This is a genomic window from Aeromicrobium massiliense JC14 (assembly GCF_000312105.1).
Taxonomy (GTDB): domain Bacteria; phylum Actinomycetota; class Actinomycetes; order Propionibacteriales; family Nocardioidaceae; genus Aeromicrobium; species Aeromicrobium massiliense.
On record NZ_HE978637.1, the window covers coordinates 985,135 to 1,041,177 of the forward strand.

Annotated in this window: 55 protein-coding genes and 1 riboswitch (2 of these 56 cut by a window edge); of the genes, 14 read left to right on the forward strand and 41 right to left on the reverse strand. The window is 74.2% G+C overall.

Translation table 11 applies throughout. The features are described from left to right. A protein-coding gene (gene gcvP / locus HGAM_RS12045) for an aminomethyl-transferring glycine dehydrogenase (protein WP_019145753.1) crosses the window boundary here: on the reverse strand, positions 1-2,549 show its 5' portion. It extends 271 nt beyond the left edge of the window; 2,549 of the gene's 2,820 nt are visible here — the first part of the coding sequence; it begins with the start codon at positions 2,547-2,549; the stop codon falls past the left edge of the window. A 69-nt stretch (positions 2,550-2,618) separates the two neighbouring features. Then, positions 2,619-2,704, reverse strand: a riboswitch (glycine riboswitch). Between the two features lie 103 nt (positions 2,705-2,807). Between gcvP and HGAM_RS12050 the strand changes: the two genes are divergently transcribed. Continuing rightward, positions 2,808-3,584 (forward strand): SDR family NAD(P)-dependent oxidoreductase, encoded by a 777-nt coding sequence (locus HGAM_RS12050; RefSeq protein WP_019145754.1) that lies wholly within the window; start codon positions 2,808-2,810, stop codon positions 3,582-3,584. Here HGAM_RS12050 and HGAM_RS12055 read toward each other — a convergent pair. The 10 genes from HGAM_RS12055 to clsA form a co-directional block, all read right to left on the reverse strand. Then, a complete protein-coding gene (locus HGAM_RS12055; protein WP_019145755.1) occupies positions 3,581-4,171 on the reverse strand; it encodes a MerR family transcriptional regulator in 591 nt (196 codons plus the stop codon). The two genes, HGAM_RS12050 and HGAM_RS12055, sit on opposite strands and share 4 nt — an antisense overlap. 153 nt (positions 4,172-4,324) lie before the next feature. After that, positions 4,325-5,962 (reverse strand): RecQ family ATP-dependent DNA helicase, encoded by a 1,638-nt coding sequence (locus HGAM_RS19105; RefSeq protein ID WP_019145756.1) that lies wholly within the window; start codon positions 5,960-5,962, stop codon positions 4,325-4,327. 62 nt (positions 5,963-6,024) lie between these two features. After that, on the reverse strand, positions 6,025-6,489 hold the full coding sequence (locus tag HGAM_RS12065) for a bifunctional nuclease family protein (RefSeq protein WP_019145757.1): 465 nt from the start codon (positions 6,487-6,489) through the stop codon (positions 6,025-6,027). Positions 6,490-6,494: 5 nt separating this feature from the next. After that, the gene (gene ftsR / locus HGAM_RS12070; RefSeq protein WP_019145758.1) at positions 6,495-7,208 is read right to left on the reverse strand and encodes a transcriptional regulator FtsR; all 714 of its coding nucleotides are present in this window, start codon (positions 7,206-7,208) and stop codon (positions 6,495-6,497) included. Then, positions 7,205-7,666 (reverse strand): FHA domain-containing protein, encoded by a 462-nt coding sequence (locus HGAM_RS19110; protein WP_019145759.1) that lies wholly within the window; start codon positions 7,664-7,666, stop codon positions 7,205-7,207. Before HGAM_RS19110 ends, ftsR begins: the two co-directional genes overlap by 4 nt. 90 nt (positions 7,667-7,756) lie before the next feature. Then, positions 7,757-8,134: a glycine cleavage system protein GcvH gene (gene gcvH, locus HGAM_RS12080; RefSeq protein WP_019145760.1), complete on the reverse strand. Its 378-nt coding sequence runs from the start codon at positions 8,132-8,134 to the stop codon at positions 7,757-7,759. Between the two features lie 28 nt (positions 8,135-8,162). After that, complete coding sequence (locus HGAM_RS19115) at positions 8,163-8,855, reverse strand: DUF881 domain-containing protein (protein ID WP_019145761.1); 693 nt, start codon at positions 8,853-8,855, stop codon at positions 8,163-8,165. Then, positions 8,848-9,180 (reverse strand): small basic family protein, encoded by a 333-nt coding sequence (locus HGAM_RS12090; protein ID WP_019145762.1) that lies wholly within the window; start codon positions 9,178-9,180, stop codon positions 8,848-8,850. The genes HGAM_RS19115 and HGAM_RS12090 overlap by 8 nt, the downstream gene beginning before the upstream one ends. Continuing rightward, positions 9,177-9,965, reverse strand: coding sequence for a DUF881 domain-containing protein (locus tag HGAM_RS12095; protein WP_019145763.1), 789 nt, complete (start codon positions 9,963-9,965; stop codon positions 9,177-9,179). Before HGAM_RS12095 ends, HGAM_RS12090 begins: the two co-directional genes overlap by 4 nt. Further along, positions 9,962-10,546 carry a cardiolipin synthase ClsA gene (gene clsA, locus HGAM_RS12100; protein ID WP_019145764.1) on the reverse strand — a complete coding sequence of 195 codons (585 nt, stop codon included), beginning with the start codon at positions 10,544-10,546 and terminating at the stop codon, positions 9,962-9,964. Before clsA ends, HGAM_RS12095 begins: the two co-directional genes overlap by 4 nt. Positions 10,547-10,773: 227 nt before the next feature. Here clsA and HGAM_RS12105 point away from each other — a divergent pair, with 227 nt between their 5' ends. Continuing rightward, positions 10,774-11,391 carry a superoxide dismutase gene (locus HGAM_RS12105; protein ID WP_019145765.1) on the forward strand — a complete coding sequence of 206 codons (618 nt, stop codon included), beginning with the start codon at positions 10,774-10,776 and terminating at the stop codon, positions 11,389-11,391. Between the two features lie 72 nt (positions 11,392-11,463). On the opposite strand, the gene HGAM_RS12110 is transcribed toward HGAM_RS12105, so the two are convergent. From HGAM_RS12110 to HGAM_RS12125, 4 genes are read right to left on the reverse strand one after another with little or no spacing between them, the layout of a single operon-like run. After that, positions 11,464-13,455 (reverse strand): bifunctional copper resistance protein CopD/cytochrome c oxidase assembly protein, encoded by a 1,992-nt coding sequence (locus HGAM_RS12110; RefSeq protein WP_019145766.1) that lies wholly within the window; start codon positions 13,453-13,455, stop codon positions 11,464-11,466. Next, entirely contained in the window at positions 13,452-13,982 is a 531-nt protein-coding gene (locus HGAM_RS19120; RefSeq protein ID WP_019145767.1) for a copper resistance CopC family protein, read from the reverse strand. The genes HGAM_RS12110 and HGAM_RS19120 overlap by 4 nt, the downstream gene beginning before the upstream one ends. Beyond that, complete coding sequence (locus tag HGAM_RS12120; protein ID WP_019145768.1) at positions 13,963-14,676, reverse strand: YcnI family copper-binding membrane protein; 714 nt, start codon at positions 14,674-14,676, stop codon at positions 13,963-13,965. Before HGAM_RS12120 ends, HGAM_RS19120 begins: the two co-directional genes overlap by 20 nt. Before the next feature lie 32 nt (positions 14,677-14,708). Beyond that, a complete protein-coding gene (locus HGAM_RS12125) occupies positions 14,709-15,227 on the reverse strand; it encodes a hypothetical protein (RefSeq protein ID WP_019145769.1) in 519 nt (172 codons plus the stop codon). 86 nt (positions 15,228-15,313) lie between these two features. On the opposite strand from HGAM_RS12125, the gene rocD reads away from it, so the two are divergent. Further along, complete coding sequence (gene rocD, locus HGAM_RS12130) at positions 15,314-16,516, forward strand: ornithine--oxo-acid transaminase (protein WP_019145770.1); 1,203 nt, start codon at positions 15,314-15,316, stop codon at positions 16,514-16,516. A gap of 3 nt (positions 16,517-16,519) precedes the next feature. Here rocD and HGAM_RS12135 read toward each other — a convergent pair whose 3' ends face one another. After that, positions 16,520-17,332 (reverse strand): spermidine synthase, encoded by an 813-nt coding sequence (locus tag HGAM_RS12135; protein WP_019145771.1) that lies wholly within the window; start codon positions 17,330-17,332, stop codon positions 16,520-16,522. A gap of 65 nt (positions 17,333-17,397) precedes the next feature. On the opposite strand from HGAM_RS12135, the gene HGAM_RS12140 reads away from it, so the two are divergent. Beyond that, the gene (locus HGAM_RS12140) at positions 17,398-17,895 is read left to right on the forward strand and encodes a MarR family winged helix-turn-helix transcriptional regulator (protein ID WP_019145772.1); all 498 of its coding nucleotides are present in this window, start codon (positions 17,398-17,400) and stop codon (positions 17,893-17,895) included. Positions 17,896-17,901: 6 nt separating this feature from the next. On the opposite strand, the gene HGAM_RS12145 is transcribed toward HGAM_RS12140, so the two are convergent. From HGAM_RS12145 to HGAM_RS12155, 3 genes are all read right to left on the reverse strand, one after another. Further along, the gene (locus tag HGAM_RS12145) at positions 17,902-19,212 is read right to left on the reverse strand and encodes an HNH endonuclease signature motif containing protein (protein ID WP_019145773.1); all 1,311 of its coding nucleotides are present in this window, start codon (positions 19,210-19,212) and stop codon (positions 17,902-17,904) included. Positions 19,213-19,543: 331 nt separating this feature from the next. Then, the gene (locus HGAM_RS12150) at positions 19,544-19,954 is read right to left on the reverse strand and encodes an NUDIX hydrolase (RefSeq protein ID WP_019145774.1); all 411 of its coding nucleotides are present in this window, start codon (positions 19,952-19,954) and stop codon (positions 19,544-19,546) included. 3 nt (positions 19,955-19,957) lie between these two features. After that, positions 19,958-20,725 carry an inositol monophosphatase family protein gene (locus HGAM_RS12155; protein WP_019145775.1) on the reverse strand — a complete coding sequence of 256 codons (768 nt, stop codon included), beginning with the start codon at positions 20,723-20,725 and terminating at the stop codon, positions 19,958-19,960. A gap of 66 nt (positions 20,726-20,791) precedes the next feature. Here HGAM_RS12155 and HGAM_RS19125 point away from each other — a divergent pair, with 66 nt between their 5' ends. Further along, positions 20,792-22,303, forward strand: a complete 1,512-nt coding sequence (locus HGAM_RS19125) for a protein kinase domain-containing protein (RefSeq protein ID WP_147543680.1) — start codon at positions 20,792-20,794, stop codon at positions 22,301-22,303. 49 nt (positions 22,304-22,352) lie between these two features. On the opposite strand, the gene HGAM_RS12165 is transcribed toward HGAM_RS19125, so the two are convergent. Beyond that, on the reverse strand, positions 22,353-22,535 hold the full coding sequence (locus tag HGAM_RS12165) for a hypothetical protein (RefSeq protein ID WP_019145776.1): 183 nt from the start codon (positions 22,533-22,535) through the stop codon (positions 22,353-22,355). Then, positions 22,532-23,395: a manganese catalase gene (locus HGAM_RS12170; protein WP_019145777.1), complete on the reverse strand. Its 864-nt coding sequence runs from the start codon at positions 23,393-23,395 to the stop codon at positions 22,532-22,534. Before HGAM_RS12170 ends, HGAM_RS12165 begins: the two co-directional genes overlap by 4 nt. A gap of 261 nt (positions 23,396-23,656) precedes the next feature. Here HGAM_RS12170 and HGAM_RS19130 point away from each other — a divergent pair, with 261 nt between their 5' ends. From HGAM_RS19130 to HGAM_RS12195, 5 genes are all read left to right on the forward strand, one after another. Next, on the forward strand, positions 23,657-24,409 hold the full coding sequence (locus HGAM_RS19130) for a sigma-70 family RNA polymerase sigma factor (protein ID WP_020691560.1): 753 nt from the start codon (positions 23,657-23,659) through the stop codon (positions 24,407-24,409). Continuing rightward, the gene (locus tag HGAM_RS12180) at positions 24,406-25,146 is read left to right on the forward strand and encodes an MBL fold metallo-hydrolase (protein WP_019145779.1); all 741 of its coding nucleotides are present in this window, start codon (positions 24,406-24,408) and stop codon (positions 25,144-25,146) included. The genes HGAM_RS19130 and HGAM_RS12180 overlap by 4 nt, the downstream gene beginning before the upstream one ends. A gap of 72 nt (positions 25,147-25,218) precedes the next feature. Beyond that, a complete protein-coding gene (locus HGAM_RS19135; protein WP_019145780.1) occupies positions 25,219-25,605 on the forward strand; it encodes an SPW repeat domain-containing protein in 387 nt (128 codons plus the stop codon). A gap of 121 nt (positions 25,606-25,726) precedes the next feature. Then, the gene (locus HGAM_RS19140; RefSeq protein WP_019145781.1) at positions 25,727-26,722 is read left to right on the forward strand and encodes an NYN domain-containing protein; all 996 of its coding nucleotides are present in this window, start codon (positions 25,727-25,729) and stop codon (positions 26,720-26,722) included. Between the two features lie 7 nt (positions 26,723-26,729). Continuing rightward, complete coding sequence (locus HGAM_RS12195) at positions 26,730-27,134, forward strand: PPOX class F420-dependent oxidoreductase (protein WP_019145782.1); 405 nt, start codon at positions 26,730-26,732, stop codon at positions 27,132-27,134. Here the strand turns inward: HGAM_RS12195 and HGAM_RS12200 are convergent. From HGAM_RS12200 to HGAM_RS12245, 10 genes are all read right to left on the reverse strand, one after another. Beyond that, the gene (locus HGAM_RS12200; protein WP_019145783.1) at positions 27,088-28,281 is read right to left on the reverse strand and encodes a hypothetical protein; all 1,194 of its coding nucleotides are present in this window, start codon (positions 28,279-28,281) and stop codon (positions 27,088-27,090) included. The two genes, HGAM_RS12195 and HGAM_RS12200, sit on opposite strands and share 47 nt — an antisense overlap. Beyond that, positions 28,275-29,348 (reverse strand): glycoside hydrolase family 6 protein, encoded by a 1,074-nt coding sequence (locus HGAM_RS19145; protein WP_019145784.1) that lies wholly within the window; start codon positions 29,346-29,348, stop codon positions 28,275-28,277. Before HGAM_RS19145 ends, HGAM_RS12200 begins: the two co-directional genes overlap by 7 nt. Continuing rightward, positions 29,345-30,928 carry a glycosyltransferase family 2 protein gene (locus HGAM_RS20130; RefSeq protein WP_049798258.1) on the reverse strand — a complete coding sequence of 528 codons (1,584 nt, stop codon included), beginning with the start codon at positions 30,926-30,928 and terminating at the stop codon, positions 29,345-29,347. Before HGAM_RS20130 ends, HGAM_RS19145 begins: the two co-directional genes overlap by 4 nt. Beyond that, positions 30,925-33,765: a glycosyltransferase family 39 protein gene (locus tag HGAM_RS12215; RefSeq protein ID WP_019145785.1), complete on the reverse strand. Its 2,841-nt coding sequence runs from the start codon at positions 33,763-33,765 to the stop codon at positions 30,925-30,927. Before HGAM_RS12215 ends, HGAM_RS20130 begins: the two co-directional genes overlap by 4 nt. Beyond that, on the reverse strand, positions 33,762-34,943 hold the full coding sequence (locus tag HGAM_RS12220) for a glycosyltransferase family protein (RefSeq protein ID WP_019145786.1): 1,182 nt from the start codon (positions 34,941-34,943) through the stop codon (positions 33,762-33,764). Before HGAM_RS12220 ends, HGAM_RS12215 begins: the two co-directional genes overlap by 4 nt. Then, on the reverse strand, positions 34,940-36,112 hold the full coding sequence (locus tag HGAM_RS12225; RefSeq protein ID WP_019145787.1) for a glycosyltransferase: 1,173 nt from the start codon (positions 36,110-36,112) through the stop codon (positions 34,940-34,942). The genes HGAM_RS12220 and HGAM_RS12225 overlap by 4 nt, the downstream gene beginning before the upstream one ends. Then, positions 36,102-36,914 (reverse strand): glycosyltransferase, encoded by an 813-nt coding sequence (locus tag HGAM_RS19155; RefSeq protein WP_019145788.1) that lies wholly within the window; start codon positions 36,912-36,914, stop codon positions 36,102-36,104. The genes HGAM_RS12225 and HGAM_RS19155 overlap by 11 nt, the downstream gene beginning before the upstream one ends. A gap of 343 nt (positions 36,915-37,257) precedes the next feature. Continuing rightward, positions 37,258-38,247: a pirin family protein gene (locus tag HGAM_RS12235; protein ID WP_019145789.1), complete on the reverse strand. Its 990-nt coding sequence runs from the start codon at positions 38,245-38,247 to the stop codon at positions 37,258-37,260. Next, on the reverse strand, positions 38,244-38,762 hold the full coding sequence (locus tag HGAM_RS19160; protein ID WP_019145790.1) for a YpsA SLOG family protein: 519 nt from the start codon (positions 38,760-38,762) through the stop codon (positions 38,244-38,246). The genes HGAM_RS12235 and HGAM_RS19160 overlap by 4 nt, the downstream gene beginning before the upstream one ends. A gap of 19 nt (positions 38,763-38,781) precedes the next feature. After that, on the reverse strand, positions 38,782-40,281 hold the full coding sequence (locus HGAM_RS12245) for a SulP family inorganic anion transporter (RefSeq protein WP_019145791.1): 1,500 nt from the start codon (positions 40,279-40,281) through the stop codon (positions 38,782-38,784). Between the two features lie 140 nt (positions 40,282-40,421). Here HGAM_RS12245 and HGAM_RS12250 point away from each other — a divergent pair, with 140 nt between their 5' ends. Beyond that, positions 40,422-40,808, forward strand: a complete 387-nt coding sequence (locus HGAM_RS12250) for a MerR family transcriptional regulator (RefSeq protein WP_019145792.1) — start codon at positions 40,422-40,424, stop codon at positions 40,806-40,808. Here HGAM_RS12250 and HGAM_RS12255 read toward each other — a convergent pair. Continuing rightward, entirely contained in the window at positions 40,805-41,629 is an 825-nt protein-coding gene (locus HGAM_RS12255) for a pseudouridine synthase (protein ID WP_081591967.1), read from the reverse strand. The genes HGAM_RS12250 and HGAM_RS12255 overlap by 4 nt on opposite strands. Before the next feature lie 194 nt (positions 41,630-41,823). Here HGAM_RS12255 and HGAM_RS19165 point away from each other — a divergent pair, with 194 nt between their 5' ends. Then, complete coding sequence (locus HGAM_RS19165; RefSeq protein ID WP_019145794.1) at positions 41,824-42,492, forward strand: TetR/AcrR family transcriptional regulator; 669 nt, start codon at positions 41,824-41,826, stop codon at positions 42,490-42,492. Positions 42,493-42,499: 7 nt separating this feature from the next. On the opposite strand, the gene HGAM_RS12265 is transcribed toward HGAM_RS19165, so the two are convergent. Continuing rightward, positions 42,500-45,079, reverse strand: coding sequence for a SpoIIE family protein phosphatase (locus HGAM_RS12265; protein WP_019145795.1), 2,580 nt, complete (start codon positions 45,077-45,079; stop codon positions 42,500-42,502). Between the two features lie 110 nt (positions 45,080-45,189). Next, positions 45,190-46,740 (reverse strand): GGDEF domain-containing protein, encoded by a 1,551-nt coding sequence (locus HGAM_RS19170; protein ID WP_019145796.1) that lies wholly within the window; start codon positions 46,738-46,740, stop codon positions 45,190-45,192. A 144-nt stretch (positions 46,741-46,884) separates the two neighbouring features. Here HGAM_RS19170 and HGAM_RS12275 point away from each other — a divergent pair, with 144 nt between their 5' ends. Then, positions 46,885-47,505 (forward strand): hypothetical protein, encoded by a 621-nt coding sequence (locus HGAM_RS12275; protein ID WP_019145797.1) that lies wholly within the window; start codon positions 46,885-46,887, stop codon positions 47,503-47,505. A gap of 6 nt (positions 47,506-47,511) precedes the next feature. Here HGAM_RS12275 and HGAM_RS12280 read toward each other — a convergent pair whose 3' ends face one another. From HGAM_RS12280 to HGAM_RS12290, 3 genes are read right to left on the reverse strand one after another with little or no spacing between them, the layout of a single operon-like run. Further along, the gene (locus HGAM_RS12280) at positions 47,512-48,162 is read right to left on the reverse strand and encodes a cytochrome b/b6 domain-containing protein (protein ID WP_019145798.1); all 651 of its coding nucleotides are present in this window, start codon (positions 48,160-48,162) and stop codon (positions 47,512-47,514) included. Between the two features lie 48 nt (positions 48,163-48,210). Continuing rightward, positions 48,211-48,981 carry a sulfite exporter TauE/SafE family protein gene (locus tag HGAM_RS12285; RefSeq protein ID WP_019145799.1) on the reverse strand — a complete coding sequence of 257 codons (771 nt, stop codon included), beginning with the start codon at positions 48,979-48,981 and terminating at the stop codon, positions 48,211-48,213. A 7-nt stretch (positions 48,982-48,988) separates the two neighbouring features. Continuing rightward, positions 48,989-49,330, reverse strand: coding sequence for a YidH family protein (locus HGAM_RS12290; RefSeq protein ID WP_019145800.1), 342 nt, complete (start codon positions 49,328-49,330; stop codon positions 48,989-48,991). Between the two features lie 233 nt (positions 49,331-49,563). Here HGAM_RS12290 and HGAM_RS12295 point away from each other — a divergent pair, with 233 nt between their 5' ends. Beyond that, positions 49,564-50,310, forward strand: a complete 747-nt coding sequence (locus tag HGAM_RS12295) for a gamma-glutamyl-gamma-aminobutyrate hydrolase family protein (protein ID WP_019145801.1) — start codon at positions 49,564-49,566, stop codon at positions 50,308-50,310. A 10-nt stretch (positions 50,311-50,320) separates the two neighbouring features. Here the strand turns inward: HGAM_RS12295 and cobF are convergent, their stop codons facing one another. The 4 genes in view from cobF to HGAM_RS12315 are tightly spaced (each overlapping or abutting the next) and all read right to left on the reverse strand, a layout consistent with a single transcriptional unit that may run on beyond the window. After that, positions 50,321-51,100, reverse strand: coding sequence for a precorrin-6A synthase (deacetylating) (gene cobF, locus HGAM_RS12300; RefSeq protein ID WP_019145802.1), 780 nt, complete (start codon positions 51,098-51,100; stop codon positions 50,321-50,323). Beyond that, entirely contained in the window at positions 51,097-54,696 is a 3,600-nt protein-coding gene (cobN, locus tag HGAM_RS12305; protein WP_019145803.1) for a cobaltochelatase subunit CobN, read from the reverse strand. Before cobN ends, cobF begins: the two co-directional genes overlap by 4 nt. Then, positions 54,693-55,361, reverse strand: a complete 669-nt coding sequence (locus tag HGAM_RS12310; protein WP_019145804.1) for a (2Fe-2S) ferredoxin domain-containing protein — start codon at positions 55,359-55,361, stop codon at positions 54,693-54,695. The genes cobN and HGAM_RS12310 overlap by 4 nt, the downstream gene beginning before the upstream one ends. Continuing rightward, positions 55,358-56,043: the 3' portion of an ABC transporter ATP-binding protein gene (locus HGAM_RS12315; protein ID WP_019145805.1), read on the reverse strand. It continues 76 nt past the right edge of the window; 686 of the gene's 762 nt are visible here — the last part of the coding sequence; its start codon lies beyond the right edge, outside the window — the gene reads right to left on this strand; its stop codon occupies positions 55,358-55,360. Before HGAM_RS12315 ends, HGAM_RS12310 begins: the two co-directional genes overlap by 4 nt.

Consider the following 56,043-nt stretch of genomic DNA (forward strand, 5'->3'; position numbering starts at 1 on the left):
CGGTCCAGCTCGGCCAGGTCCTCGGACTCGGTCGGCTCGACCATGAGCGTGCCCGCCACCGGGAAGCTCATCGTCGGGGCGTGGAAGCCGTAGTCGATGAGCCGCTTGGCGACGTCGTCGACGCTCGTGCCGGACGCCTTGCTCAACGGGCGGACGTCCAGGATGCACTCGTGCGCGACGAGGCCGTGCTCGCCGGCGTAGAGCACCTCGAACGCGCCCTTCAGCCGCGCCGCGACGTAGTTCGCGCTCAGCACCGCCACGGACGTGGCCCGGGTGAGGCCCTCGGCACCCATCATCTGCACGTACGCGTACGGGATGGGCAGGATGCCGGCCGAGCCGAACGGCGCCGCGCTGATCGCGCCGACGCCCTCGCGGCGGGCCGGGTCCGGGTGCAGCGGGTGCGTGGGCAGGAACGGGCGCAGGTGCTCGGCCACCGCGACCGGGCCGACGCCCGGGCCGCCGCCGCCGTGCGGGATGCAGAAGGTCTTGTGCAGGTTCAGGTGCGAGACGTCGCCGCCGAACTCGCCGGGCAGCGCGTGGCCGACCAGCGCGTTGAGGTTGGCGCCGTCGACGTACACCTGGCCACCGTGCTCGTGCACGACGTCGCACAGCTCGGTGATGCCGTGCTCGTACACGCCGTGGGTCGACGGGTAGGTGACCATGATGGCCGCGAGGTCGTCGGCGTGCTTCTCGCACTGGGCGCGCAGGTCGTCCAGGTCGACCTCGCCCCGCTCGGTCGACTTCACGACGACCACCCGCATGCCAGCCATGACGGCCGACGCGGCGTTGGTGCCGTGCGCCGAGCTGGGGATCAGGCAGACCGTGCGGCCCTCGTCGTCGCGGCTGCGGTGGTAGGCGCGGATGGCCAGCAGCCCGGCGAGCTCGCCCTGCGAGCCGGCGTTGGGCTGGATCGAGACAGCCGCGTAGCCGGTGACGTTCGCGAGCCACTGCTCGAGCGTCCCGACCAGCTCGATCATGCCGGCGGCGTCCTCGGCCGGCACGAACGGGTGCAGGTCGGCGAAGCCGGGGTAGCTGATCGGCTCCATCTCGGCGGCGGCGTTGAGCTTCATCGTGCACGAGCCGAGCGGGATCATGCCGCGGTCGAGCGCGTAGTCGCGGTCGCTGAGCTTCTTCAGGTAGCGCAGCAGCTGGGTCTCGCTGCGGTGCTGCGAGAACACCGGGTGGGTGAGGATCTCGTCGCCGCGCAGCAGGTCCTCGGGCAGCGCCCGGACGCCCTCGGGGGCGGACGCGTCGACGCCGAACGCCTCGAGCACCGCCTCGACGTGCGCGGCGGTCGTGACCTCCGACGTCGTGACGCCGACGGTGTCGGCGTCGACCCGGCGCAGGTGGATGCCGGCCAGGCGCGCGCGGGCCACGACGTCGTCGGCCCGGCCCGGCACCCGGGCCGTGACGGTGTCGAAGAACTGCTCGTGCAGGACGTCGACGTCCCCGGCGCGCAGGCCGGCGGCCAGCGACGTCGCGCGGTCGTGGACGCGCTGGGCGATCTCACGCAGGCCCTCGGCACCGTGGTGCACCGCGTACATCGAGGCGGCGACGGCCAGCAGCACCTGCGCGGTGCAGATGTTCGACGTGGCCTTCTCGCGCCGGATGTGCTGCTCGCGGGTCTGCAGGGCCAGGCGGTAGGCCGGACGTCCCTGGGCGTCCACCGAGACGCCGACCAGGCGGCCCGGCAGGTGCCGCTCCAGGCCCTCGCGCACGGCCATGTAGCCCGCGTGCGGGCCGCCGTAGAACATCGGGACGCCGAAGCGCTGGGTCGAGCCGACCGCGACGTCGGCCCCGAGCTCGCCGGGCGAGGTGAGCAGGACGAGCGCGAGCGGGTCGGCGACGACGACCGCGAGGCCACCGGCGGCGTGGGTCGCCTCGACCACGGCGCGCGGGTCGGTCACGGCGCCGTCGCTGCGCGGGTAGGCGATGATCGTGCCGCTGCAGTCGTCGACCGGCAGGCCGTCGCGCAGGTCGGCCTCGACGAGCTCGATGCCCAGCGCCTCGGCCCGGGTCTGCACCACGGCCAACGTCTGCGGGTGCAGGCCGGTGTCGACGACCACGGGTGCGGTGTCGCGACCACGCACGGCGCGGCGCACCAGCGTCATCGCCTCGGCCGCCGCCGTGCCCTCGTCGAGCAGCGACGAGTTGGCCGTCGGCAGGCCGGTCAGGTCGCCCACCATCGTCTGGAAGTTGAGCAGCGCCTCGAGCCGGCCCTGGCTGATCTCGGGCTGGTACGGCGTGTACGCCGTGTACCAGGACGGGTCCTCGAGCACGTTGCGGCGGATGACGGCCGGCGTCGTGGTCGGGTGGTAGCCGAGGCCGATCATGGCGACGCCCGGGTTGTTGCGGGCGGCCAGGTCGCGCAGGCCGGCCAGCGCGGCGGCCTCGTCGACGGCGTCCGGCAGGCCCATCGAGGCGGCGGTGCGGATGCCCTCGGGCACGGCGGCGGCCATGAGCGCGTCGAGCGTGGGGTAGCCGACGGCGGCGAGCATCTCGTCCTGCTCGGCGGCGGTCGGGCCGATGTGGCGGGCGGCGAAGGTCACGGACGTGCTCCTGAGGGTCGGGGCCGGAACGCCCTCCCCTCCTGTCGCCGCGCGCGGTTCCAGGACTGCCTGTCACGCGGGGTCCGGGTGCCTGAGAGTTCCGGGAGGAATTGCCCCTTCGGCGCCGCCTGAGCGGTCTCTCCCCTGCGTGGTGATCAGCGCGGCCAGCCTAGCAACACCGGGCCGAGACGTCCGTCACGCGGCCGCGGTACGGACGCGCGTCGCTGGGTACGTCCTGTCCGACCCCGAGGAGGAACCATGACCGACCACGACCGCCCCTTCGCCCTGGTGACCGGCGCCTCGTCCGGCATCGGCCTGGAGCTGGCCCGCGTCATCAAGGCCAACGGCTTCGACCTGGTCGTCGTCGCCGAGGAGCCGCGCATCCACGACGTCGCGGCCGAGCTCGGCGACGGCGCGCAGGCGTTCGTCACCGACCTGGCGACGCGTCAGGGCAACGAGGACCTCGTGGCGTGGCTGGACGCGCTGCGCCGGCCGCTCGGGGTCGCAGCGCTCAACGCGGGGATCGGCGTGGGCGGTCCGTTCGTCGAGACGTCGCTGGACGCCGACCTGCGCCTGGTGGGGCTCAACGTCGCGTCCACCGTGCACCTGGCCAAGGCGGTGTCACGCTCGATGGTGGCCAACCGCGGCGGCCGGATCCTGTTCACGTCGTCGATCGCCTCGCAGATGCCCGGGCCCTACAACGCGACGTACGCCGCTTCCAAGGCGTTCGTGCAGTCGTTGAGCGAGGCCCTGCGGGTGGAGCTGGCCGAGCACGGGGTGAGCGTGACGGCGCTGCTGCCCGGGCCGACCGACACGGAGTTCTTTGAGCGCGCCGGGCTGGAGGGCACGCGCGTCGACCAGGGGACGAAGGACGACCCGGCCATGGTGGCGCGGGCCGGCTTCGAGGCACTGATGGCCGGCAAGCACGAGGTGGTCACCGGCACGCGCAACAAGCTGCAGCGCCAAGCGGTGAAGGTGGCGCCGGACCCGGTGAAGGCCCGGCTGCACGGCCACCTGAACGAGCGGAAGGACTAGCCGATCTGACGAGCCCGGCGGCGTGCCGCGAGCTCGTCGCTGGCGTGCTGCTCGGCCGAGACCGCACGCTCGCTGGGCAGCTCGTGGAGCGAGCCTTCGATCTCCTTCCAGACACCGCCGATGGCGATGCCGAAGACGCCCTGGCCGCCGCGCAGCAGGTCGATGACCTCGTCGGCCGAGCGGCACTCGTAGACGCTGGCGCCGTCGCTCATGAGCGTGACCTGGGTGAGGTCGTCGGTGCCCCGCTCACGCAGGTGGTCGATCGCGGTGCGGATCTGCTGCAGCGAGACGCCCGCCTCGAGCAGCCGCTTGATGATCTTGAGCAGCAGGATGTCCTTGAAGGAGTACAGCCGCTGCGTGCCCGAGCCCGTCGCCGAGCGGACCGAGGGCTCGACGAGCCCGGTGCGCGCCCAGTAGTCGAGCTGGCGGTAGGTGATGCCGGCGGCGTTGCACGCGGTCGGTCCACGGAACCCGGTGTCGTCGGGGACGGGAGCGAGGTCGTCGTCGAACAGCAGGCCCTGGTCGCCGGCCTGGGCCGCGACCTGCGCGGTGTCGTCCTGCGGGACGTCGTCGTGGGGCGTGATCATCGATGGGACCTTCCGGGTGCGGTCTAGGGGGAAGCGTACCGCGACGAATCCCACGCGTGTAGTCATCGCCAGCAGGTCTCAAGGTAAAGGTGAGGGTTACCCCGGTCAACGACCGACACCCGGCGCGGCGCGTCGGCCTTTCCCCGGCCCCTCTCACCCCCCGGTGGACGGCGTCCCCACGACGTCCAGCAGGTGGTGCTCGCGCACCGTGTCGAGGTCGAGCGTGCGGTAGCCCGCCCGGTCGAAGAGCACCACCACCCGGTCGGCCTCGTACTGCACGGCCTGACCCGTGCCCCACTCCTCGTGCTCGACCCGGGTGCCGATCGGGTAGGGCCGCGTGACGGCCGGCTCGGACGTGCCGGCGTCGCACGAGTCGCAGCGTCCGCAGGGCTCGGGGTGCGACTCCCCCAGCAGCTCGAGCACGAGCCGGCGGCGGCAGTCGGTCGTCTCGGCGTAGCGGCGGACGAGGTCGACACCCGTCTCCTGACGGACGCGGACGCGCTCGACCCAGTCCACCGCGGCGGCGACGCGCTGCTCACGTCCCGGCCCGGGCCGCAGCCGGGCACCCGGACCCGACTCGCGCACCGCGCCGGTCCGCACCAGCACGTTGAGCGCGCGCCGGCTCCGCGCCGGCGACAACCCCGCGGCCCGGGCGACGGCGGCCGGGCGCAACGGCTCCGAGGCGTCGCCGAGCGCGTCCACGACGGCCCGCAGGTCGTTCTCGGAGGCGCCGGCCGACGCGGCGAAGAAGCGGCGCAGCCCGTAGCCGTCGGGCCGCGAGAGCAGCACCGCGCTGGCGAGCTCGCCGTCGCGCCCGGCGCGCCCGGCCTCCTGCCAGTACTCGTCGAGGGTGTCCGGCGGGTCGGCGTGGACCACCAGCCGGACGTCGGGCTGGTCGACGCCCAGCCCGAAGGCGGACGTCGCCACGACGGTGCGCAACGTCCCGGCACGGAAGCCGACGTGCACACGGTCGCGCTCGGCCCGCTTCATCGCGCCGTGGTAGGCCACGGCCTCGACGCCGGCCTCGGCCAGCTGCGCGGCGAGCTCCTCGGCCCGCCGCCGGGTGGCGACGTACACGAGCCGCGAGCCGCCGGACGCGTCCTCGTCCAGCAGCTCCTGCACGCGGGCGGCGACGGCGTCCTCGTCGCGGACGACGTGGGCCGACAGGTGGATCTCGGGGCGGTCCGCCGCACCGACCACGGTGCGCACGTCGCGCATGCCCAGGTTGCGGGCGATGAGCCGGCGCAGCTCGGGCGGCGCGGTCGCGGTGAGCGCGAGCACCCGCGGCCGACCGAGCGCCTCCACGACGGGGCCGAGGGCCAGGTAGTCGGGCCGGAAGTCGACGCCCCATGCCGAGACGCAGTGCGCCTCGTCCACGACGAAGAGCACCGGACGGGCCTCGGCGAGCGCGGCGACCACGTCGTCGTCGGCCAGCTGCTCGGGCGCGAGCAGGACGACGTCCAGCTCGCCGGCCGCGGCCTGCTCCAGCACCCGGCGGCGGCGGGCGGCCGTGCGGCTGCTGTTGCAGGTCTCGGCGCGCAGGCCGGCCTCGTGGAGCGCGGCGACCTGGTCGGCCTGCAGCGCGATCGTCGGTGACACGACGACGGTGAGCCCGCCGAGCAGGCGCCCGGCCACGACGTACACGAAGGTCTTGCCGGAGCCGGTGGCCAGCACCGCGATGGTGTCGGCCTGCAGCACCGCCTCGATGGCCTCGCGCTGCTCGGGCCGCAAGGACGTGCCCTCGGGCAGGACGTCGGCGGCGGCGGTCTCGACGGGGTCGTTCCGGGACAAGCGGGGGCTCCTTCGCTGGGGGCGGCGGAGCACTGGTACCCCGTCGGCTGGAGCCGAATCCCCTAGCGGTCGAAGTCCTCGGGCTCGATCTCGTCGAGGAACTCGCGGAACTTCTCGATCTCCTCGTCCTCGTCCTGGGACGTGGAGATGGACGCGGCGTCGAGGACGTCCTCGGCGCACACGATGCGGGTGCCCGAGCGCAGCGCCAGGGCGATCGAGTCGGACGGCCGGGCGCTGACCTGCACGCCGGAGGCGAACACCAGCTCGGCGTAGAAGACGTTGTCGCGCACGTCGACGATGCGCACCTCGGTCAGCTCGTCGCCGAGCGCCTCGACCAGCGTGGCCATCAGCTCGTGGGTGAGCGGGCGCGGCGACTCGGTGCCCTGGTGGGCGTACGCGATGGCGGTGGCCTCGACCGCGCCGATCCAGATCGGCAGGTAGCGGCTGCCCTCGGCCTCGCGGAGCAGGACGAGCGGCTGGCTGGAGGGCATCTCGACCCGGACGCCGACGACCTCGACCTCGCGCATGGGACTCAGCCCAGCCCGTCCTGGAGCATCACGGTGTGCAGGCGCACCGCGAGCGCGGCCAGCTCGGCCACCGCCTGCGCGGCCTGCGCGGGATCCTCGGAGCGGCGTCGCGGCTCGACGACCTGGTCGAACAGGCCGATCTCGCGGTCGACCGCCTGGCGGAAGATGCGCAGGTGCCGCGGCTCGACGCCGAGCGCGGTGAACTCGGCCACCAGCGCGGCGACCTGCAGCGCGTGGCCGTCGTAGTAGGCGCGGTTGGTGCGACGCACCAGGCCGAACTGCTCGGCGGCGTCCAGCATCTCCTCGGAGATGCGGGCCGAGGCCAGCAGCTCCTCGCGCGACAGCCGCACCTGGCTGCGCCGGCCCGAGAACGTCTCGGCGCTGGGCAGGCCGTCGTCGGCCAGCTTCAGGTGCGGGACGGCGACCGTCTCGCCCAGCTCGGTGGGCGGGACCACGCCGTGGTCCATGTCGTCCAGCACCTGGCGGATGTGGCTGAGCGGCCAGAAGTCGTCGCGCTGCTTGCGCAGCACGAAGCGGAGCCGCTCGACGTCGCCGTAGGTGAACTTGCGGTACCCGGACGGCGTGCGCTCGGGCTCGATCAGTCCCTGGGACTCCAGGTAGCGGATCTTGGTGATCGTCAGGTCCGGGAACTCCGGCAGGAGCTCGTCCAGGACCTTGCCGATCCCGAGCCGCGGGAGCTCGGCGAACGTCTCGGTCACACCGAGGCTCCCCCGACCGACGCGACGTAGATCAGGCGGTACTTGCCGATCTGCACCTCGTCGCCGTTGCTCAGCGCGATGTCACCGTCGATGCGGTCACGGTTGACGTAGGTGCCGTTGAGGCTGCCCAGGTCGCTGACCTGGTAGCCGCCGTCGACCTGGGCGAACGTCGCGTGCCGGCGCGACACGGTGATGTCGTCCAGGAAGATGTCGCTGTCGGGGTGACGGCCCACCGTGACCGTCTCGCTGTCGAGCAGGAACCGGGCACCGGCTCCCGGTCCGCGCTGCACGAGCAGCAGCGCGCTGCCCTCCGGCAGGCCCTCGACCGCGGCGACGTCGTCGGTCGACATCTCCTCGGTGTCGACCTCGATGCCGCGCACCGAGATGGTCGACGTCTTCTCGACGTCGCTCTCCTCGGCCCCGGGGTTCTCGACCGGTCCGTCCGTGTCCGAGGACATCGCTCGCCTCCTGAAGCTTGCCGTCAAGGGAAGGGTGAGTGTTGAGCTCCAACCTACCAGTGACGGTCCGGCCGGCGCTGCCCGTTGGTGCTACGCGCGGGTGAGGGCCACGTAGGCCTCGGCCTCGAGGAGGCCGGCGCGGGGATCGTCGTCGCTGGCGCGGATCTTGACCAGCCAGCCCTCGCCGTACGGATCGGAGTTCACGACCTCCGGGCCGCCCTCGAGGGCGTCGTTGCGGGCGATGACCTCGCCCGAGACGGGGGCGTAGATGTCGCTGACCGACTTGGTGGACTCCAGCTCGCCCACGACCGCTCCGGCCTCGACGGTGTCGCCCACGGCCGGCAGGTCGATGTAGACGATGTCGCCGAGCGCGTCCTGCGCGTAGTCGGTGATGCCGACGACGGCCACGTCGTCGTCCAGGCGCACCCACTCGTGCTCCTCGGTGTAGTACAGGTCTTCGGGGGTCACGCAGCGCTCCTGGTCGGGGGGTGGGGGGTCATGAGCTGGGTTGAGCGTACTCGGGGTCCTGGGTGTCGGCCAGGGCCGTGATGGTCACCGTGTCGCGGGTGTCGATGTCGAGCGTCCCGCCGCTGTTCTCGACCCGGTCGAGCAGGCCGCCGCGGATGCGCATCGCCTCGGCGAGCGTGTCGGGATCGCCGATCGCCTCGATGACGAACGGACGCGTGACGGTGCGTCCGCCGACCCGCACCTCGTCGCCCTCGTCGACGAAGTAGGTCTGGGCCACCACACGGGCGGTGCCGTTGACGACGATGGCCTCGGCGCCGGCGTCGCGCAGCTCCTCGACGGCGTCCAGCAGGACGGCCGCGTTCACGTCGTCCTGGGGGTCGGTGATGGTGAGCTCGACGCCCGGCCCGCGGGCGCCGAGGGTGCCGGCCAGGATGCCCAGCTGGCTGGCCCGCTTGTCGGCCTGGCGCTGCGCCGCCTGCGACTGCTGCGAGGAGCTGGCCAGCTCGTCGCGGGTGCGGGTCAGCTCGTCGACCTGCTGGGACGCGCGCTCGTTGGCCGCGTCCAGGCTGCGCAGCAGCTCGACCAGCTCGGTCTGGCGCAGCGTCGAGTACGCCTCGGAGTCGTTGCCGCGCACCTGCACCGTGACCGCGAAGGCCAGGCCGCCCAGCAGGACGGCCACGATCAGCTGCGGCACGATCGCGCGCCGGCGCGGCTCAGGCATGGAAGATCCGGCGGCGGATGGCCGCCATGTTGGCGAAGATGCGGATGCCCAGCACCACCACGACCGCGGTCGAGAGCTGCGACCCGACGCCCAGCTGGTCGCCGACAAAGACGATGAGCGCCGCGATGACGACGTTGGAGATGAACGAGACGACGAAGACGCGCTCGTCGAAGCGCCGCTCCCCCAGCGCGCGACCAGCGCCGATGACCGCGTCGAGCGCCGCGACGATGGCGATCGGGAGGTAGGGCTGCAGCCCGAGCGGCACGGTGGGCTGCAGCCACAGGCCGAGCCCCACGCCGACGACGAGTCCGATGACCGGGATCACTTCTTCGCTCCCTCCCACACCTTCGCGTGGCGGACGCGGGCGCGCTCGCCGGGGACGGCCGCGAGCTCCAGCTCGTCGGCCCGCTGCATGTCGAACTTGAGGCCGACCTCGTCCTGGCGGATGCGCCAGTACTCGCCGAACGGTCCCTCGGTGAAGCCGTCGGCCAGCGCCTCGCTGTCGCCGATCGCCTCGATCCGGTACGGCGGGTTGATGGCCGAGTAGTTCACCGTGATGGCACCGCCGGCCTCGTGGATGGCGGACAGCGTGCCGATGCGGCGTCCGTCGACCGAGACCGCCTCGGCACCGGCGCCCCACAGGCCGTTCACGAGCAGGCGCAGGTCGCGGTCGGTGACCCGGACGGCGTCGGAGGCGTCGTCGACCCGCACGACCACGCCGGGTCCGCTCACGGGCACGTCGGCGGCCAGCACCTGGCGGGCCGAGTAGTCCGGGTCCTCGTCGCCCGCGGCGGCCTGCAGCGCGGCGACCTCGGAGCGCAGCGTCCGCTGTGTGTCCTGGACGCGCTCGAGCGTCTCCTGGCGGGCGCGGATGTCGGAGACGAGCGTCTCGCGGGCCACCTGGCGGTCGAGCGACTCGTCGCGGGTCTGCACGATCGCGATGGTGACCATGACGCCGAACACGATGAGCACCGACGCGGCGATCCAGCCGCGCGAGCGCGCGTAGCGGCCGGGGCGGACCTCGTAGTAGTCGTCGTCGAGCGCGTTCGCGGCGATGGTGTCCAGGACGCTGGGCTCGAACGTGCCCGACGGGGTGCGGACGGGCGTCATGACGCCGCCCGGGTCACCCGCGGCATGGTCGAGAGGAGACGCTGGACCTGGAAGGCGTACAGGATGCCCGCCCACCAGTACAGGCCGACGCCCCAGATGGTGAAGGCCCAGCCGAAGACGTTGGCCAGGTCGGCGACCGTGCCCGACCCGTCACCGAGCAGCAGCAGCGGGAAGGCGTACAGCAGCGCGGCGGTGGCGGCCTTGCCCAGGAAGTGGACCGGCAGCGAGCTGTAGCCGCGGGTGCGCAGGAACGGCACGAGGCCGAACAGGAAGACGTCGCGCAGCGGCAGCAGCACGGCCAGCCACCACGGGATGATGTCGCGCAGGCTCAGCCCGACGACGACGGCGAGGATGTAGAGCCGGTCGGCGACCGGGTCGAGGATCGCGCCGATCTTCGACATCTGGCCCAGGTCGCGGGCGAGCTTGCCGTCGAGGTAGTCGGTGATGCCCGACGCCATGAGCACCAGCAGGGCGATCTCGTCCAGCTCGGGGCCCAGCACGAGCCACAGGAAGACCGGCACGAGGAGCAGACGCAGGAAGCTCAGTGCGTTCGGGATCGTGAGGATCCGGTCGTCCGCCACCGCGCCTCCTTGGCACTCCTGCGGGCCGGGCGGCCCGCGCGTCAGAGGACAGACTAGGTCATGGCCCCACACGACCCGCGTGGTCGGCCCCGACCCCCGCGCGAGTCGGTCGCACGTCCGCCTGGCAGGACCACCCTTGCGCCCGCGCGGGCGCCTGACAGGATGGGGTCACCACCCGACAACAGAACATGAGCCGGGCCACGAGCCCGGTGCCCTGAGGAGGATCCGTGGCTGACTACACCCTGCCCGAGCTGCCGTACGACTACGGCGCGCTCGACCCGTTCATCTCCGGCAAGATCATGGAGCTGCACCACTCGAAGCACCACAACACGTACGTCACCGGCCTGAACACGGCGATCGAGAAGCTCGAGGAGGCGCGCGCCACCGAGAGCTTCGGCGCGATCGCCGGCATCGAGAAGAACCTCTCGTTCAACCTCGGTGGCCACATCAACCACTCGATCTTCTGGAAGAACCTCTCCCCGGACGGCGGCGACAAGCCGACCGGCGAGCTGGCGTCGGCGATCGACGAGCACTTCGGCTCGTTCGACAAGTTCCGCGCCCACTTCGAGCAGGTCGCGCTGACCATCCAGGGCTCGGGCTGGGCCATCCTGGCCTGGGACTCGCTGGGCCAGAAGCTGCTCGTCGTGCAGCTGTACGACCAGCAGTCCAACATCCCGGCGACGCTGATCCCGATCGCGCAGCTGGACATGTGGGAGCACGCCTTCTACCTGGACTACCTCAACGTCAAGGCGGACTACGTCAAGGCGTGGTGGAACATCGTCAACTGGGCCGACGCCCAGGAGCGCTTCACCGCGGCGACCAGCGGCGGCCAGATCATCTTCTGATCGTCCGACGCACGACGGCCGGCATCCCTCGCGGGGCGCCGGCCGTCGCACGTCCCGGGGGCTTCGACGCGCTCAGCGCTGGATGCGGCGCTCGTGCGGCAGCTGGGCGAGCCAGGCGTTGTACTGCTCGAGCTCGGCGTCGCCGTCGCTGTCGGCCTTGCGGTCCTTGCGCCGCGCCTCGCGCTGGTCCGAGCGCACCCACTGCACGAGCAGCGCGCCCATCACCAGGATGAGCGGCACCTCCCCCAGCGCCCAGGCGACGCTGCCGCCGATGTACTGGTCGCGCAGCAGGTCGGTGGCGAAGGGCCGGTCGAGGTCGAGCCAGTACTGGTCGGCGATCACCTGGCTGGCCGACATGACCGCCACCGAGAAGAAGGCGTGGAACGGGATGGTGAACAGCAGCATCGCGAACCGCAGCGGCGGCGCGAGCTGCCGCGGGCTCGGGTCGACGCCGATGAGGACGTAATAGAACAACGACCCGGCGAGCAGGAAGTGGACGTCCATCAGCGCGTGGCCCAGGTGCCAGCGCATGAGCGCCTCGAACAGCGGCGTGAAGTACAGCCCGTAGAGGCTGCCGACGAAGATGACCGCCGCCACGACCGGGTGGGTCAGGAGGCGCGCGAGCCGCGAGTGCAGCAGCCAGAGCAGCAGCTGCCGCGGGCCGACCTCGCCGGGCTGGCGCGGACCGGGCAGCGTGCGCAGGGCGAGCGTGACCGGGGCGCCCAGCACCAGGAAGATCGGTGCCACCATCGACAGCAGCATGTGCGCGATCATGTGCGCGCTGAACATCACGTGCGAGTACTCGGCCAGGCCGCCGAGCGTCGCCCAGCCGACCACGACCATGCCCAGCACCCACGAGATCGTCCGGCCGACCGGCCAGCGGTCGCCGCGGCGGCGCAGCTTCACGACGCCGTAGAGGTACAGCGCCATCCCCAGCGTCAGCACGGTCAGGCCGAACCCGCTGGCCGCGTGACCGAGCAGCAGCCGCGCGAGCGTGGGGTCGGCGGGCATGGGGCCGCCGATGAGGGTCTCGGCCGCGCTCAGCACGTCCTCGCCGACGGGCGTCGGGGTGCGCGACAGGGCGACGGCGAGACCGATGGTGCCGGCCATGACCAGCAGCTCGCCGGCAGCCAGCCGCAGGAACGAGCCGCCCTTCTCGGCGATGCGGCGGCGGTGCAGCCAGCCGAGGGCACCCAGGACGACGAGCGCGGCCGTCTTGGTCAGCAGGAGCCGGCCGTAGCCGGTGGAGAACAGGTCCGCGAACGAGTCCACCCGGGTCGAGGCGTTCACGACGCCGGACAGCCCGACGATGACGAGCGACCACGTCGCAAGCGGGGAGAACCGGACGATCGCCGGCTCCAGCCGCTTGCTGCCGCGCAGCGCGACCCAGCCGAGGGCGGCGAGGCCGCCGACCCACAGGGTCGCGCCGACCAGGTGGAGCAGCAGGCTGATGGTCGCCAGGTCGTGCCCGCCGGCGGACGCCGAGTGCCCGGTCAGCGCGACCGGGGCCAGGCTGGCCAGGGCCAGGCCGAGCGCCAGGGCGAGGGCGCGGACGCCGACCGTCCAGCGCAGGACGACGGCCAGGACGAGCGCCATCACGGCCTGCAGCAGCATGCCGCGGCCGAGCTCGCTGTCGGCGAACGAGACGACGTAGCCGGGGCGCAGGCCGGACAGCGGCTGGGCGAAGGTGTCGGCCGCCGTGAGCACGTACAGCGCCAGGCTGGTGACGGCCCAGGCGAGCGCCGCACGGCGGGACCAGGCGACCGCGTCGACCGCGAGCCCCTCGACCCGCGGACCACGCCCGGGCAGCAGGAAGACGGCGAGCACGAGGAAGCCGACCACCGCGACCGCGAGGACGTCCGACAGCAGCTTGGCCACCGGCACCCCCCAGCCGACCACGAGGCCCGGGTCGGGGATGCCCGGCGGTGCCTCCTCGGGGGCGCCGCCGCCCAGGCTCAGGAAGGCGACGACGGCGCCGAGCGCGACCACGAAGGCCACGGCGGCGAACCGCACGGTGCCGACCCGTGAGTCGGTGGCGCGGGGGGTGTCGGTGGCGGTGCTCATCGGGTGGACCTCCGGCGGAGCGGCACGAGCAGCAGGACGAGGGCGACGACGACGGCGGCGCCCGCCCACCACACGTGCTCGCGATGACGGTGAAGGAACGACTCCTCGCTCGCGTCGGCGCTCGTCGCCACGGGGTCGACGGTGTCGCCGGTCGTGGTGGTGAACACGACGGTGCCCTTGACCGGGTGGCCGTCGGCCGAGACGACCCGGTACGACATCTCGTGGACGCCGCGCAGGCCGGAGGGCTCGACCGAGGCCGTGACCGTGTGGTCGACCGCCTTCACGCCGGACAGCTCGAGCTGCTGCCCGTCCGGCGCGGTGATCGCGACGTAGGCGGGGTTGCCGATGTTCTCGTTGAACGTCAGCGTGACCTGCTCGGGCACCGCCGCGACGGTCGTGCCGTCGGCCGGGTCGGTCGACAGGAGCGAGGCGTGCGCGGAGGCCGGCCCCGCCCCCACCACGGCGAGCACCGCGGTGAGGGCGAGGGCCAGGCCGAGCCGGACGGGCTCAGGAGTCGGTACGCGCACGACGTCGATTCTCCCGCAGCGCCAAAGCCACGCCGCCGACGCCCACGAGGACGCCGAGCCCGCCGAGGACGCGGGCGAGGGTGTCGGTGCCGTCGTCGGACGACGCGGACGCCTCGTCCTGCTCGTCGGCGGCCGGGGCACCGTGACCGCCGTGGCCGTCGGCCGACGCCGCGGCGAGCTCGAGGGTGGGGGCCGGCTTCTCGGGCTCCTCGTCGCCGGTCGCGACCTGCGACCAGTCGGCCACCTCGCCGTCGGCGTACTCCTGCTTGGTCGGCAGGACGAGGGTGTCGGTCTCGGGCAGCGGGCCGCCGGAGAGCTGGAACTCGTCGAACTCGCCGACACCGATGCCGCCGGCCGTGGCCGTGTAGACGACCGAGCCGACGACCTCGGTGACGGTCAGGTCACCGACCTCGACCGGCTCGTCGAGCTTCGTCATGACGACCTTGGCGTCCCAGCCCGGCTTGGGCTGGGTGCGGATCGAGGTGACCGGCGTGTCGGTCGGGAAGGTGACGGTCAGCCGCGTGGTGGCGGCGGTGTCGGACTCGTTCGGCACGCGCAGCACGAGCTTGCCGTAGCCGCCTTGGGCGGCGTCGGGCGACGAGACCGTCACGTGGGCGGACGCGGTGGACGGGACGAGCACGGCGGCGGTGCCGAGGACGGCAGCGGCCAGCCGCGCACGGGTGGTGCGCTTCATGGGGTTCCTTCGATGGGTGCGGTTCGGGTCGGTCAGCAGGGACCGGCCGGAGGACCACGAAGGACCCGGGGCGTGCGGCGGACGGCCAGCACCGGGCGCGGGTGCGCGTCGATGGCGGCCAGCCGCGCGGTGGCGGGCAGCGGGTGGACGTCCGACAGCAGCCGGACGACGCCGAGGCCGAGCAGCTCGACGAGCCGCCAGCAGGCGGCCTCGCCCCGGGTGAGCACGACGGCGCTGACCGCCGTCGCCACCACGTGGCCGGCGACCATGGCCGTTCCGCCGACCTCCATCGAGCCGCCGGAGGTGTGGACGACGGCCTGCGCAAGCAGCAGCAGGCCAGTCATCTGGCCACCGGTGAGCCGGCGTCCGCCGAGCGCGTACGCGACGGCGACGACCCCGGCCAGGACGACGGCCACGGACGCCGCCGACGCGGCACCGCCCATCGTCACGTGGACCCCGGTGGCGGTCACCACGCACACGACGGCCGCCGCGACGGCTCGCACGAGCCGCAGCAGGCGCGCGGTCGGCACGCTGACGCCGGGAAGGTCCACGGCCCGAGCATAGGCGCCGGCACCGGCGCGCCGGCACGGTGTCCGGGGGCCTGGACTTGTGCGGGCGAGTCCGCGACCGTGGGGGCATGACGACCTCAGCCGCGTACATCACCCTGGACGAGCAGTGGGGTGCCCACAACTACCACCCGCTCCCCGTCGTCGTGGCCCGCGCCGAGGGCGCGCACGTCACCGACGTCGAGGGCCGCCGCTACCTGGACTTCCTGTCCGGCTACTCGGCGCTGAACTTCGGCCACCGGCATCCGGCGCTCGTCGCCGCGGCGCACGAGCAGCTGGACCGGCTGACGCTGACGTCCCGGGCCTTCCACAACGACCAGTTCGGCGCGTTCTGCCGCGACCTGGCCGAGCTCACCGGCACCGACATGGTGCTGACGATGAACACCGGCGCCGAGGCCGTGGAGTCGGCGATCAAGGTGGCCCGCAAGTGGGCCTACGAGGTCAAGGGCGTCGCGTTCGACAGCGCCGAGATCATCGTGGCGACCAACAACTTCCACGGCCGCACCACCACGATCGTCTCCTTCTCCGACGACCCGATCGCCCACGACAACTACGGGCCGTTCACGCCGGGCTTCGTCATGGTGCCGTTCGGCGACGCGCAGGCCGTGCGGGACGCCATCGGGCCCAACACGGCGGCGGTGCTCATGGAGCCGATCCAGGGCGAGGCGGGCGTCGTGGTGCCGCCCGAGGGCTTCTGGGCCGACCTGCGGGCCGCGTGCGACGAGAACGACGTCCTGCTCATCGCCGACGAGGTGCAGTCCGGGCTCGCGCGCACCGGTGAGCTCCTCGCGCTGGACCACGAGGGCGTCCGCGCCGATCTCTACACGCTGGGCAAGGCGCTCGGCGGTGGCATCGTGCCGGTCTCGGCGGTCGTGGGACGCGGTGACGTGCTCGGCGTGCTCAAGCCGGGACAGCACGGGTCCACCTTCGGCGGCAACCCGCTGGCCTGCGCGGTGGGCAGCGCCGTGGTCGAGCTGCTGCGCACCGGCGAGTTCCAGGAGCGCTCGCGCAAGCTCGGCGAGCACCTGCACCGCCGGCTCGGCGACATGGTCGGGCACGGGGTGGCCGAGGTGCGCGGCCGCGGGCTGTGGGCCGGCGTCGACATCGAGCCGACGCACAAGACCGGCCGCGAGGTGTCCATGGCACTGCGCGACGAGGGCGTGCTGTGCAAGGAGACGCACCTGCGCACGCTGCGCGTCGCTCCCCCGCTGGTCATCACCGAGGACGAGCTCGACCAGGCCCTGGACGCCCTGGAGCGGGCCCTGGACGCCTGAGGGTCAGGCGAAGTAGGTCGCGCCCCCGGGCGGCGGCGGGGACGGCTCGGCGTCCGCGTCGGTGAAGGGCGTGCCCTTGCCGACCCGGTCGTCGACCGCGTGACCCTCGAGCACGCGGTACGGAAGCGGCGACCCGGCCGCGCGCCGCTGGAGCGCCGCGACGGGCAGCGGAGCGGGCGACGCGACGGCGAGCACGTTGCCGAAGCGACGCCCGGCGAGCGTGCCGGGCTCGGCGGACAGCAGCACGTCACCGACCTCGGCCCGCAGGCCGGCGACGACCCGGCGGGTGTAGCCGAACGGCGCCCGGTCGGCCAGGTTCAGCGCCACGAGGCCGCCGGCGCGCAGCACGCGGCGCACGTCCGCCAGCGCCTCCCGGGTGGTGAGCTCGGCGGGCACGCGGGCGGCGGCGAAGGCGTCGACCACGACGACGTCGACCGAGTCGTCGGGGAACGCGGTCAGCCCGGAGCGTCCGTCAATGCCGCGCACCTTGATGCCGCTGCGCCGGGGCAGCGGAAGGTGCTCGCGGACGAACGTGGTGAGCGACTCGTCGGGCTCGAGCACGACCTGCGACGAACGCGGACGGGTGGTGGCGAGGTAGCGGGCGAGCGTCATGCCCGCTCCCCCGACGTGCACGACCCGCAGCGGCTCGCCGGCCGGCTCGATCGCGTCGAGCACGTCCCCGATGCGGCGCACGTAGTCGAAGGCGAGGTACGTGGGGTCGTCGAGGTCGACGTGGGACTGGTCGGCGCCCCCGACGCGGAGCACGTAGGCCGACGGCCGGGCTCCGTCGGGCACGAGCTCGCGGTCGTCGGTCACCGCTGCATCGTACGGACTTCCCGAAAGTGGTTTAGCAGGCAACCATCCCGGGTAGTCTGCCCCGCATGACGCAGACCCCGTGGTTGACCCCCGACGAGTTGCGCTCGTGGGTGCGGCTCATCGCGGTCGTCGAGATGCTCCCGGGCGCGCTGGACTCCCAGCTGCAGCGCGACGCCCAGCTGAGCCACTTCGAGTACTTCACGCTGGCGATGCTGTCGGACGCCCCCGACCGCACCCTGCGCATGACCGAGCTGGCCTCGCAGACGAACGCCAGCCTCCCCCGCCTGTCGCACGTGGTGAAGCGGCTCGTCGCCCGCGGCTACGTCAGCCGCTGCCAGGCCGAGGACGACCGCCGGGCCATCGAGGCGACCCTGACCGACGAGGGCCTGGCCAAGCTCCAGGAGTCGGCCCCCGGCCACGTCCGCCGCGTGCGCGAGCTGGTGCTCGACGCCCTCACGCCCGAGCAGCTGTCGGTGCTGGGCGAGGCGAGCGCGGCGATCCTGGCGCGGCTGGACCCGCAGGGCCGGATGAACGCGAGCGTCCTGGACAACCTGGACCGCTAGGCGTCCTCAGACCGGCTCGAGCACGCGGGGTCGCAGCCGGACGTGGCGGGCGTGGCGGAGTGGCCGCTGCTGGGGGTCGATCCTCGGCGGTGGGATGACCTCGACGACGCCGTCGTGGCTCAATCTGGCTGACCAGTCGGAGTCGTGGAGCAGGTGGTGGTGGAAGAAGCAGAACAGGGCGCCGTTGTCGATGCTCGTGTCGCCGCCCTTGCTCCAGGGTCGGAGGTGGTGGGCTTCGCACCAGCCGGGTGGGCGGTCGCAGCCCTTCCAGGAGCAGCCGCGGTCGCGCTTCGCGAGGGCGATGCGCTGGTGGCGGTCGTGGAGCCGGACACTACGACCGAGGTCGAGCGGGACGCTGTCGCCGCCGAGCACGACCGGAATGAGACCGGCGTTGCAGGCCAGGCGTCGGGCCTGGGAGGCGCTGAGCCCGGTGTCGGTGGAGAGCATCGCCCGGCCGAGGTCGCGGACCAGGTCGTCGTGCTTCATTGACACCGTCACGGTGGCCGCGACGCCGCCGGCTTGCGGGAACGCGTCCTGGGGCAGGTGCTCGACCAGCTCGCACAGCGCGAGCCCCATCCGGCGGGCGTGGTCGAGGCGACCGACCTCCTGGTCGGAGTGGTCGCCGTCGACGTCGCGGAAGACCGCACCCTCACGCCGCGGTGAGGCCAGGCCCTCCAGCACCGTCTTGAGCATGTCGGCCTGCACGTCCGGCAGCACCCCGCGGATGCTGCTGCGACCACGACCCATCCTCGTGATGGACAGGTGGGTCTCGTCCCACGCCTGCTTCTCCTGCCGCTCCAGCTGAGCCCCGATGATCTCGTCCGCACTATCCGGGTCCACGACCTCCACGATGCGGTTCGCCAGCCGGCGCAGGTCGTCCGCCCCGAACTCCGTCGCGTGCTTTAGCAGTGTGGCCTCGGCGTCGTCGTGCTGCTCGTCCACGAACCACTCCGGCAGCTGATCGAGCGCCTTCAGGATGATCTCGGCCTGCGCCGTCGCCAGGTCGCCAGACGCCCAGGCCTCACGGGTCGCGGTGCCGCGGGTGTCGTCGAGACGCGAGAGCGAGACGATCTTCGATGCCTCGCGCCGGGCGATACCGGTCTCGTTCGCCAGCCATGCGGCGGTCGACGCCGCGCCGTCCTCACGCGGGATCGTCCGGTCCTCGACCGCCCCGGCGAACCGCACGGCGGTCTCGGTCAGGCTCGCGATCGTCCGATGGATCTCGGTGCTCACGGCGCGCAGCTCGGCGTCCGTCAACGACCACTCCTCGAGAGAGCGCAGGTCGTCCCGCAGCCTCTCCAGCTGGTCGATGATCATCCGGGACCCCCGTGTCGAACGTTTGTTCTAGTCTACCTCGACTGGGTGACAGGAACAACGCGATATCCCCGGAATCGCAGAGTTTTCTCGCTTCGACAAGCTCAGCGAGCGAGGCTCGGGCAAGTCGACGAGGCCACCCCGCGATGCACCCACCTCCGTCGTCATCAGCCCTCGGGCGACCGAGCAGCAAGTCGCTTCGACAAGCTCAGCGAGCGAGGCCCGGGTGAGTCGACGAACGAACCGCAGCAGGCACCCAACCGTCTCGTCATCAGCCCCTCGGGTGACCCATTACGCAGGGCTCCTTTCGACAAGCTCAAGGAGCGGGGCGCCCTCAAGGAGCGGGGTGACCACCGGCCGCCAGGAGCGGGAGCAGGACCTCACGGCTCAGGGGCGCGAGGTCGACGTCGCCCGGGGCCACCGGGTCGATCCAGCGCGCCTCCTCGATCTCGGCGGCGACGACGTGCTCGTCGTGCAGGTCGGCGCGCCAGACGCGGGCGTGAACGCGGTGCCCCGGCTCGTTGGCGGCCTCCTCGTCGAACTCCCCCACCCAGGTGAAGGCGCTCTCCGGCAGGCGCAGGCCGAGCTCCTCGTCGAGCTCGCGGCGCAGCGCCTCGAGCCCCGTCTCCCCCGGCTCCGGCTTGCCGCCGGGCTGCATGAACGCGGTCGTGCCGCGTTTGCGCACCATGAGCGCGCGTCCGTCCGCCCCCACGACGAGGCAGGCGACGACGTCGATGACCGGCACCGGTCAGCCCTCCAGGGCCGCGACGACCTCGGCCACGCTGCGCGCGCCACCGGCGACCGACCAGGTGCGTCCACCGACCTCGACCTGGCGGGTCGTGCCGCCGGCCCCGGCGACGATCGCCGCGCCGGGCAGCCAGTCCCAGGCCGGGGTGGTGTGCTGGAACCAGCAGCCCAGCCGGCCGGTGGCGACGCCCACGAGGTCCATCGACCCTGACCCGAGCATGCGGATGGTGGCTGGACGCGACACGGCGCGCGTCCACGGGTCGTGCACGGACGGCTCGGCGAAGAACCCCGGGTGCAGGTACGTGCCGGCACTGACGAGCCCGAGCGGGTCGTCGTGCACGGGCCCGACCGGCTCGCCGTCGCGGGTGGTGGGCAGGCCTGGGCCACCCACGACCACGCTGCCGGTCGCGTGGTGCGCCACCGCGCCCAGCACCAGCTCGTCGCCGGCGACGAGCGCGAGCGCCGAGCACCAGTAGTCCGAGCCGGAGGCGAAGTTGTAGGTGCCGTCGACGGGGTCGATCACCCAGCGCCGGCCCGAGCGCGACTCGACCGAGGCGCCCTCCTCGCCCAGCACGCCGTCGTCGGGCCGCTCGCGCAGCAGCGTGCCGAGCACGAGCTCCTCGGCGGCGTGGTCGGCGTCGGTCACGACGTCCGAGACGGACGTCTTGCGGGACACGGTGAGGGCGTCGCCAGCCCGCATGCGCGCCGCGAGGGCGGCGGCCTGCGTGACCAGCTCCGCGGCGAGGCGGGCGTCGTCGTCGGTCGGCACGGGGCCGACGCTAGCCCACCGCGGTCGAACGCGCGGAACCGTCATCGCGGCCCTACTGTCGACCGGGTGGGCAGGGTCATCAACGGTAGGTACGAGCTCGGCGAACGCCTCGGGGCGGGCGGCATGGGCTCGGTGCTGCGCGCCCACGACCGCAAGCTCGACCGGGCCGTCGCGGTCAAGCTCGTGCACGTCGAGCAGGCCCAGGACGAGGTGGGCCGCGCCCGGCTGAAGGCCGAGGCCCGCCTGGCCGGCGGGGTGCACCACCCCGGCGTCGCCGAGATCTTCGACTACGACGAGGACGACGAGACCGGGGCCCCGTTCCTGGTGATGCGCCTGGTCGAGGGCGAGACGCTGTCGCAGGTGCTGCGCCAGGAGCGCACCCTCACGCCCGCCCGCACGATGAGCATGGTCGCCGACGTGGCCGAGGCGCTGGCCGCCGCGCACGCGCTGGGCGTCGTTCACCGCGACGTGAAGCCCTCGAACATCCTGCTGACCGAGCAGCGCGCCGTGCTGGTCGACTTCGGCATCGCGCGCTCGCCCGAGAGCGAGCCGCTCACGTCGACCGGCACCCTGCTGGGCACGGTCGACTACCTGAGCCCCGAGCAGGCGCTGGGCCGCAGCGCCGCTCCCCCGTCGGACGTCTACGCGCTCGGCGTCGTCGCCCACCACTGCCTCACCGGCGCACCGCCGTTCCGCCGCGAGACCGCCGTCGCCACGGCCATCGCGCACGCCAAGGACCAGTTGCCGCCGCTGGGCCACGACGTGCCGGACCCGGTCCGCGCGCTGGTCGCCAGCATGACGGCCAAGCAGCCGGACGACCGGCCCACCGCCGAGCAAGCCGCCCGCACGGCCGCGGCGCTGGCCGAGGGGCACAGCCACGACGCTGCTCCCGCCCCGCGCGACGTCGGCGCACCCGCGCTGGAGGACCTGCCGACCGCGGTGACCCGGGTGCGTCCCCGACGCCGGGCGATGGCCGTGGGCGCCGGCGCCGCGCTCGTCGTGGCGCTGCTGGCCGGACGCGAGCTCCTGTCGGCCGAGCGCGAGGTGCCCGACGTCGTTGGCATGTCCGTGGCGGCCGCCACCTCCGTGCTCCGCGAGGACGGCTTCGAGGTCGAGCGTCGCGACGTCGACGACCCCAGAGCCCCCATGGGCCAGGTCGTCGACCAGACCCCCGACGCGTCCGACAAGGGCGACGACGACACGGTCGAGCTGTCGGTCGCGTCCGGCATGGTCGTGCTCGACGGACGGTCCCTGGTCGGGTCCAGCTACGGGCGGGCCGCCCGCCGCCTGGAGTCGCTCGGGCTGGTCCCCGTCCGGCACGAGCACGAGAACCGCGCCCGGGCCGGCGAGGTGCTCAGCGTCGAGCGGGACGGGCGGGTCGCGCTCGGCAGCACCGTCCCGGTCGTCGTGGCCGTCACCCCCGCCGCGGCCGATCGTCCGGCGACGGTGAGCGCACCGACGAAGGCCCGCACGCCCGCGCCGGCCCCACGCCCGGTGACGACGAAGGGCAAGGGTGCGCTCAAGGGCAAGGGCCACCCGAAGGGCAAGGACAAGGGAAAGGGCAACGGCCGCGGTTGAGCCGCGACCGTCGCTCGACGAGCCGGAGCCCGCAGGCCCCGTCCGACCTCTACCCGTGGGCGCCGTGCCGTCCGCGCACCCGCACCACGGTCCGGCCGGGGTGCGCCTCCTGCCACCGGGTCGCGGCGCAGGCGAGCAGGAACAACGAGCCGGGGACGCCCCACGGTCCGGCCGCCAGGACGACGACGGCGAGCACCGTGCACGCGACCGCGCTGATCATCGCGCTGCTCATGACAGCGCGTCCTTCGCCTTGTCGATGAGGCCCTTCGTCTCCTGCAGCGGGTTGGTGCCGTAGAGCCGCGGGTCGCCGGGTGCCAGCTCGGGCCACTCGCCCGTGGCCTGGATGAGCGCGGTGCGGAAGTCGCCGCGCCCGTCGGGCGCCGGGCCGGACGCCCACGAGCCCTCGGTCGCCGCCTCCCCGTCCGAGGCCTGGATGAAGGTGTGGCTGAACTCGTCGAACTCCTCCTCGAGCGGGAACGCCTCGGGCGTCGGCATGCCGTCCAGGCCGTCGGCCTTGAGCTCCTCGATGGCCGAGAGCCACTGCATCTGGTGCATGTGGTCGCGGGTGACCAGGAAGCGGATCAGCTCCTTGACGCCCCGGTCGTCGGTCATGTGGAACAGCCGCGCGACCTGCAGGCGTCCCTGCATCTCGGCGGTGACGTTGAGCGTGAAGTCGGCCATGAGGTTGCCGCTCGCGGTCACGAACGCACCGCTCCACGGCACGCCGTTGCTGTCGTGCGGGTACGCGCTGCCGCCGTTGACGATCGTGTGCTGCGGGTTCTGCGCCCCGAACTCGCTGGCCTGGGTCGAGCCGGTCGTGTCATCGGCGGACATCGGGGCGGGCTTGTCGAGCAGCTGGTCGATCATCTGCACGAGCATCTCGACGTGGCTGAGCTCCTCGGTGCCGATCGCCATGAGCATGTCCTTGTACTTGCCGGGCAGGCGCGTGTTCCAGCCCTGGTAGAGGTACTGCAGGGCGACGGTCATCTCGCCCCACTTGCCGCCCAGGACCTCCTGGAGCTTCATGGCGAACGCGGGGTCCGGGGCGTCCGGCTTGGACGTGAACTGCAGGGCCTTCTGGTGCGTGAACATCGATGCCTCCTGGCGCGGTAGCCGGTGTCGGATGCCGGGCGGGTGCCCCCGTCCCGGCCGCCTGTCACACCCGGATGCCGCGGTCGTCCGGCACGTGCACGACGCCCGCCGCACCACCGTGAAAGCCCTCAGTACCCGGACGCCGGACTCCCGTAACGCCTTCGCGCGACCCGTCCCACGATCAGGAATCCGGCGTGCGGCCCGGACCGGTCCGGCTTCCGATGAGAAAGGACATGTCTCGACCCCGGGGGGAGAACGTCGATGTCCCATCGACAGACGGCGGCAGACCGCACCAGCCAGCACGACGTCCACCAGATGCTCGGCACCGCGCGCGCCGGCACGGCCGAGCGGCTGGCCGCCGAGAACGAGGTGGTGCGCCGACATCTGCGTCTCGCTGCGGCGCTCGCCCGTCGCTACCACGGCCGGGGCGTCGACGACGAGGACCTCGTCCAGGTCGCGTCTCTCGCGCTCGTCGCCGCGGCCCGCCGCTACGACGAGACGCGCGGCGACTTCGCGTCGTTCGCCACCGCCACCGTGCTGGGCGAGCTGAAGAAGCACTTCCGCGACCTGGGCTGGACGGTGCGCCCGCCGCGACGCATCCAGACGCTGCAGGCCACGATCGCGGCGGTGGACGCGCGGGCGTGGGACGAGACCGGCACCGGCCGGGCCGCCGAGCTGGCCGCCCGCCTGGGGCAGCCGGTGGCCGACGTGCTGGAGGCGTTGCAGGCACGCGGCTGCTTCCACGCGGACTCGCTGGACGCGACCGAGGGCGAGCCGTCGCTGGGCGGCGTGGACGACCGGTTCGAGCAGGTCGACGAGTGGGTGTCGGTCACGCGGCTGTGCCGCTCGCTGACCGACGCCGACCGGGCCCTGCTGCGCATGCGGTTCTTCGAGGACCTGAGCCAGCGCGAGATCGCCCGCCGGCTGGACCGCAACCCCATGTGGGTGTCCCGTCACCTGGCCGCGCTGCTCGGCCGGCTGCGCACCGAGGCCGTCGTCGGGGAGGCCGCGTGACGGCCCAGGAGGTGCTGCCGGGCGTCCACCGCATCGCCCACGCGGCCACGTGCTGCTACCTGGTGGCCCGCGGCGACACCCTCGTGCTCGTGGACGCCTGCCTGCCCCGCACCCGGCCACGGATCGAGGCCGCCCTGCGCAGCCTCGGCGCGTCGTGGCGTGACGTGGACGCCGTGGTGCTCACCCACGGCCACTTCGACCACCTGGGCGACCTGGGCGACGTCCAGCGCGAGCACGACGTCCCCGTGCTCGCCGCCCTGGGCGACCACCGGATCACCGCGCACCCCTACCGCTACCGGCCGGGAGTGAACCGGCTGCGGTTCATCGCCACCCACCCGGGGGGCTGGCCGTACCAGGCGCAGATGATCGCCAACGGCGCGCTCAAGGTGCCCGGCGTTCCGCACGTCGAGGCGCTTCCGGAAGGCCCGCTGGCGGTCATGCCCGAGCTCAGCGTGCTGCCCACGCCGGGCCACACGGACGGGCACGTCGCGCTCCACCTGGAGTCCCGCTCCGCGGTGCTCACCGGCGATGCCCTCGTGACCCTCGACCCGTACACCGGACGGCGGGGCCCACGGGTCGTCGCCCGTCCCGGCACCCGTCGTCCGTCCCAGGCGCGTCAGTCGCTCGCCGTCATCGCCGCGACGGAGGCGGACGTCGTCCTGCCCGGGCACGGCGAGGTCTGGACGCAGGGCGCCCGCCGCGCCGCCGAGCTCGCCCAGGCCGAGCCCATCGGCTGAGCCCGTCCGGTTTCCCCCGCTCGGGAGCGGGGTACCCGCCGGTCACCTGACACCTGGAGGAGAGGAAGCACCGTGCGCGTCATCGACAGCCGGACCCACACCATCATCGGCCTGCTGGTCGGCGTCGTCCTGATCGTCGCCCCGTGGCTGCTGACGTTCGCCGACGAGAGCGACGCCGCGACCTGGTCGGCGGTGGGCGTGGGCATCTTCATCGTGCTCAACGAGCTGATCACCACGAGCCCGGCCAGCCCGGTCAAGCTCGTGCCCATGAGCGCCCACCTGATCCTGGACATGGTCACCGGCGTCTTCCTGGCGCTCACGCCGTGGTTCTTCGGCTTCGCCGACGAGGACTGGTTCGTCTGGGTGCCGCACGTCGTCGTCGGCGTGCTGATCGTCGGCTACGCGGTCATGACGCGGGCCGACGAGCCGGCGATCCGCGGACCGCGCACCCCGGCCTGACCGGGCCGGACCGCCTCACCGCCGTCACCGGCGTCCGTCCCGCCAGCGGGGCGGACGCCGGTGGTGTGCCGGGGACCCCGGTGCGCCAGACTGGAGGTTCCACGACCGAGGAGCACTCTTCATGACCGAGCCGGGAGACACCCGCGTCGCCGTCTACATCGACTTCGACAACATCGTCATCTCGCGCTACGACCAGGTCCACGGACGTCACCAGTGGTCGCGCGACAAGAACAAGGGCTTCGACTCCGCCGCCCGCGAGGCCGATCCCGTCGTCGCCGACAAGCTGCGCCGCGCCACCGTGGACGTCGGCGCGATCATCGACTTCGCGTCGTCCTTCGGCACGCTCGTGCTGACCCGGGCCTACGCCGACTGGTCCGCGCCGGTCAACGCCGACTACCGCCACCAGCTGGTCAGCCGCGCCGTCGACCTCGTGCAGCTGTTCCCCGCCGCCGCGTACGGCAAGAACGGCGCCGACATCCGCCTGGCCGTCGACGCCGTCGAGGACATGTTCCGCCTGCCGGACCTCACCCACGTCGTGATCGTGGCCGGCGACTCGGACTACATCGCGCTCGCCCAGCGCTGCAAGCGCCTGGGCCGCTACGTGGTCGGCGTCGGCGTCGCCGGCTCGACGAGCAAGTCGTTGGCCGCGGCCTGCGACGAGCTGGTCACCTACGACGCGCTGCCCGGCGTCACCCCGCCCGAGGAGGCGGCCGAGCCCGAGACGCGCGAGCCGCGCAGCCGCAGCAGCAAGGGGGCGAACCCCGCTGTCCAGGACGTCCCCGACGCGTCCGCGGCCGACGACGCCGACACCGAGGACGCCACCGGCGAGGGCGACACCCAGGAGACGGCGACCCGGCTGCTCGAGCGCGCCCTGCGGCTCGGGCACGAGAAGGACGACGCCGAGTGGCTGCACGCCTCGCAGGTCAAGACGCAGATGAAGCGCATGGACCCGTCGTTCAGCGAGAAGGCGCTCGGCTACCGGTCGTTCTCGGACTTCATCAAGTCGCGCGAGCAGGTCGCCGACATCGACGAGTCCAGCACGGCCCGCCTGGTGCGGCTCGTCCCGTCGCTGGCCGACACGCGCCGGGTCCTCTTCGCCGCTCCCCCGACGTCCTGAGCCCGTCATGACCAAGGGCATCGAGCGGCTCACCGACGACGCGCATGCGTTCCTGGCCGAGTACCACCTGGCGACGCTGACCACGCTGCGCCAGGACGGACGTCCGCACGTCGTGCCGGTCGGGTTCACCTATGCCGACGGGATCGTCCGCGTCATCACGAGCGGCACGAGCCAGAAGGCGCTCAACGTGGCCCGCGCCGGCCACGCCACCGTGTGCCAGGTCGACCGGGCGCGTTGGCTGACGCTCGGCGGGCCGGCGCGCGTGCTCGACGACCCGGAGTCCGTCGCCGACGCCGAGGCCCGCTACGCCGAGCGCTACCGCCCGCCGCGGGTGAACCCGCAGCGCGTGGTGCTCGAGGTGACCGTCACCGACGTGATGGGCCAGGCGGGCCTGCTGCACCCGCGTCGCTGAGCGACGCCACCGCGGCCCGCACCGCGGCCGCGTCGAGCACGCCGTCGCCCGCCGTGGCGGTGACGTGCACCCCCGCCGGGGTCGGCACGAAGCACACGGTGACCGCCTCGGGTCCCGCCGGCCGCCCGGCGACCACGAACGCGGCCTCGCCCCTGTCGCGCCACGGCAGGCCGGACAGGTCGAGCCGGCCCTGGTGGCTCAGGGTGACGTCCGCCCTCGGCGGCTGGCCGGCCGTCGCCGGTGCCCGCCCGGGACCACGCACGAGGTTGCGAGCGGTCAGCGCGGCGAGCAGCACCAGCGGCGTCCCGTCCGTCGCAGCTCGTGACACGGAGGCGCCGAGGGCGACCGGGTCGGTGGGGTCGACGTCGAGGTACGGCCCGGTGGCGAAGTTGCCCGCGACCCGGCCCTCGCCCGGCAGGTAGCGGCGGCCGTCCATCATCACGCGCACGCCCGGCCCGAGCGGAAGCCGCTCGGCGAGCGCCGCCGCGGTGCGGGCCATGAGCACCGAGGCGGCCGACGTGCCCGGCGCGTGCTCGTCGCGCCACGCCCGCATCACATCGAGGGTGGCCGCGGGGACGACCGCCGACGCCACCCGGACCGAGCCCAGGTCGGCGGGCCGGTGCGGACGCTCGTCCGGCGGGCCCAGGGGCACCGCGCCGCGGACCGCTCGCGCGGCTCGTCGGGGCCGGGCGGCCAGGGCGAGACCCGCCCGCAGCAGCGGGAAGCGGAGGGACGGCGCGTCCGGCGGCGGGACGTCGTCGCCGAGCAGCCAGCGGAACCAGCCGTTCGCGGTGGCGCCGTCGGCCAGCACGTGCGCGACGTCCATGCCGGCCGCGTTCGGCGCCAGCACGAGCCGGAGCGGGAGCTCCTCGCGCGGGTCGGCGACGAGCCGCGCGGTCAGGGCGTCGGCGTCCAGGTCGTCCGGAACCTCGACCACGAGCTCGCGCAGGTGGGCCTCGAGGTCACCGGCAGGGACGAGACGGTGTCCGTCGAGCCGGCCCAGCACCGGATGGTCCGGCGAGCGCAGCGCGAGCGTCCGCAACCGGTCGCGCACCTCGGCGGCGTCGGGCACGTGGAGCGGCCCGGCGGCGCGCGCGGTGCGGAACCGCTCCCAGGTGCGGTCGCGCACCGGCACGCGGGTCACCATCCGGCCGCCTCGGCCATCCGGTCGGCCTGCTCGGGGAACGGCTCGCCTGCGGGCGGCTGCCCGTCCTCGCAGGAGCCGTCGGACTCCCCCGGCGGCTTGACCCACAGGAAGGCGTCGACGAGCTCCCGCGGCGCGGACTCGGGCCGCTCGCCCAGGGCGGCGCCCTCCGGGTTGCACCACGTGTCCTGCGGCCCGTCGCCGTTGCGCCCGGTGTCGACGACGAACGGCTTCCAGCCGACGGTCGGGCTGATCTCGCGGCCGTAGTCGACCTCGTCGTCGGTGCGGCCGAAGCCGGAGACGTTGACCGAGAAGCCGCGAGCCGCGGCGACGCCGGCGTCGGCGAGCCGCTCGGCCATGACGTCCGGCTCCACCCAGTCGCTGTGGCCGGCGTCGAGGTAGACGGCGGTCGACGGGACCCGCGAGAACGCGGACGTCGCCGAACGCAGCAGCTCGAGCCGCTCCTGCCGGCGTGCCTCGGGCAGGCGGCCCAGGAACGCCAGTGCGTCGGGCTCGAGCACGACGGCGACACCCGGGCCGTCCTGGGGTCGTCCGTCACGCAGACCGTCGGCGACCGCGCGCGTCCAGGCGGCGTACTGCTCGCCGGACTCGGCGCCGCCGCCGGACTCGCCGCCGCAGTCGCGCAGCGGGACGCCGTAGACGACGAGCGTCGCCACGCCGCCGTCAGCCGCGGCGTCGCGCACGGTGCGGGCGACGTCCCGGCGGACCTCCTCGGCGGGCTGCGCGGGGTCCGTCAGCCAGACGCCGTGCGGCTGCTCCAGCACGCGCTGCACCCGGTCGCGGTCGACCTCCGCCTCCTCGGCCACGGGCGGGGCCGGAGGGCCCCACGGCTCGGCGTCGTCGAACGGCGAGTCCGGCGACGCCGGGCTCAGGTCGTCCTCGAACGACGCCGGTGCGTCCATCTCCTGGGCGGCGTCGACGCACTCGGCGTCGGGCGTGCGGGTGGCACTGGGCCCGGGCGCGCCGGTGTCGTAGCCCGATCCGCTGCACGCCCCCAGCAGGAGCAGGGCGGCGACGGCCGGAGCGACCAGGTCGCTGACGCGGCTCACGGGGCCGGCACCAGGCGGCCCACGACGTCGTCGTCGTGCGGACGCCCGTCGGCGGACTGCCAGCGCGACTCGCCCGGCGCGACGGCGGAGGCGCGACGCTCCAAGAACCGCGGGCGCAGTGCCCACGAGATGCCGGTGCCGATGACGAGCACGTGGAGCAGGCAGAACGCGACGTTGTTGAGCATGCCGGCGTCGCGGCTCTGAACCAGGCCCCAGCCGGCCGTGCCGAGCAACGCCAGGCACAGAACCAGCCCGGGCCACACCGAGAGCGGCTGCCACAGGCCGGCGCCGTCCTTGGGCGTGACGACGAAGCGTCCCTTGCGCCGGGTGAGGACCTGCAGCGACGCCACCACGTGGATCCAGCAGGACGCCGACGCGAGCGCGAACGCCGAGAAGGCGTAGGTGCCGGCCCCGCCCACCGCGACCGTGGCGATGGACAGCACGAAGTACGGCGCGAAGTGCAGCAGGAACGAGTCCGCGCTGGCGGCGGCGACAGCCTGCTCGCCGGTGAGGATGCGGACGATCGGCAGGGACACGTAGACCAGCACGGTCCAGCCGCTGAGGAAGTACATGCTCGACAGCACGTACTGCAGGCGCGTGCGCCACGGCAGCCGCGCGGTCAGGCCGCGGCCGAGCGCCGACAGGCACCCGCGGGCCCAGCGCAGCTGCTGGCCGACGTACGCCGACATGTCCTCGGGGCCCAGGCCCTGCACGAGCACCTCGGCGACGTACTCCGAGCGCCAGCCGCGCTGGTGCAGCCGCAGCGACAGCTCGAAGTCCTCGGTGATCGAGTCCTGCGGGAAGCCGCCGACGTCGTCGAGCGCGGCGCGGCGGAACAGCACGTTCGTGCCGCAGCAGAACATCGCGCCGAGGTCGGCCTTGCCGCGGGCGATCGAGCCGAAGAACAGCGCCTGCTGCGACCAGGCGGCCGCCGCGACCGGGTTGCGGTCGGCGTTGGCGTAGTACTGCGGCGTCTGGACGAACGCGACCTTCTCGTCGGCCAGGTGGCCCATGGTGCGGCGCAGCAGCTCGGGGTGCGGCACGTGGTCGCAGTCCAGGACGAGCACCAGCTCGCCGTCGACCTGGCCCAGGGCGTGGTTGATGTTGCCCGCCTTGGCGCCGGAATGGTCGTCGCGCGTCACGTAGCCGACGCCGTGCCGGGCGGCGAGCGCCGCCATCTCGGGGTCGTCGCCGTCGTCGAGCAGGTGCACCCGCACGTCGGCGCCGCGCAGGGCGGTGGCCGCGGCGACGACCGGCTCGACCACCGAGACCGGCTCGTCGTAGCGCGGCACCAGCACGTCCACGGTCGTCCAGTGCGGCGGAGGCACGGGACGACGTCGCGGCCGGTCGTGCAGGAGCGTCCACCAGAACCCGAGGGCCTGGACGACGTTGAACACCTCGGCGACGACCAGCAGGCCGTACAGCCAGGGGTTGCCGATGCGCCCGGGCACGAGCAGCCAGGAGAAGTACCAGGCCGACGCGGTCAGGGCGAGCGCGACGAGCAGCTGCACGCGGCGCCGGTTCGGCGGGTGGAGGACCGCGGCCGTGGTGGCGGCGGTCGGAGCGGGCGCGTGGGTCACTGCGCGACCTCCTTGTCGTGGGTCAGCTGCCAGACGGTCACGTTGGCCACCTTGTGGGTGTCGGTGCGGGTCCAGCCCTGCTGCTCGAGCTGGGCGAGGGTCTGCCCCACCTGGCCCGAGGTGCCCTGCTCGTCCAGGAAGCTGGCGAACACGAAGATCGAGTCGTCCGGGCCGAGCGTCCGGGGCAGGCCGAGGCCGGGGGTGCCGGGCTGCAGGCTGGCGGTGGACTCGGCGCGGATGCCCGCGGAGTAGTAGGCGAGCTCGTCCTCCAGGAACGCGGGCGCGTAGAGCATGAGGTCGCCCGGCTCGGCGGTGCGCTCGACCCACGACACGGCGCCGCGGAAGTCGTAGGTGCGCGGGTTGGACTGGTTGACCTGCTGGTCGGCCAGGCCGGCCAGCAGCGACACCACGACGACGCCGGGCAGCACGAGCCGGCTCACCGGGCCGCGGGCCCAGGTCGCGACGAGCCGCGAGACGAGCAGCAGGAGCACCGGCACCGTGCTGGTGAAGTAGCGCAGCTCGAACAGCTGGCGGCGCTCGAAGCCGATGCCGAACAGCACGACGACCGGCAGCACGGCGGCGGCGACGAGCACGCCGACCGGGATCGAGCGGCCCCGGCCGAGGGCGGCCAGGCAGAGCAGGAGCAGCACCGGCCACAGCGCGCTGGCCTGCACCATCAGCTCGTCGGCGTGGTAGCCCCACAGCGACCAGATGGTGTTCGCGAGCACGGCGTAGACGTCGGGGCTGTCGCCGACGACCTCGGAGGCGCCGACGCCGGTCTGGCCGGGCGTCGTCGACGAGGCCGACAGGACGCTGCGCGCCTGGGCGAGCAGGAACGGCACCAGCGGGGCGAACAGCGCCAGCGACGCCAGGACCGACACGATCCAGCGCGGGGCGAGGCGGCGCAGGTCGGCCCGGCACAGGCAGCCCAGGAACAGGACGTGCTGCACGATCACGGGCAGCACCGCGAACCACTGCAGGTAGACGAGCGCGGTGCTCGACAGCACGAAGACCATCCAGTCGCGCCAGCGGCCGCGCCCGCCGTCGCGGGCGTCGCGCAGGATGCGCACCTGCATCCACAGCGCGACAGTCGTGGCCAGCATCCACAGCGAGTACATGCGGGCTTCCTGGGCGTACCAGACCGCGACCGGGGCGACGGCCACGACGAGCGCGGCGACGATGCCGGTCCGGCGGTCCCACAGGTCGCGGCCCATCGCCCAGAACACGGCGATCAGCGCGACGCCGGCGATCAGGCTGGGCAGCCGGACGACGAGCTCGGACGTGCTGCCGGTGGCCTGGACGACCGCCCACAGGATCAGGTTGAACCCGGGCGGGTGGACGTCGTTCTCGCGCAGGTCGACCAGCATCGTGCCGAGCGGCTGCTGGACCTGGCGGATCGAGATGGCCTCGTCCAGCCAGATGGAGCGCGTGACCATGAGCCGCAGGGCCGTGCCCACGACCAGGGCGACGAGCAGCGGCCAGCCGTCGCGCAGCAGAGCACCCCACGAGCGGCGGGGGTGCCGGTGCGCGGCCGGCGCGTCGCGGCCGGAGTCGGCATCGGCGGGGGCATCGGCGACCGCGGCCCGCGGCGGCGTGACCACGGTCGGGACCGACCGGGCAACGACCGGCGTGCGCGCCGGCGCGAGCAGGGTCGCCGCGGCGCAGGTGACCAGGAACAGGGCGGCAGCGGCCGCCGTGGCGCCCACGACGTCCGCGACGTCGTCCGCTCGGAGCAGCAGCGTCAGCTGGACGACGACGGCCAGGCCGGCCAGGACGGCGGCGACCGGGCTGCGACCGGTCATGCACAGCCGGGCGGCCAGCACCTTGGCCACGCCGAGCGCGGCCATGGCGCCGACGTAGCCGGTCGCGTACGGGCCGACCTCGGCGTACCGCTCCCCCAGCACCTGCGCGAACAGCGAGGCGGGCACGAGGGCGACGGCCGCGACGAGGCCGAGCGAGACCGCGGTGGCGGCGCCGAGCGCCACGGCCAGCGAGCCGCGCGAGGACTCGTCGCCGCCGCTGGGCATGAGCACCATCGGGATCGTGGCGGTGGCGAAGTACGCGGCTCCGCCGATCGTGGCGACGGCCGCGACGAAGCCGGCCTCGTCGCCGGCGAGCAACCGGTTCGCGACGACGACGTCCTGCGCCGCCATCACGGCGACGAGCAGGAACGCGATCGTCACCGCGGCGGACGTGCGCCCGTGGGCGGCGCGCACCGTCGCGGCGTCCCCGCCTCGCCCAGCGAGCAGGGCGACGAGCAGCGACAGGTAGCCCGCGGCGACGACGCCGGCGGCCGCGCCGGCCGGCCCGATCACGGGCGCCAGCGCCAGGCCGACCGCGCCGCGGACGAGCGGCTCGGTGACCAGCGCGGCGGCCGTGCCACCGGCGCGGCCGAGGCCGTAGAGGCGTCCGCGGGCGAGGGCCAGGAGCGTGGCGGACGGCGCCGACCAGGCCAGCAGGAGCACCAGCACCGGGGACAGGCCGAGCGCGTCCGACAGCAGCGGCGTGGCCAGGACGCCGGCCACGGTGACGGCCAGTCCGGCCATGGCGGCGCGGTCGCGCAGCCGTCCGTGCAGGTCGGGGTCGAGCGCCGTGGCGGCGGTGACGCTGGACGCGACCGTGTGCAGCAGCACGTAGCCGGCCAGGAAGGCGGTGAGCTCGGCGTACTCGCCGGGAAGCAGGACGCGGGCCAGCAGCACGCTGACCACGAGGTTGCCGGCACCGGCGGCGAGCTGGCCCAGCAGCGCCACGGACTGGCGCCGGGTCGCGGTGCGGACGCCCGAGGGTGCCGGGGCGTGGGTCCGGGAACGGACCCGGGACGAGGTGACGGTGGTCATCGCGTCACCCCCGGAGGGCGCAGGCCGCTCGGCGCGGACCGGCCGTCCTCGCCGGGACGCGGAGCCGGTCCGGCGGCGCCGGACGCCGTGGGGTGCGTGGCCGCGTCGCCCTCGCTGACCAGCAGGGTCAGCAGGTCCAGCACGTCGCCGGCGGCGGCCACGTGACGACGGGCGGCCGAGTGCACCGAGCCGGCCCGGCCGGCTGCCGTCTCGACGGCGAGCTCGACGCCGCCGGGCAGGTCGTCGGTGCCACCGACGAGTGGCACCTCGAGCTCTCTGGCCGCGGCGCGACCGCGGGCGTCGGCAGCCCAGCCCAGCACCGGCACGCCGGCCGCGGCGGCGGCCATGAGCGTGCGCGGGTCGCCGCACAGCGCGAAGCTGCTGCGGCCGAGCTCGTCACGACGGGCCCGGAGCGTCGGGGCCGCGGGCTCGACCGTCGCCGCCGCCCCGGCGGCGGTCAGCGCGGTGGCGAGGCTGTCGGCGGCGTCCAGGTCGTCGCCGGCGCTCTCGCCCCGGCGGCGGGCCTGCACGACGACGTCGCCGGCGGACGGACGCTGGGCGCGCACGGCGTCCAGCACCGGCACGAGCAGCGCCGTCAGGGCGTCGGCTCCCCCGGCGGCGGCCAGCGCGTCGGCGCCCAGCGGCACGCGGACGGGCCCGCCGGGCGCCGCCGGCGGCGGGGGCGCCTGCAGGTCGAGCCAGGCGAGGTCGGGTCCGACACGGAACGGCGGCGGCACGCCGACCGAAGCGACGTGCGCGGCGGAGGCGTCGGAGTCCAGCACCGTGAGGGCGCTGCCCAGGACGGTCTGGCGCACCAGGCGTCCGCCGCGGCCGGTCGTCTCGCCGGCGCCGACGCCGACGAGGGCGACACGCTTGCCGGCGAGCCGGTAGGCGGTGGCGACCGAGTAGATCGCGGACAGGCCGAGGGTCTCGGTGCCGGCGTCGGCCTGGAGCGGACGGCCGCCCAGCACGACGAGGGTGTCGACGGTGGTCATCAGGCGCAGCAACGAGGCCGACGTCGCCGGGACGACGGGGAGGTCGGTGGCGCGGGACGTCCGCTCCGGGTCGGCGGTCGCGGCGACGACGTTCGCGGGGAACAGCGCCTGCGCGACCGCGCCCAGGGCGGCGTCGTCGGCGACGTCGCGGTGGCGGGTGGTCTGCAGCACGAGCACGCTCATCGGGTCCTCCCCTCGTAGACAGCCAGGTGGCGGCGGGCGACGGCCGGCCACGTGCGGTCGGCGGCCATGGACCCGACCTCGGCCCGGACGGCGGCGAGCGCCTGCGGGCTGGCGGCCAGGGTGCGGAGCCGGTCGGCCCACGCGGCCGGCCCGTCGGCGACTGTCAGCTCGGGGCTGGCGCCCACGACCTCGCCGAGGCGGCGCGACAGCAGCACCGGGGTGCGGTGGGCCAGCGCGAGGGCGAGCGGCCCGCTGGACGCGTGCGGCTCGGGGTAGCACTGCAGAGCGACGTCCGCGGCGCGGAACCAGTCGGCGACCTGCTCGTCCGGCACGTAGCCGGTGAAGCTGCTCGTGCCGCCCCAACGGCGCTTGAGCCGGTCGGCGTAGTCGTCGCCCTGGGCGGCGAGCCGCGGGTGCGGGCCGCCGGCCACCACGACGTGCACGGGCGCGCCGGCCAGCTCGCCGGCCTCGAGGGCGGTCTCCAGGCCCTTGTACGGCGCGACGAAGCCGAAGCACAGGGCCACGAAGTCGTCGGCGGGCACGCCGAGCCGGCGCCGCACGTCCGAGGGCGTCTCGGGCGTCTCGGCCGGCACCTCGATGCCGTGCGGCACCACCACGGCGCCGCGCACGACCTCGCGGAAGGACGGCTCGTGGACGAGCACGGTGTCCGCGAGCCGCGGCAGGACGCGCTGGACGCCGGCGATGGCGGCCCGCGCGGCGACCGGCGGCACGGCGACCCGGTGCATGGCGGTGTAGTCGGACGTGACGGCGGACGGGCGCACGACCTGGTGCATCGTGATCGTGGTCGGCGGGCCGGACGCCTTGTTGCGCGCCAGCGCCGCCATGGTGGCGGGCAGGCCGGAGGCGCCGGAGTACAGGAACAACTCGTGCTGCAGGTGCACGTGGCGCGGCTCGGTCGCCCGGGCGGCGGCGAGCGCCTGCGGCACGGCGCGGGCGTGGCCGGTGCGGAAGGCGCGCCGCACCTCGACCGGGCCGTCGTGGCCGACCGCGGGCTCGCCGGCGACCTCGGGGGCGACGACGCAGACGCGGGCGCCCGCGTCGCTCAGGGCGTGGGCCAGGTTGGCGGTGTACGAGGCCACGCCGCTCTCGCCGTCGTGGCGGTTGCCGAGGCGCGGGTACGGGCTGATCAGGGTGACGTCAGGACGCATGGACGGTTCCCTCCTGGGCGGCCGGCGCGGGGCCGGCGGGCGACGGGGCGGGGTCGTGCGGAGGCGGGTCGAGGACGCCGCGGGCGGGCATCCGCACCGGGACGATGCGGTGGTGCAGCCAGAGCCGGCCGAGCGAGGCGGCCATGCGCGCGGTGTCGCGCAGCACCTGGACGCGCGAGCCCTCGCGGTCGATCCAGACGGTCGGCGCCTCGGCCACGGTGAGACCGAGCGCCCGGGCGGTGACCAGCATGTCGACGTCGAAGACGAAGTCGCGCGAGCTGACCAGCGGCATGATGCGCTCGGCCGCCTGGTGGGTGATGACCTTCGCGCCGCACTGGGTGTCGTGGAACGGCAGGCCGAACACGGTGCGCACGGCCCGGGCGAACCCGGCGCTCGCGACCCGCCGGGCCAGCGACCGGGGCTTGGGCAGCACCGACGCGGGGTGCCACCGCGACGCGATGGCCAGGTCGGCGCCGGTGACGCGGAGCGTCTCGGCGAGCAGCTCGACCTCGGCCGGCGGGGTGGAGCAGTCGGCGTCGACGAACGCGATGACGTCCGCGTCGCTGCGCCGGAACGCCTCGTTGATCACCCCGCCCTTGCCGAGGCGGGGGTACTCGACGGCGCGGACCCGGTGGTCGCGCAGCGCGTGCTGGTCGACCACCAGCCGGGTCTGGTCGGTGCAGTCGTCCAGCGCGACGGTGATGCGCAGGTCGTCGCCGATCAGGTCGTTGCTGTAGGCGCCGAGCGTGCGGCCGATGCGGTGCTGCTCGTTGTGCGCGGGGATGACGATCTCGAGGGTCATGGGTCGCTCCTGGAGGGACACGGGCGTGCGTGTACGCGTCTCGGGACGTGAGGGGACGGGCGGCTGGTCGGTGCGGACGCGGCGTACGGTCCGCCGGGACGCGAGGCGTCTCGGGACGGGTCGTCGGTGACCCTGCTCCTGCTTCGTTCAGCTCGGCCGGTTCGGGGGCGGCAGCGTGTGCCTGCCCGGCTCTTCATCCAGACTGCGCGGCATCGCCGGGAGTCACAACCTCAACACGCCGGTCGGTGACGAAGGTCACCGCCAGGTGGCCGGAAACCCCGGGATTCCGGGGCGGAATGAGAATGCTCTCATGGTGCCGGCCGGGTCCGGCACCCCTGCGGAGCTACTCGCGCGGGCGCAGCCGGACGTGCGGCAGCGCGGGCGCGGGCAGCGGCGCGCCGCCGTGACCGGGCACGGTGCCGAAGCGGGCGACGCCGACCGGGTCGCCGGCGATCGCCGCCTGCCACTGGTCGCGGGCCTCGACGACCTCCTCGTGCGTGCGGCCGACGAAGTTCCACCACATGAGCACCTGCTCGCCGAACGGCTCCCCGCCGATCAGCACGGCGCGGACGTCTCGCTCGCCGGCGCGCAGCTCGAGGACGTCGCGGCCGGGGCCGGTGTACGCCAGCCAGGCCGGCTCGACCGGCTGCCCGGCGACGGTCAGGTCGCCGGCGTCCAGGAGCACGCCGTGCTCGAACGCCGGGTCGACCGGGAGCCGCACGGTGGTGCCGGCGGGCACGTCGACCTGCGCGGCCACGAGCGGCGAGTAGGCGCGAGCCGGTGACGTGGCGCCGGCCAGCGAGCCCAGGAACACCTGCACGCGGGCGCCGTCGACGTCGACGACCGGCGGGTCGGCGACGTGCTCGAACGCCTGCGCACCGTGGCGGGCGTCCTCGGGCAGGGCGGTCCACAGCTGGTAGCCGTGCAGCACGCCCTGCTGCGGGAACCGCGCGAGCGTGCCCTCCTCGGAGTGACTGATGCCGTGCCCGGACGTCATGAGGCTCAGCTGGCCCGGCTCGACTGTCTGCACGGACCCGAGGGCGTCCTGGTGCAGCACCCGGCCCTCGAACAGCCAGGTGACCGTCTGCAGGCCGATGTGCGGGTGCGGCGGGACGTCCATGCCGCCGGTCTGCGCGATGTCGTCGGGACCGTAGTGGTCGGCGAAGCAGAACGGGCCGACCAGCGAGCGTCCGCGGGAGGGAAGCGTGCGGCGCACCGTCATGGCTCGTGGACCGCCCAGGGGCACGTCGCGCGGCGGCACCAGCTCGACGCCGGCGGGCGCGGGCTCGGCCGTGCAGCGCTGCTCGTCGGGCCGCGGGTCAAGGTTCGTCATGGGGCCTCCCTCGCGGTCAACCTATCCGGCCCGGGCACGCCGGGTGGCCGGCGGGCCAGCACGTCGAGCAGGGTGCGCAGGGCCGTGGCGCCGACGCCCGGGCACTCGCTCTCGCGCGGCCCCGCCACGTCCAGGGCCACGTCGCCGGGCAGGGCCTCCAGCCACGTGCGCACGGCCCGGCCGTCGCGCGGGTCGGCGACGAGCACCGGGCGGCCGAGCAGGCCCGCCTCGACGAGCGTCAGGTCGGTGCCCGGCGAGGCGACGTGGGCGGGCCGCAGCACCAGCACGGCGTCGCTGTCGCGCACGTTCAGCCGGGTGCGGACGGCCGGGTCGGCCGTGTCGGTCTCGCGCAGCCGCGGGAACCGCAGCCGGACCCCGGGCGGCTCCGGCGCGTCCTCGGCCCGGCCGCCGCGGGGGCACCAGCCGGCGTACGACAGGCCGAGCCGGACGGCGGCCTCCAGGCCGGCCCGGTCGACGCCGGTCTGTCCCCCGGACACGACGCGCACGACGCTCATCGCCCCAGGGTCGCAGCCGTCAGGGCTGCTCGCCGCCGAGGTGGCCGGACAGCCGGGCGTGCCGCTGGGCGCTGGGGCCGCTCAGGCCGACGATGCGCACCTGCTTGCCCTTGCGGCCGTACTTGGTCTCGACCGCGTCGAGCGCCGCGACCGTCGAGGCGTCCCACACCTGGGCGCCGGACAGGTCGACGACGACGCGGTCGGGGTCGTGGGCGTAGTCGAACTGGGCGTAGAGGTCGTTGCTCGACGCGAAGAACAGCTGCCCCGTGACCCGGTAGATCGCGGTCTCCCCCTCGGCCCCGTGGACGAGCGAGCGGTCGACCTGGGTCACGTGGGCGACGCGGCGCGCGAACAGGGTCATGGCCACCAGCACGCCGACGGCCACGCCGATCGCGAGGTTGTGGGTGGCCACGACGACCGCCACGGTCACGAGCATGACGAGGGTCTCCGACCAGGGCATGCGGCGCAGCGTCGCCGGCCGGACGCTGTGCCAGTCGAACGTCCCGACCGAGACCATGATCATCACCGCGACGAGGGCCGCCATCGGGATCGCCGCCACCACGTCGCCGAGGCCCACGACGAGCACGAGCAGGAAGGCGCCGGCCAGGAACGTCGACACCCGCGAGCGGGCGCCGGACGCCTTCACGTTGATCATCGTCTGGCCGATCATGGCGCAGCCGCCCATGCCGCCGAAGAAGCCGGTGACGATGTTCGCGCCGCCCTGGCCCCACGCCTCGCGAGTTTTGTCCGAGCCGGTGTCGGTCACGTCGTCGACGAGCTTGGCGGTCAGCAGCGACTCCAGCAGGCCGACGAGCGCGAGGCCCAGCGCGTAGGGCGCGATCACCCGCAGCGTCTCCAGGGTGAACGGCACGTCGGGCACGAGCAGCGACGGCAGGCTGTCGGGCAGGGCGCCCTCGTCGCCGACATCGGGCACGTCACGGCCCCACACCAGCACGACGACGGTGATGACGATGATCGCCACCAGCGGGGCGGGCACGACCGACGTGACGCGGGGCAGCGTCGCGATCATGGCGATGCCGGCCAGCACCAGCGGGTACACGACCCACGGCACGTCCACCAGGTGCGGCAGCTGGGCGAGGAAGATGAGGATGGCCAGCGCGTTGACGAAGCCGACCATGACCGAGCGCGGGATGAACCGCATGAGCCGGGCGACGCCGAGCAGCGCGAGCACGACCTGGATGACGCCGCCGAGGATCACCGCGGCGATGAGGTGGTCGAGCCCGTGGCTGTCCACGAGCGGCGCGACGACCAGCGCGACGGCACCTGTGGCGGCCGAGATCATCGCCGGGCGGCCGCCGAGGAAGGCGATCGTCACCGCCATGGTGAACGAGGCGAACAGGCCGACCTGCGGGTCGACGCCGGCGATGATCGAGAACGAGATCGCCTCGGGGATCAGAGCCAGCGCGACGACGAGTCCGGCGAGCACCTCGGTGCGCAGCAGGCTCGGCGAGCGCAGGACGTCGCGGACGCGCGGAGAGGCGTCGGCGGGCAGCGTCATGGGGCTCCGTTCGGGGTCCGGGCGCGCGGGGGCACGCCGGGGAGGCGGTGGCAGGATGGGGGCGCCGCGTCGCGGCACCGACCGATCGTAACCTCACGCAACGTGAGAGTCCGACCCGCGCGAGCGTGAGAGGGGACAACGTGGCCGACGCCCTGCTGCGCATCGGCGAGGTCGCCGCCCGCACGGAGCTCTCGTTGCGCTCGCTGCGGCACTGGGAGGAGGTCGGCCTGCTGCGTCCGTCCGGCCGCACCGAGGGCGGCTTCCGGCTCTACACCGAGGACGACGTCGAGCGGATCCTCGTGGTGCGCCGCATGAAGCCGCTCGGCTACACGCTCGAGGAGATGTCGGTCGTCATGCGTGACATCGAGGCGCTCGGGGCCGGCGTCGGGGGCGACGAGCGCGCGGCCGCGCTGGCCCGGCTGGACGCCCTGCGCGCCGACGCCGCCGACCGAAGGGCCCGGCTCGAGCGCCAGCTCGGCATGGCCGACGAGTTCCTGTCGATCCTGGACGCGCAGCCGAGCGGCTAGGCCTGCGCCCCGAGCGGCAGCGAGCGGACGCTCTCGAACCGGCGCACGGTGCCGTCCACCGGGTCGGTGAACGCCAGCGACGCCGCGAGCAGCTGCAGCGGCTCGGTGAAGTCGTCGACCTCGACGTCGCGCACCTGCGGGTACAGCGGGTCGCCCACGATCGGGACGCCCAGGCCCCACAGGTGCATCCGGAGCTGGTGGGTGCGTCCGGTGCGCGGGCTCAGCCGGTAGACCGCCAGGTCGCCACGGCGTTCCTCCAGCTCGACCAGGGTCTCGGCGTTCGGCGGCGGACCGGGCACGACCTCGGCCTGCCACGTGCCGCGGCGCTTCACCAGGTGGTCGCGCACGGTCGTGGGCAGCACCAGCTCGTCCCGGTACGGGGCCAGCGCCCGGTACGTCTTGCCCACGCGTCCGTCCTGGAACATCGACTGGTACGGGCCGCGCCAGCGCCGCTCGGTGGCGAGCATGAGCAGGCCGGACGTGACCCGGTCCAGGCGGTGCAGCGGCGAGAGCTCGGGCAGGCCGAGCTCCTCGCGCATCCGCACGACGACGCTCTCGCGCACGTGCCGCCCGCGCGGGATCGACGACAGGAACGGCGGCTTGTCGACGACCACCAGCCGCTCGTCGCGGTGCACGACGTGGATCGTGCCGGGCACGGGCGGCTCGTCGCGCAGGTCGCGGTGGAACCACACGAAGGTGTGCGGCGCGTAGGGGTCGCCGTCGGCCAGCGGACGTCCGTCGGCCAGGACGAACCGCCCGGCGGCGAGCATCTCGCCGACCGCGACGCCGTCGGGCAGCTTGTCGCGCAGCCAGGCGCCCATCGTCGGCCACGGCCGCGGGTCGGCCGGGTCACGGTCGGGCGTGCGCACCCACGCGGGACCCAGCCCGTGACGGGTGGGCAGCGGCGGACGAGGGGGCACCGGGTGATCGTAGGCGGTCCACGCCACCCACCGGCGGGCCGTGGCCCCGGCAGGGCGCACACTTCGTGCATGAACGCTCTCCCCCGGAGCCTTCGGTGATCGTCCCCGTGCGCGAGGGCGTCTTCTTCACCACGCCTCCGGCCCTGCCGAAGGGACGCCACGGGCTGTCCCACCGCGAGGTGCTGACGCGCCAGCGCGAGCGGCTGATGATCGCCGCCACCGAGCTCATGGCCGCCGACGGCTACCGCAGCCTGGGCGTGCGCGACGTGTCGACCCGGGCCCACGTCTCCCAGCCGTCCTTCTACGAGTGCTTCACCGACAAGGACGCGTGCATCTTCGCCGCGTACGACCGGTTCCTCACCGTCCTGGCCGAGCGGATGCTGTCGTCGGTCGACACGCCGGCCACCACGCCGTGGGACGAGGTGGTGTCGCGGGTCGTCCTCGCCTTCGCCGGCACGCTGGAGGCCGACCCCGTCGTCGGGCGGGCCTTCATGCTCGAGCTCGAGGGACTCGGGCGGCCGGCCCGCGAGCGGCGTCGCTCGGCCATCCACGCCATCGCGCTGCTGCTCAAGACCGAGCGCGACCGGTACTGGCCCGGCGCGGCCGGCGTGCCGCTGTCGGCCTACGCCGCGGGCGTCTACGCCATGCGTCAGCTGACCGCCGACCAGCTCGACGAGCCCGGGGCGGACCCGCCCGTGCGCGGCGTGGCGACCGAGCTCGTGCCCACCATCGCGACCATGCTGCGCCCGGAGGTCGTCGGCTAGCCGGCGGTCAGGTGAGGATCGGCGGCACGACGACCGGACCGGCCTCGGGCGGGCGCGGCTCGTCCTGCGGGTGCAGGCGGACGGCCACGAGGGCGACGTCGTCCTCGGGTCGCTCCCCCAGCATCCGGGTCAGCAGCGCGTCGCACAGCGTCTCCAGGTCGGCACCGGACGCCTCGAGGTCGCTCAGCTCGGCCGCGAGCCGGGCGACGCCCTCCTCGAGCGGCTGGTCCCGCCGCTCGACCAGCCCGTCGGTGTAGAGCAGCACCGTCGACCCGCGCTGGAGCTCGGCCACCGACTCGTGCCGGTCGGCGTCCGACGACAGCCCGAGCAGCAGGTCGGGTCGGTCGGCCTGCAGCACGTCGACCCGCACCCCGTCGTCGGCACCCGGGCAGGCGACCAGCGGCGGCGGGTGCCCGGCGTTCGACCAGCGCAGCCGGGTGACGCCGTCCTGGCGGTCCTCGGGCGACTGCTCCAGGCGGGCGGCCACGACGGTGGCGGTGGTGTCGATGAGCAGCGTGGCGATCGCCTCGTCCAGCCGGGTGAGCGACTCGGCCGGCCCGGCGTTGGTGGTGACGGCGATGCCGCGCAGGATGCTGCGCAGCTGGCCCATCGCCGCGGCGGCGGCCGTGTCGTGGCCGACGACGTCGCCGATGACGATCATCGTCGCCCCGCCGGGCTGCAGGAAGGCGTCGTACCAGTCGCCGCCGACCCGCGCGGTCTCGGCGGCCGGCACGTAGCGGACGGCCACCTGCAGGTGGTCGGGCTCGGGCGGCGCGGTCATCATGCTGCGCTGCAGGGTCTCGGCGAGGTCGCGCTGCTCGGCGTACAGGCGCGAGTTGTCCAGCGCCAGGCCGGCCCGTGCGGCCGCCTCCTCGAGCGTGGCGACCTCCTCGGCCGAGAAGGCGGGACGGCCGGCGTCGCGGAAGACGGTGAGGACGCCGGACGTCCGCCCGCGTCCGTTGAGCGGCACGACCACCGCGCTCTGCGGAGCCAGCTCGCGCAGCACGTCGGTCGCCTCACCCGGCGCGAGCACGGCCGCCACCCGGTCCACCGCGTCGTGGTCGACGACCGTGGTCGTCCCGTCGGAGATCGCGCGGCGGACGAAGGAGGACTCCAGCAGCGCGTCGAGGCGGAGCAGCGCGTAGCGCTCGACCAGCGGACGGAAGGCCTCGTCGGCGTGCCACCAGCCGACGTCGCGCAGGCCGCGCCGCCAGGGGCCGCTCGGCGCCGAGGCGTCCTCGGCCAGGGTGACGACGCACCAGTCGCCGAGCGTCGGCACGACGAGCCGGGCCAGGCGGTTGCCGGCGTGCTCGGGGTCGAGCGTGCCGGACAGCGCGTCGGTGACCTCGCGGAGCAGCTCGGCACGCTGCGCGGCCCGGGCCATCGTCTGCTGCGCCTCGCGCCGCTGGGTGACGTCGAGGAAGTACACGGCCAGGCCGTCCTCGACGGGCCACGCCCGCACCTCGTACCAGCCGTCCAGCGGCGGCGGGTAGTACGCGTCGAACGAGACGGGCGTGCTCATCGCGACCGCGTCGCGGTACGACCGCTCGAAGACGGTGCCGACGGTCGCCGGGAACAACTCCCACACGACCTCGCCGATGATCGGCCGGCCGATCGCGCCGAGCAGCTCGGCGGCCCGGGCGTTGACGTACGTGAACCGCCACTGCGCGTCCAGGTGGTAGTAGGCGGCCGGCATGGCCTCCAGCACCCGGCTGACCGAGGCCTCCTCCTCACGGGCGGCGGTGACGTCGCTGGCGACGCCCAGGACGCGGACCGCCGTGCCCTCGGCGCCGGGCAGCGCGCTGCCGCGGGCCGAGACCCAGCGCAGCCCGCCGTCGGGCAGCACGACGCGGTACTCGGCCTCGTACCGGCCGCACGTGGCGATCGCCGCGGACAGCGCCCGGCCCACGCGGGCGCGGTCGTCGGGGTGGACGCACGCGTTGAACGCCTCGATGGTGCCGCCGAACTGGTCGGCGGACAGGCCGAACAGGGTGAGCAGGCGCTCGTCCCAGCGCAGCTCGCCGGTGACCAGGTCCCAGTCGAACGCGCCCACGCCGCCGGCGTCGATCGCCATCTGCCAGACCAGGCGCTCGGAGTCGTGCTCGAGCTCCAGCGCCGCCAGCTCCAGCTGGGCCACGACGGGCGCGGCGAGCACCTCGAGCAGGCGGACGTCGTCGTCGCTCCAGACCCGTGGCTCGGGGCCGTGGACGCAGAGCGCGCCGACCACGTGGCCGTGCGCCACCAGCGGCACACCGAGGTAGGAGCCGACGTCGCCGCCGACGACCGGCGGCAGGTGGGCGACCCGCGGGTCGGCGGCACCGTCGTCGACCCGCACGGGCACGGCGGCGTCGACGGTGACGGTGCACAGCGACTCGGCCGACGCGGACTCGGTGCCGACGAGCGCGGACGCCGCTCCGGTGGCGCCGACGACGGTCTGGACGTCGGAGATGATCGAGACCTGGGCCGACGGGGCGCCCAGCAGGGCGGCGACGTGCTCGGCCAGCCGGTCCAGCTCGGGCAGCGACCCGGCGCGGGCCAGGCGGCGCGCGTGCGCCAGGCGCCCGGCCACGTCCTGCGACGTGCTCACCGGCGTACCTCGGTCGTCCACGGGCACCTCTCGTCGGGGTGACGATCCGGCGGACCGTGCGGGCTCCATGATCCCATGGCGCGGCAGTGCGCCGTGACCGAACCCGGCGACTACTCCGCGACCGTGCGGTCGCGTCCGCTGCGCTTCGCGCGGTACAGGCTCTCGTCGGCGCGACGCAGCAGCTCGTGGGCGTCGACGTGCACGTCGCGGGCGGTCGCGACGCCGATGCTGACGGTGATCCGCCGGTCGATCAGGTCGCTCCAGTCGTGGTCGCGGACGCCGAGCCGGACGCGCTCGCAGGCCTTGAACGCCTGGGCCTCGTCGCACTCGGGCAGCACGACCACGAACTCCTCGCCGCCCAGCCGGACGACGGTCGCGGCGGCCGACACCGTGTCCTCGAGCCGGCGGGCGAGCTGGCGCAGCACCTGGTCGCCGACCAGGTGCGAGGTGGAGTCGTTGACCGCCTTGAAGTGGTCGACGTCGATGACCGCCAGCGACAGCACGAGTCCCTCGGTGCGGGCGCGCGACTCCAGCGCGGTCAGCTGCGCCTCGAGGAACCGGCGGTTGTACAGGCCGGTCAGGGCGTCGCGCAACGCCATGTCGCGGAACTGCTCGGCCTCGCGGCGTCCCTCGCGCACCTCGAACACCAGCTGGGTGAGCTCGGCCTGGCGCTCGCGGTCGTCGTCGCGCTGGGCCTCGGCCTCCTCGTCGTAGCGCAGCATCTCGTGGAACGCGGCCTCGTAGTCGCCGCGGCCGGCGTGCAGCAGCGCGCGCTCACGACGGGCACGGACCCCGATCGAGCCGAGGCCACCACGGCTCTCGCACACCTTCATGCAGCGCTCGACCGTCTCGGCCGCCCGGTCCAGCGCGCCGGAGAGCCGCTGCACGCGCACGAGCGTCAGCAGCACCTCGGGCAGCAGGTCGGCCTCGTCCTCGTCGGGGATGCCGCCGTTCACGAGCGGGAGCAGGAGCGACTCGGCCTGGTCGTAGTCGCCGCGCAGCGTCGCGACGGCGGCGACGGTGTCGATGTCGCCCGGGCGCAGCGGGATGCCCGTGGAGTCCGACAGCTCCTGCAGCCGCTCGACGAGGTGGGTGGCCTTCTCGACCTCGCCGCGCTGGTAGGCGCCGTAGGCCATGTTGTTGAGCACCGAACGGGCCATCTGGTGGTTGCCGTGGGTGGTCGCGATGTCGAGCGCCTCGTTGTGGTGGCGCGTCGCGTCGTTGCTGATCGCCGTCTCCAGCGTCATCGCCAGCACCACCAGGTGGGCGCCACGGAGCAGCGGCGGGACGTCCTCGGGCAGGTACTCGACGCTCAGCACGCCGTGGCGGCGCGCCTCGGTCATGTCGCCGACGTAGAAGTGCTGGTAGGCGAGCAGCAGGTGGCTGCGGGCGAGCACGTGGGCCTGGCCGTTGTCGGCGGCCCAGCGGTTCACCTGGTCCAGGACGGGGGCGGCGCTGGCGAGGTCGCCCGCGCGCATGCTGGCGTCGGCGATGACGAGCCGGGCGCGGGCCTCGAGGTCGTCGCGCCCCAGCAGCAGAGCCTGCTCCTGGACCTCCGCGGCGACGAGCGGATCCTCCGACGTGCGGTCGATCTCCATGCCCAGGAGGACGTCGTCGAGCGCGGCCGCATCCGGCACCGGCGTGTCACGCGTCGACGTCATGGGGACATTGTCGGGCATGGCAACGAAAAAAACCGCGACTCGCGCATGATCCGTGCCACGCGTCTGCGAGTCGGTCTCCCGGGGGCCGACCCCGTACCCTTGCGCCGACGTCCGTCCACCCGCAGATCCCCCGGGAGCCCCCTCATGATGCGTCGCGCCGCGCTCGCCGTGCCGGCCCTCGCCCTCGCCGTCCTGGCCGGCTGCTCCGGCGGCACGGACGGCGGCCTCACGCCGGCAGCCACCACCACGCCGGCGCCGTCCGCCCCGACCGCGACGCTGCCCACGCCCGCGCCGACCCCCACCGGTGACGAGACCGGCGGGGCCGACGAGGACCAGGACACCGACGACGGCTCGGTCGACGTGCGCATCCAGAACGAGCGGAAGTTCGGCGACGACCCGGTGGTGGCTCAGTTCCGGCTGCTGACCTCGGCGATCTACCGCAGCATCAACGGCGGCGAGCTCGTGCCCGAGCTGGACGAGCTGGGCAGCGAGCAGGTGCGCGACTTCGTCTCCCGCACCGCGTCCGTCGCGTGGGAGCGCGGCTGGCAGGTTCCGACCGACCCGCTGTTCCGCGTCGCCGTCTCCGACGGCACCCAGCTGAAGGTGTGCGTCCGCGGCGACACCCAGCAGTTCCTGGACGGATCCGGGCAGCCGGTCAACGACAGCGACCGCACCTGGTACCGCATCGTGCTGACCGCCGAGGGCGCCCCGGACGCGGTCCGGTTCACGTCGTACGAGCCCGAGGGCACCTGCCGCGCGTCCTGACGCCGCTCACAGCATGCGGCTGAGGTGGCCGTGGCGGCGCACCACGGTGTGCCACAGCACCAGCCCCACGTGGGTCGCCACGACGACGCCGAGCACCACCTGGGTGCCGACGTGGAGCACCAGGAACGACTCACCGGCCAGCGCGAGCAGCAGCCCGCTCGCCGGCACGACGAGCAGCAGCGCGAGCATCGCCTTCTCCATCAGGCCCTCGAGCCGTCGTTGCCCGGGGCCGAGGTGCTCGGCCCACGGCGGCAGCGCGACGACGCGCCGACGCACGAGCCGGACGACGCCCAGCAGGAAGATGCCCAGGCCGAGCAGCACGTGCACCTCGACGCCGCTGACGCCGTCGTCCAGCACGGACCCGGACGCGACGTCGCGCAGCTCCTGCGAGCCCGCCTCGTCGTCGAGCCGGTCGGCCGCGTCCTCGCGCCGCTCGATCTCGGCCTCGAACCGCTCCTCGGCGGCCTCCCCCTGCTGCTCGGCCGCCTCCTCGCCCCGGTCCTCGGCCCGGTCGACGGCCTGCTCGGCGCGGTCGACGGCGGTGCCGGTGTCCATGGTGAGCCCGACGACCAGCTGGGTCAGCAGCGCCACGACCGTCAGCCAGTGCAGCACCTTGGCCGTCGTGCCGTAGCCCTGCGGCGCGTGCGGTGCGGACATGCGCCGCAGGCTAGCCCGGTGGTAGGGGCGACGGGCGCCGTACGGCGCTCAGCCGGCCGTGACCAGGCGGACGACCGCCACGGTGCCGACGACGACGATGAGCGTCCGCAGCGCAGGGGCCGGGAGGCGGCGGCCGATCCGCGCGCCGACCAGGCCGCCGAGCGTGGCGCCCACGGCGACGAGCAGCACCACGTGCCAGTCGATGCGGTCCCACGCGACGAGCATGAAGGTGACCGCGGCGACCGCGTTCACGACCGTGGTGAGCACGTTCTTGACCCCCACGACGGACTGAAGCGCGATGCTCGTCATGACCGTCATCAGGCCCATGACCAGGATGCCCTGGGCGGCGCCGAAGTAGCCGCCGTAGACGCCGAGCAGGCCGATGCCGACCGCGAGGGCGGCGGTGCGGGCGGGCGTCATCGCGACGTCGTGGCCACCGCGACGGCGGGCGGCGCGACGCTGCACCGCGGGTCCGGCCACGACCATGACCAGGCCCACGACGATGAGCACCGGCACGATCGCCCGGAACGCGGACGACGGCAGCACGAGCAGCAGCACCGCACCGGCGACGCCGCCGGCCAGGGAGGCCGGAAGCAGGCGGCGCAGCAGCGGCCCCTGGCCGACGAGCTCGCGGCGGTAGCCGAACGAGCCGGTCAGTCCGCCGCCGACCAGGCCGATGTTGTTCGAGACGTTGGCGACGACGGGCGGGTAGCCGAGCAGCAGCAGCGTCGGGAAGGTCACGAGCGTCCCCGAGCCCACGACGACGTTGATCGTCCCGGCCCAGAACCCCGCGGCGAGGATGGCGACGGTCTCCAGCACGGGGGCCTCAGGCGCCGAGCAGCAGCACGAGCACGGCCACCGCGACGGCGACCACCAGCACGCCGGCCGCGACGGCCGGCCCGGCCGACGACGAGGCCGCGGCGGCGGTGCCGACGCGCAGCTCGGCGGCGGTGCGCCGGTAGCGCAGCGTGCCGTAGCCGACCCCGAGCGCGCCCACCACGACGAGCAGGCCACCGGCCACGAGGCTGGCGGTCGTCACCTCGCCGGCGTCGCCGAACCGCGCCACGGCCAGGCCGACGACCATCACGTTCGCGCCCGTGCGCAGCCAGGCCAGCTGGGTGCGCTCGTTGGCCAGGTGGTCGCGGGGTCCGCCGATGCTCTCGCCCATGACGGCATCCTGCCCCAGACGCGAGCAGCCACCTGCCAGGGGCTTACCCCGCAGGTGGCTGCTCTCCACGCTCGCCGGTCCGTCAGCCGCCTCTCGGCGAGTGGCCGCTCGTGGCGGCGGGTGGTGAGGCCCGGGGGCATGAGTCGGACCGGCACCCTGCACAACGGGGTGGGCCCGGGGATTGTTCCGGCGCGGGCAACATCCTCGTCATGCGGACGTCCTACGCTGCCGGGGTGAGCGACGTCCTCGATCCCCACCCCCGCCTCGCACTGCTGCACCTGCGCACGAGCCGGCGGCACGCGCCGTGGTTCCAGGAGAAGCTGGACGTGCTGAACGACGCCACCGTGCGGGTGGCCGAGCGGCTCGGCTGGCGGGTCGAGCCGGTCGCCTCGGCCGAGGCAGGCGTCGAGGCGACGCTGGCCACGGTCGACCGCGCCGACGCGGTCGTGCTCATGGGCGGCGAGGACGTCGACCCGCGCACCTACGGCGGTCCGCTCGACTACCCGGGCAGCGGCATGCACGAGCCGCTCGCCGACGAGGCGCACCTGGCCGCCGTGCGGCGCTGCGTCGAGGCCGGCACCCCGCTGCTCGGCCTGTGCCGCGGGCTCCAGCTGGTCAACGTCGCGCTCGGCGGCACGCTCGTGGCGCACCTGCCCACCGTGTCCGGGCACCGTCACCCCGACGACTTCGTGCGCAACCGCGTGCGGCTCGTGGGCACGGCGCTCGAGGGTGACGTCGACGCCGAGCAGGACGTCCGCTGCACGCACCACCAGGCGGTCGACCGGCTGGGTGACGGCCTGGTCGTGGCGGCGCTGGCCGGGGACGGGGTCGTCGAGGCCGCCGTCCACGAGACGGCGCCGGTCACCGGCGTCCAGTGGCATCCCGAGCACCCCGACACTGCCGACGACCAGCTCGCCGCCCTGCTCGAGCGGCTGCGTCGCCAGGCGGCGGAGGCGACGACGCTGTCGGTGGCGGGCTGAGGCCCGTCGGTCAGGCGCGGCGCAGCAGGTAGGTGTCCATCACCCAGCCGCGCGCCTGCTTGGCCGCCGTGCGACGCGCCTGGATGTCGCCGGCGACCTCGTCCAGCCGGCCGGCGACCAGCTGCTCGTCGGACGAGCCGAGGTTCGCGCCCCACCACACGCGCCAGGCCGAGGGATCGGGCAGGCGCAGGCAGGCGAGCCCGCCGTCGAGCATCACGACGAGGTTGTCGCCGTGATCGGCGTCCTGCAGCAGCCGGCGTCCGGTCGTGATGGTGATCGGCCCGCCGATCGTGTTGAGCACGAGCCGGTGCCGGGCGGCGAGCAGCTGGACGCTGCTGAGCCCCGGCACGACCTCGACCTCGACCGGCACGACGCCGCGGGCCTCGATGCGCTCGGCCAGGCGTATCGCCGAGTCGTACAGGGCCGGGTCGCCCCACACGAGCACGGCCGCGTCGCCGTCGTGCTCCAGGAGCGCCCGCTCCCAGGCCTCGGCCCGCGCCTCGTGCCAGTCGCGCACCGCCCCGGCGTAGTCGGCCGGGTCGTCGCGGTCGCGCTCGGGATCGGGCACCGCGACCAGGTGCCACTCCCCCGTGACGTGCCGGTCGCAGATCGCCTCGCGCATCACGACGAGGTCGGCGGTGCCGGGGTGGTCGCCGGTCTTGTCGGCGACCAGGAGGAAGTCGACCTCGTTCAGCACCCGGGCGGCCTGGGCGGTCACCAGCTCGGGGTCGCCCGGCCCGAGCCCGACGAGCGCCAGCCTGCGCCGGGCGCTGCGCTCGCTCTCGCTCACTGGTCGTCCTCGAGGTCGCCCTCGACCTCCAGGTAGACGCGCGCCATCTCGGCCATGACCTCGGGGTCGGGCTCGGCCCACAGCCCGCGGTCGGCCGCCTCGTTGAGCCGCTCGACGATGCCGCGCAGCGCCCACGGGTTGGACGTCCGCATGAACTCCTGGGTCTCGGCGTCGAGCACGTACTCCTTGGCCAGCGACTCGTACATCCAGTCGTGCACGACGCCGGCCGTGGCGTCGAAGCCGAACAGGTAGTCGACCGTCGCGGCCAGCTCGAACGCGCCCTTGTAGCCGTGGCGGCGCATCGCGCCGATCCAGCGCGGGTTGACCACGCGCGAGCGGAAGACGCGGTTCGTCTCCTCCTGCAGCGTGCGCGTGCGGACCGCGTCAGGCGAGGTGGAGTCGCCGACGTACGCCTTCGGGTCCTCGCCGGTCAGCGCGCGGACCGTCGCGACCATGCCGCCGTGGTACTGGAAGTAGTCGTCGGAGTCGGCGATGTCGTGCTCGCGGGTGTCGATGTTCTTGGTCGCCACCTTGATGCGCCGGTACGACGTCCGCATGTCGTCGGCGGCCGGCACGCCCGCGAGGTCGCGCCCGTAGGCGAAGCCGCCCCAGGCGGTGTAGACCTCGGCCAGGTCGGCGTCGTCGCGCCAGGTGCCCGACTCCATGACCTGCAGGATGCCGGCGCCGTACGAGCCCGGCGCCGAGCCGAAGATGCGGGTGCGCGCGCGGCGCTCGTCCCCGTGCTCGGCCAGGTCGGCCTGCGTGTGGGCCCGGACGAAGTTCCGGTCGGCCGGCTCGTCGAGCGCCGCCACGAGCTGCACCGCGTCGTCGAGCATCGCCACGACGTGCGGGAACGCGTCACGGAAGAAGCCCGAGATGCGCACCGTGACGTCGATGCGGGGACGGCCGAGCTCCTCCAGCGGGACGACCTCGAGGTCGCTCACGCGGCGCGAGGCCTCGTCCCAGACCGGCCGGACGCCGAGCAGCGCGAGCACCTCGGCGATGTCGTCGCCGCTCGTGCGCATCGCCGACGTGCCCCAGACCGACAGGCCCACCGACGCGGGGTACTCGCCGGTCTCCTCCAGGTAGCGCTCGAGCAGCGACTCGGCCATCGCCTGGCCGGTGCCCCAGGCGAGGCGCGACGGCACGGCCCGCGGGTCGACCGTGTAGAAGTTGCGGCCGGTCGGCAGCACGTTGACCAGCCCGCGCAGCGGAGAGCCCGACGGCCCGGCCGGCACGTAGCCGCCGTCGAGCGCGTGGAGCACGGCGTCGAGCTCGTCGACGGTGCCGGCCAGGCGCGGCACGACCTCGGTGGCGGCGAACCGCAGCACGCGCTGGACCTCCGGGTCGTCGTGCAGCCCGGTCGCGGCCTCCGGGTCCCAGCCCGCGGCCTCCATGGCCTCCACGAGCGAGCGCGCCCGCTCCTCGACCGCGTCCACGGCCGAGGTCGCCTCGCCGCCCTTGAGGCCGAGCGCCGCACGCAGGCCCGGGACCGCTCCGGCCTCGCCGCCCCACACCTGCTGGGCGCGCAGGATCGCGAGCACCAGGTCGACGCGCACCGACCCCTCCGGCGCCTGCCCGAGCACGTGCAGGCCGTCGCGGATCTGCACGTCCTTGATCTCGCAGAGCCAGCCGTCGACGTGCATGATGAAGTCGTCGAACGCCTCGTCGTCCGGCTGGCTCTCCAGGCCCAGGTCGCGGTGCATCTCGGCCGAGCGCATGAGGGTCCAGATCTCGCCACGGATCGCCGGCAGCTTGGCCGGGTCCATCGCCGCGATGTTGCCGTACTCGTCGAGCAGCTGCTCCAGGCGCGCGATGTCGCCGTACGTCTCGGCCCGCGCCATCGGCGGGATGAGGTGGTCGACGATCACGGCGTGGGCGCGGCGCTTCGCCTGCGCCCCCTCGCCCGGGTCGTTGACGAGGAACGGGTAGATCAGCGGCAGGTCGGCGATCGCGGCGTCGGTCGCGCACGACGCCGACAGGGCCGCGTTCTTGCCCGGCAACCACTCCATCGAGCCGTGCTTGCCCAGGTGGACGACGGCGTGGGCGCCGAACCCGTGCCGCACCCAGCGGTAGGCGGCCAGGTAGTGGTGCGAGGGCGCCATGTCCGGGTCGTGGTAGATCGCGACCGGGTTCTCGCCGAAGCCGCGCGGCGGCTGGATGAGGATCACCACGTTGCCGGCCTGCAGCGTCGCCAGGACGATCTCCCCGCGGTCGTTCACGAAGAGCGTGCCGGGGGCCGCGCCCCACGCCTCGACGATCTCGTCGCGCAGGTCCTGCGGCAGGTCGGCGGTCCAGGCCGCGTACTCCTCGGGCGTGATGCGCACGTGCGAGTCGGTGAGCTGGGCGTTGGTGAGCCACTCCTCGTCCTGGCCACCGGCCGCGATGAGCGTGTGGATGAGCAGGTCACCCGCGGCGGTGTCGTCGTCCATGGCCAGGATGCGCGTGACCTCGTTGTTCCCGCCGAGGTCGTACCCGGCGGCGGCCATGCGGCGCAGCATGCGGACCGCGGAGACCGGGGTGTCCAGGCCGACGGCGTTGCCGACGCGGCTGTGCTTGGTCGGGTAGGCCGACAGCATGAGGGCGACACGGCGGTCGGCCGCCGGCACGTGCCGCAGCCGCGCGTGGTGCACCGCGATGCGGGCGACGCGGTCGCAGCGCTCGGCGTCGGCGACGTAGTGCGGCAGGCCGTCCTCGTCGACCTCCTTGAACGAGAACGGCGCGGTGATGATGCGGCCGTCGAACTCGGGGATGGCGATCTGGTTGGCCGAGTCGAGCGGCGTGACGCCGTCGTCGTTGGCCAGCCACTCCTCGCGGCTCGACGTCAGGCACAGCCCCTGCAGGATCGGGATGTCGAGCGCCGCCATGCGCGCGACGTCCCAGGCCGCGTCGTCGCCGCCGGCCGAGGCGCCCGCGGGGGTGGCGCCGCCGGCTGCCAGGACCGTCACGACGAGGGCGTCGAGCGACCCCAGCGCGTCGTAGAGGTCGTCCGGGGCGGAGCGCAGCGAGCTGGAGAAGACGGGCCGGCCGACCGCCTCGCCGGTCGCGTCGATCGCGTCGGCCAGCGCGTGGGCGAAGTCCTCGTTGCCGGCCGTGTGGTGCGCGCGGTAGAACAGCACGCCGACCTGCGGGAGCCCGGCCGCCGCGTCGGCGACCTCGGGCCGGTCGAGCCAGCCCCAGGCCGGCACGGTCAGCGGCGGCTCGAAGCCGTCGCCGGTCAGCAGCACGGTGTCGGAGCAGAACGCGTGCAGCTGACGGAGGTTCTCGGGGCCGCCCTCGACGAGGTAGCGGTGGGCCTCGGCCGCGACGCCGACCGGCACGGTCGACATCTCCATGAGCTCGGCGTTCGGCGTCAGCTCGCCGCCCAGCACGATCATCGGCTTGCCGGTCGCGCGGATGCGCTCGAAGCCGCCGCACAGGTCGTCCGGCGATCCCAGGAGCCGGCAGATCACCAGGTCGGACGCCTCGATGACCTCGGCCATCGACTGGTGGCCCTCGACCTGGCGCGACGGGTTGGCCCAGACGTAGTCGGCACCGCTGGCGCGGGCCGAGAGCAGGTCGGTGTCCGAGGTGGACAGCAGGGCGATGCGGGTCATGCTTCTCCTTCGATGGAGGCGGTCTCGGTCTCGAGGCGCAGGTCGGCCAGCGGCCGTCCGGCGACGAGGTGCTCGCGGACGAGCCGGTCGGTGTCGTCGGGGGTCAGGGGCCCGTACCAGGCGCCGTCGGGGTGGACGACGGCCACGGGCCCGTGGTTGCACGGGAACAGGCAGCCGGTCTGGGCCATGAGGACGTCGTCGTCGGTCAGGCCCTGCTCGACGAGCGCCCCGACCAGCGAGCGGTACGTCGCGTCCGAGCCCCGGGCGCTGCAGCGCGGTCCGCGGCACAGCAGCAGGTGGTGGCGGTGGGCGGGCGGGCGCTCCCACGCCGTGGACGACAGCGCCGCCTCGCGGCCCGTGATCGTCCGCGCGCCGAAGTGGATCGTCGGCGGGTCGACCTGCTGGCGGTGCCAGTGCCCCGCGACCCGGCCGACCCAGGAACGGGCGTAGGTGAGGTCGTCGGTGCTGACCGGCTCCAGCCGCACGGCCGCGACGTCGTCGGCGTGCAGCTCGTCGAGCAGGCGGGTGAGGCTCGGCTCCCCGCCCTGCAGGAAGGCCAGGCGCGCACCCGCGGCCTCGGCGGCCCGGGCCAGCACGCCGACCCGCGCGGCGTCCGGCAGCGCCGTCGCCACGTGCACGAGGACGGTCTCGTCCTGCTCGCTCACGGGTGCCACACCACCGTCAGGCGCTCGGCGACGGCGTGCCGCTCGACCTCGGCGCGGACGCCGTAGACCCGCTCGACAAGCGGGCTGCTCAGCACCTCGGCGACGGGGCCGGACGCGACCACGCGTCCGCCGGCGAGCACCACGAGCCGGTCGCAGTAGGCGGCGGCGAGGTCGAGGTCGTGCAAGGCCGCGACGGTCGTGACACCGAGCCGCCGGACGGTGCGCAGCAGGTCGATCTGGTGGCCGAGGTCGAGGTGGTTGGTGGGCTCGTCGAGCATCAGCACGGACGGCTGCTGGGCCAGCGACCGGGCGAGCTGGACGCGCTGCCGCTCCCCGCCCGACAGCGTCTGCCAGCGCCGGTCGGCGAGGTGGGCGACGTGCGCCGCGACCATCGCCTGCTCGACGACACCGGTGGCCGGGTCGGCCGATCCGGGCCAGCGGCCGCGGTGCGGGATGCGGCCGAGATCGACGACCTGGCGGGCGGTGAGGTCGAGCGACGTGGTCGCCTGCTGCTCCAGCAGGGCGACGAGCCGGGCGCGCTCGCGCGTGGGGACGTCCGAGGCCTCCCGCTCCCCCAGCCGCACGTGGCCGGAGGTCGGCCGGGCCAGGCCGGCGAGCAGCGTCAGCAGGCTGGTCTTGCCCGAGCCGTTGGGCCCGATGAGTCCCGTGACCGAGCCGGCCG

Bases quoted from the DNA above. Each gene is read 5' to 3' on its own strand.
- HGAM_RS12095 (WP_019145763.1), bottom strand. From the start codon at position 9,965: ATGACGCCCGTCCGCACCCCGTCGGGCACGTTCGAGCCCAGCGTCCTG.
- HGAM_RS12220 (WP_019145786.1), bottom strand. From the start codon at position 34,943: ATGAGCGTGCTCGTGCTGCAGACCACCCGCCACCGCGACGTCGCCGAC.
- HGAM_RS12055 (WP_019145755.1), bottom strand. From the start codon at position 4,171: ATGATCACGCCCCACGACGACGTCCCGCAGGACGACACCGCGCAGGTC.
- HGAM_RS12275 (WP_019145797.1), top strand. From the start codon at position 46,885: ATGATGCGTCGCGCCGCGCTCGCCGTGCCGGCCCTCGCCCTCGCCGTC.
- HGAM_RS12195 (WP_019145782.1), top strand. From the start codon at position 26,730: ATGACCAAGGGCATCGAGCGGCTCACCGACGACGCGCATGCGTTCCTG.
- HGAM_RS12225 (WP_019145787.1), bottom strand. From the start codon at position 36,112: ATGCGTCCTGACGTCACCCTGATCAGCCCGTACCCGCGCCTCGGCAAC.
- HGAM_RS12215 (WP_019145785.1), bottom strand. From the start codon at position 33,765: ATGACCACCGTCACCTCGTCCCGGGTCCGTTCCCGGACCCACGCCCCG.
- HGAM_RS19160 (WP_019145790.1), bottom strand. From the start codon at position 38,762: ATGAGCGTCGTGCGCGTCGTGTCCGGGGGACAGACCGGCGTCGACCGG.
- HGAM_RS12235 (WP_019145789.1), bottom strand. From the start codon at position 38,247: ATGACGAACCTTGACCCGCGGCCCGACGAGCAGCGCTGCACGGCCGAG.
- HGAM_RS12165 (WP_019145776.1), bottom strand. From the start codon at position 22,535: ATGAGCAGCGCGATGATCAGCGCGGTCGCGTGCACGGTGCTCGCCGTC.
- HGAM_RS12065 (WP_019145757.1), bottom strand. From the start codon at position 6,489: ATGCGCGAGGTCGAGGTCGTCGGCGTCCGGGTCGAGATGCCCTCCAGC.
- HGAM_RS19130 (WP_020691560.1), top strand. From the start codon at position 23,657: ATGTCCCATCGACAGACGGCGGCAGACCGCACCAGCCAGCACGACGTC.
- HGAM_RS19170 (WP_019145796.1), bottom strand. From the start codon at position 46,740: ATGACGTCGACGCGTGACACGCCGGTGCCGGATGCGGCCGCGCTCGAC.
- HGAM_RS19140 (WP_019145781.1), top strand. From the start codon at position 25,727: ATGACCGAGCCGGGAGACACCCGCGTCGCCGTCTACATCGACTTCGAC.
- HGAM_RS12280 (WP_019145798.1), bottom strand. From the start codon at position 48,162: ATGTCCGCACCGCACGCGCCGCAGGGCTACGGCACGACGGCCAAGGTG.
- cobN (WP_019145803.1), bottom strand. From the start codon at position 54,696: ATGACCCGCATCGCCCTGCTGTCCACCTCGGACACCGACCTGCTCTCG.
- HGAM_RS12140 (WP_019145772.1), top strand. From the start codon at position 17,398: ATGACGCAGACCCCGTGGTTGACCCCCGACGAGTTGCGCTCGTGGGTG.
- HGAM_RS12245 (WP_019145791.1), bottom strand. From the start codon at position 40,281: ATGACGCTGCCCGCCGACGCCTCTCCGCGCGTCCGCGACGTCCTGCGC.
- HGAM_RS12050 (WP_019145754.1), top strand. From the start codon at position 2,808: ATGACCGACCACGACCGCCCCTTCGCCCTGGTGACCGGCGCCTCGTCC.
- HGAM_RS12170 (WP_019145777.1), bottom strand. From the start codon at position 23,395: ATGTTCACGCACCAGAAGGCCCTGCAGTTCACGTCCAAGCCGGACGCC.
- HGAM_RS19115 (WP_019145761.1), bottom strand. From the start codon at position 8,855: ATGCCTGAGCCGCGCCGGCGCGCGATCGTGCCGCAGCTGATCGTGGCC.
- HGAM_RS12200 (WP_019145783.1), bottom strand. From the start codon at position 28,281: ATGGTGACCCGCGTGCCGGTGCGCGACCGCACCTGGGAGCGGTTCCGC.
- HGAM_RS12255 (WP_081591967.1), bottom strand. From the start codon at position 41,629: ATGGGCGCCTGGCTGCGCGACAAGCTGCCCGACGGCGTCGCGGTCGGC.
- HGAM_RS12145 (WP_019145773.1), bottom strand. From the start codon at position 19,212: ATGATCATCGACCAGCTGGAGAGGCTGCGGGACGACCTGCGCTCTCTC.
- HGAM_RS12110 (WP_019145766.1), bottom strand. From the start codon at position 13,455: ATGAGCACCGCCACCGACACCCCCCGCGCCACCGACTCACGGGTCGGC.
- HGAM_RS19155 (WP_019145788.1), bottom strand. From the start codon at position 36,914: ATGACCCTCGAGATCGTCATCCCCGCGCACAACGAGCAGCACCGCATC.
- HGAM_RS12120 (WP_019145768.1), bottom strand. From the start codon at position 14,676: ATGAAGCGCACCACCCGTGCGCGGCTGGCCGCTGCCGTCCTCGGCACC.
- rocD (WP_019145770.1), top strand. From the start codon at position 15,314: ATGACGACCTCAGCCGCGTACATCACCCTGGACGAGCAGTGGGGTGCC.
- HGAM_RS12290 (WP_019145800.1), bottom strand. From the start codon at position 49,330: ATGGGCGAGAGCATCGGCGGACCCCGCGACCACCTGGCCAACGAGCGC.
- HGAM_RS19110 (WP_019145759.1), bottom strand. From the start codon at position 7,666: ATGTCCTCGGACACGGACGGACCGGTCGAGAACCCCGGGGCCGAGGAG.